General features: G+C 31.3%; 41 protein-coding genes (1 of these 41 running past the window's edge). 29 read left to right on the top strand and 12 right to left on the bottom strand.

Annotated features, from left to right (window positions below):
- Positions 1-42, top strand: partial view of an iron-containing alcohol dehydrogenase family protein gene (locus GEMHA0001_RS02680; RefSeq protein ID WP_003144369.1) — the final stretch only. 1035 nt of this gene lie to the left of the window's left edge; 42 of the gene's 1077 nt are visible here — the last part of the coding sequence; its start codon lies off the left edge, out of view; it ends in the stop codon at positions 40-42.
- A gap of 53 nt (positions 43-95) precedes the next feature.
- On the opposite strand, the gene GEMHA0001_RS02675 is transcribed toward GEMHA0001_RS02680, so the two are convergent.
- Entirely contained in the window at positions 96-671 is a 576-nt protein-coding gene (locus GEMHA0001_RS02675) for a DJ-1 family glyoxalase III (RefSeq protein WP_003144214.1), read from the bottom strand.
- Positions 672-804: 133 nt separating this feature from the next.
- Positions 805-1350 carry a ribosome hibernation-promoting factor, HPF/YfiA family gene (hpf, locus tag GEMHA0001_RS02670; RefSeq protein WP_003144358.1) on the bottom strand — a complete coding sequence of 182 codons (546 nt, stop codon included), beginning with the start codon at positions 1348-1350 and terminating at the stop codon, positions 805-807.
- A gap of 292 nt (positions 1351-1642) precedes the next feature.
- On the opposite strand from hpf, the gene GEMHA0001_RS02665 reads away from it, so the two are divergent.
- The 3 genes from GEMHA0001_RS02665 (at position 1643) to GEMHA0001_RS02655 (ending at position 5189) form a co-directional block, all read left to right on the top strand.
- Positions 1643-3181, top strand: coding sequence for an ATP-dependent helicase ComFA (locus tag GEMHA0001_RS02665; RefSeq protein ID WP_003144111.1), 1539 nt, complete (start codon positions 1643-1645; stop codon positions 3179-3181).
- A gap of 3 nt (positions 3182-3184) precedes the next feature.
- A complete protein-coding gene (locus GEMHA0001_RS02660; RefSeq protein ID WP_003144290.1) occupies positions 3185-3781 on the top strand; it encodes a ComF family protein in 597 nt (198 codons plus the stop codon).
- A gap of 133 nt (positions 3782-3914) precedes the next feature.
- Positions 3915-5189 carry an MFS transporter gene (locus GEMHA0001_RS02655; RefSeq protein ID WP_040464330.1) on the top strand — a complete coding sequence of 425 codons (1275 nt, stop codon included), beginning with the start codon at positions 3915-3917 and terminating at the stop codon, positions 5187-5189.
- 59 nt (positions 5190-5248) lie between these two features.
- Here the strand turns inward: GEMHA0001_RS02655 and GEMHA0001_RS02650 are convergent, their stop codons facing one another.
- Positions 5249-6157, bottom strand: coding sequence for an SH3 domain-containing protein (locus GEMHA0001_RS02650; RefSeq protein ID WP_003144212.1), 909 nt, complete (start codon positions 6155-6157; stop codon positions 5249-5251).
- Between the two features lie 26 nt (positions 6158-6183).
- Positions 6184-6951 (bottom strand): M15 family metallopeptidase, encoded by a 768-nt coding sequence (locus GEMHA0001_RS02645; protein ID WP_003144336.1) that lies wholly within the window; start codon positions 6949-6951, stop codon positions 6184-6186.
- 936 nt (positions 6952-7887) lie between these two features.
- Between GEMHA0001_RS02645 and GEMHA0001_RS02640 the strand changes: the two genes are divergently transcribed.
- The 10 genes from GEMHA0001_RS02640 (at position 7888) to GEMHA0001_RS02595 (ending at position 25694) form a co-directional block, all read left to right on the top strand.
- Positions 7888-14490, top strand: a complete 6603-nt coding sequence (locus tag GEMHA0001_RS02640; RefSeq protein WP_003144163.1) for an SIALI-17 repeat-containing surface protein — start codon at positions 7888-7890, stop codon at positions 14488-14490.
- 291 nt (positions 14491-14781) lie between these two features.
- Entirely contained in the window at positions 14782-15777 is a 996-nt protein-coding gene (locus GEMHA0001_RS02635; protein ID WP_003144248.1) for a DUF2232 domain-containing protein, read from the top strand.
- 2 nt (positions 15778-15779) lie between these two features.
- Positions 15780-17726, top strand: a complete 1947-nt coding sequence (locus tag GEMHA0001_RS02630) for a DHH family phosphoesterase (RefSeq protein ID WP_003144399.1) — start codon at positions 15780-15782, stop codon at positions 17724-17726.
- 31 nt (positions 17727-17757) lie between these two features.
- Positions 17758-18201 carry a 50S ribosomal protein L9 gene (gene rplI, locus GEMHA0001_RS02625; RefSeq protein WP_003144223.1) on the top strand — a complete coding sequence of 148 codons (444 nt, stop codon included), beginning with the start codon at positions 17758-17760 and terminating at the stop codon, positions 18199-18201.
- Between the two features lie 22 nt (positions 18202-18223).
- Entirely contained in the window at positions 18224-19585 is a 1362-nt protein-coding gene (dnaB, locus tag GEMHA0001_RS02620; protein WP_003144394.1) for a replicative DNA helicase, read from the top strand.
- An 11-nt stretch (positions 19586-19596) separates the two neighbouring features.
- Entirely contained in the window at positions 19597-20913 is a 1317-nt protein-coding gene (locus tag GEMHA0001_RS02615) for a DUF4767 domain-containing protein (RefSeq protein WP_003144074.1), read from the top strand.
- 84 nt (positions 20914-20997) lie between these two features.
- Complete coding sequence (sppA, locus tag GEMHA0001_RS02610) at positions 20998-21975, top strand: signal peptide peptidase SppA (RefSeq protein WP_003144345.1); 978 nt, start codon at positions 20998-21000, stop codon at positions 21973-21975.
- 13 nt (positions 21976-21988) lie between these two features.
- Positions 21989-22642, top strand: a complete 654-nt coding sequence (locus tag GEMHA0001_RS02605; protein WP_003144372.1) for an RDD family protein — start codon at positions 21989-21991, stop codon at positions 22640-22642.
- A 381-nt stretch (positions 22643-23023) separates the two neighbouring features.
- Positions 23024-25477 (top strand): heavy metal translocating P-type ATPase, encoded by a 2454-nt coding sequence (locus tag GEMHA0001_RS02600; protein ID WP_003144159.1) that lies wholly within the window; start codon positions 23024-23026, stop codon positions 25475-25477.
- 22 nt (positions 25478-25499) lie between these two features.
- Positions 25500-25694 (top strand): heavy-metal-associated domain-containing protein, encoded by a 195-nt coding sequence (locus GEMHA0001_RS02595; protein ID WP_003144180.1) that lies wholly within the window; start codon positions 25500-25502, stop codon positions 25692-25694.
- Between the two features lie 118 nt (positions 25695-25812).
- Here GEMHA0001_RS02595 and GEMHA0001_RS02590 read toward each other — a convergent pair whose 3' ends face one another.
- Complete coding sequence (locus GEMHA0001_RS02590; protein WP_003144124.1) at positions 25813-26649, bottom strand: DegV family protein; 837 nt, start codon at positions 26647-26649, stop codon at positions 25813-25815.
- 346 nt (positions 26650-26995) lie between these two features.
- Here GEMHA0001_RS02590 and GEMHA0001_RS02585 point away from each other — a divergent pair, with 346 nt between their 5' ends.
- The 4 genes from GEMHA0001_RS02585 (at position 26996) to GEMHA0001_RS02570 (ending at position 35035) form a co-directional block, all read left to right on the top strand.
- Positions 26996-27655 carry an HAD family hydrolase gene (locus tag GEMHA0001_RS02585; RefSeq protein WP_003144342.1) on the top strand — a complete coding sequence of 220 codons (660 nt, stop codon included), beginning with the start codon at positions 26996-26998 and terminating at the stop codon, positions 27653-27655.
- 31 nt (positions 27656-27686) lie between these two features.
- A complete protein-coding gene (locus GEMHA0001_RS02580; protein WP_232015379.1) occupies positions 27687-28364 on the top strand; it encodes an HAD family hydrolase in 678 nt (225 codons plus the stop codon).
- A 111-nt stretch (positions 28365-28475) separates the two neighbouring features.
- Positions 28476-29474 carry a D-2-hydroxyacid dehydrogenase gene (locus GEMHA0001_RS02575; protein WP_003144334.1) on the top strand — a complete coding sequence of 333 codons (999 nt, stop codon included), beginning with the start codon at positions 28476-28478 and terminating at the stop codon, positions 29472-29474.
- 443 nt (positions 29475-29917) lie between these two features.
- Positions 29918-35035, top strand: coding sequence for an SIALI-17 repeat-containing surface protein (locus GEMHA0001_RS02570; protein ID WP_003144298.1), 5118 nt, complete (start codon positions 29918-29920; stop codon positions 35033-35035).
- A gap of 137 nt (positions 35036-35172) precedes the next feature.
- Here the strand turns inward: GEMHA0001_RS02570 and mscL are convergent, their stop codons facing one another.
- Entirely contained in the window at positions 35173-35541 is a 369-nt protein-coding gene (gene mscL / locus GEMHA0001_RS02565; protein WP_003144210.1) for a large conductance mechanosensitive channel protein MscL, read from the bottom strand.
- A 482-nt stretch (positions 35542-36023) separates the two neighbouring features.
- On the opposite strand from mscL, the gene GEMHA0001_RS02560 reads away from it, so the two are divergent.
- Together GEMHA0001_RS02560 and GEMHA0001_RS02555 are read left to right on the top strand one after the other, a co-directional pair.
- Entirely contained in the window at positions 36024-36458 is a 435-nt protein-coding gene (locus GEMHA0001_RS02560) for a LytTR family DNA-binding domain-containing protein (protein ID WP_003144203.1), read from the top strand.
- A gap of 11 nt (positions 36459-36469) precedes the next feature.
- Entirely contained in the window at positions 36470-36913 is a 444-nt protein-coding gene (locus tag GEMHA0001_RS02555; protein WP_003144301.1) for a DUF3021 family protein, read from the top strand.
- Between the two features lie 160 nt (positions 36914-37073).
- Here GEMHA0001_RS02555 and GEMHA0001_RS02550 read toward each other — a convergent pair whose 3' ends face one another.
- From GEMHA0001_RS02550 to GEMHA0001_RS02540, 3 genes are all read right to left on the bottom strand, one after another.
- Positions 37074-37592, bottom strand: a complete 519-nt coding sequence (locus tag GEMHA0001_RS02550; RefSeq protein ID WP_003144112.1) for a DUF948 domain-containing protein — start codon at positions 37590-37592, stop codon at positions 37074-37076.
- 66 nt (positions 37593-37658) lie between these two features.
- Positions 37659-38963 (bottom strand): UDP-N-acetylmuramate--L-alanine ligase, encoded by a 1305-nt coding sequence (gene murC / locus GEMHA0001_RS02545; protein WP_003144373.1) that lies wholly within the window; start codon positions 38961-38963, stop codon positions 37659-37661.
- Positions 38964-39403: 440 nt separating this feature from the next.
- Positions 39404-45640, bottom strand: coding sequence for an SIALI-17 repeat-containing surface protein (locus tag GEMHA0001_RS02540; RefSeq protein WP_003144193.1), 6237 nt, complete (start codon positions 45638-45640; stop codon positions 39404-39406).
- 454 nt (positions 45641-46094) lie between these two features.
- Between GEMHA0001_RS02540 and GEMHA0001_RS02535 the strand changes: the two genes are divergently transcribed.
- The 3 genes from GEMHA0001_RS02535 (at position 46095) to GEMHA0001_RS02525 (ending at position 50440) form a co-directional block, all read left to right on the top strand.
- Entirely contained in the window at positions 46095-46703 is a 609-nt protein-coding gene (locus GEMHA0001_RS02535) for a ribonuclease H1 domain-containing protein (protein ID WP_003144383.1), read from the top strand.
- Positions 46704-46956: 253 nt separating this feature from the next.
- A complete protein-coding gene (locus tag GEMHA0001_RS02530; protein ID WP_003144137.1) occupies positions 46957-48720 on the top strand; it encodes an ABC transporter ATP-binding protein in 1764 nt (587 codons plus the stop codon).
- The gene (locus tag GEMHA0001_RS02525; protein WP_224207466.1) at positions 48707-50440 is read left to right on the top strand and encodes an ABC transporter ATP-binding protein; all 1734 of its coding nucleotides are present in this window, start codon (positions 48707-48709) and stop codon (positions 50438-50440) included. Before GEMHA0001_RS02530 ends, GEMHA0001_RS02525 begins: the two co-directional genes overlap by 14 nt.
- Positions 50441-50507: 67 nt before the next feature.
- Here GEMHA0001_RS02525 and GEMHA0001_RS02520 read toward each other — a convergent pair whose 3' ends face one another.
- On the bottom strand, positions 50508-50825 hold the full coding sequence (locus GEMHA0001_RS02520) for a DUF1904 family protein (protein WP_003144082.1): 318 nt from the start codon (positions 50823-50825) through the stop codon (positions 50508-50510).
- A 300-nt stretch (positions 50826-51125) separates the two neighbouring features.
- Between GEMHA0001_RS02520 and GEMHA0001_RS02515 the strand changes: the two genes are divergently transcribed.
- From GEMHA0001_RS02515 to GEMHA0001_RS02505, 3 genes are all read left to right on the top strand, one after another.
- Complete coding sequence (locus GEMHA0001_RS02515) at positions 51126-51533, top strand: VanZ family protein (protein ID WP_335930863.1); 408 nt, start codon at positions 51126-51128, stop codon at positions 51531-51533.
- Between the two features lie 92 nt (positions 51534-51625).
- Complete coding sequence (locus tag GEMHA0001_RS02510; RefSeq protein ID WP_003144306.1) at positions 51626-52300, top strand: response regulator transcription factor; 675 nt, start codon at positions 51626-51628, stop codon at positions 52298-52300.
- Positions 52301-52308: 8 nt separating this feature from the next.
- On the top strand, positions 52309-52575 hold the full coding sequence (locus tag GEMHA0001_RS02505; protein WP_003144422.1) for a UPF0223 family protein: 267 nt from the start codon (positions 52309-52311) through the stop codon (positions 52573-52575).
- 3 nt (positions 52576-52578) lie between these two features.
- Here the strand turns inward: GEMHA0001_RS02505 and GEMHA0001_RS02500 are convergent, their stop codons facing one another.
- The gene (locus GEMHA0001_RS02500; RefSeq protein WP_003144377.1) at positions 52579-53349 is read right to left on the bottom strand and encodes a class I SAM-dependent methyltransferase; all 771 of its coding nucleotides are present in this window, start codon (positions 53347-53349) and stop codon (positions 52579-52581) included.
- Positions 53324-53890 (bottom strand): 5-formyltetrahydrofolate cyclo-ligase, encoded by a 567-nt coding sequence (locus tag GEMHA0001_RS02495; RefSeq protein ID WP_003144130.1) that lies wholly within the window; start codon positions 53888-53890, stop codon positions 53324-53326. Before GEMHA0001_RS02495 ends, GEMHA0001_RS02500 begins: the two co-directional genes overlap by 26 nt.
- Positions 53891-54386: 496 nt before the next feature.
- Here GEMHA0001_RS02495 and GEMHA0001_RS02490 point away from each other — a divergent pair, with 496 nt between their 5' ends.
- From GEMHA0001_RS02490 to GEMHA0001_RS02480, 3 genes are read left to right on the top strand one after another with little or no spacing between them, the layout of a single operon-like run.
- Positions 54387-55604, top strand: coding sequence for an ABC transporter ATP-binding protein (locus tag GEMHA0001_RS02490; protein ID WP_003144317.1), 1218 nt, complete (start codon positions 54387-54389; stop codon positions 55602-55604).
- Positions 55604-56425, top strand: a complete 822-nt coding sequence (locus GEMHA0001_RS02485) for an ABC transporter permease (RefSeq protein WP_003144267.1) — start codon at positions 55604-55606, stop codon at positions 56423-56425. The genes GEMHA0001_RS02490 and GEMHA0001_RS02485 overlap by 1 nt, the downstream gene beginning before the upstream one ends.
- Positions 56426-56453: 28 nt before the next feature.
- The gene (locus GEMHA0001_RS02480; RefSeq protein WP_003144161.1) at positions 56454-57632 is read left to right on the top strand and encodes a helix-turn-helix transcriptional regulator; all 1179 of its coding nucleotides are present in this window, start codon (positions 56454-56456) and stop codon (positions 57630-57632) included.
- Positions 57633-57671 lie beyond the last annotated feature (39 nt).

The following is a 57671-nucleotide window of genomic DNA, read 5'->3' as shown; positions in this document are numbered from 1 at the left end:
GTGGTGGCTGCGATGAAAGAGTTAGAAGAATTAACAAAATAAATAAATGATAAAAGACCTCGGATGTTTTAATCTGAGGTCTTAATTTTTAGGTTTTATAAGTTATTCTTTAGTACTGGAACTAGCATACCATCGCTAATGTTTTGTGCAGTATCATCTTGAAGTAGGTAATTAACAATTTCGTAACCGAATAAAATAGCTACGGCTGGTCCCTGTGCAGTAATTACATTTTTATCCGCTATTACCGCTTTTTCCTTATCGTATGTTTTACAGTTTATTTCTTTATCGAATCCTGGATAAGAAGTTACTTCTTTATCTTCAAGGATGCCTGCTTTACTTAGTACGATAGGTGCAGCACAGATGGCAGCAACCAATTTACCAGCATTATACATTTCTTGATAAAATTTAATTATTTTATCATTATCACGAAGTAATGTACTTCCAGGCATTCCACCTGGGATTACTATTGCATCATAATCAAGTATATTGTCGATATCATTAATTTTTTTATCTACTATTATTTTTACGTCATGCGAGCTAGTTATATACTCTTCGTTGTTTGCAGAAATTAGATCAACCTGAATATTAGCACGACGAAGTATATCTAGTGGTGCAATTAACTCTAATTCTTCACTTCCATTTTCAACGAATAAGGCTACTTTTTTAGTCATAAAAAATCCTCCGAATGTTTTTGTATAATGTGTATAGAATAAAATATTTCTCTTTATTTTAATTTTATTGTATTTGTAAAGAAAAATCAACCACCTTCGGAAGATGGTTGATTGTGTTTAAACTCAATATTAATTATTTAGAAATTTCTAGTACTCCGTATCCAGTGTCACGGCGTTTATATACTACAGAAATTTCATTTGTAGTGTTATCTAAGAATGCGAAGAAATCGTGTCCTAGAAGTTCCATTTGGAATACAGCTTCTTCTCTTGTCATTGGTTCAACTTTAAGTTGTTTAACTTTGCCAAGATCTAAAGTAGTTTCTTCAGCTTCTTCTAACTCGCTAGTAAGAATAATTTCTTCAGCAAATCCTTTTTCACGACCTTTTCTATTGATTTTAGTTTTGTGTTTTCTCATTTGACGTTCAAGTTTGTCAACAACTAAATCAACAGCAGCATATAAATCTTCGTTAGTTTCTTCAGCTCGAAGTGTAACGCCTCTAAGAGGTACAGTGATTTCGATTTTTTTCTTATTATTTTTGTATACTTTAGCATTAGCGTAAACGTTTGCTTCTAAACTGTCAGCAAAGTATTTTTCTAATTTAGAAACTTTATTTTCAACATACTCTCTAATAGCTTGAGTAATTTCTAAATTTTCTCCTCGTACTTGATATCTTAACATTTTAAAGCACTCCTTTCATAAAGCAGCTTAGCTACTTTATAGGGGGTTCCCCCTTTTTTTATAGTTTTATTATACCACTTTTTGATAACGTTAGCAACATAGTTTGCATAAAAATGTAACTTTTATAAAATGTACATTTATTTTGCTTTATAAATATATTTTTGTTAAAATAAAATTAAATATAGAAGTTATGTGGTTAACTAGGAATATTAGAAACTTAAAATGTTAACTAAATGAGGAAATTTATTGAAAATAATTTTAATAAAAATTTGCAGATAAGGGGTAATAGAAAATGTTTTTTAGGGAATACTGTGAATTTATAGAGGCGATTTTTATAGTTTATTATTCAAAAATGAGTAATAATGATAAAAATATAAATTATAGAAAAATTAAAAAGAGCTATGATGATTTTGGAGAAATCAATTCGGATTTTGATGGAATATATAATGAAATAACGACAGGGGCAGTCTATACTCTAAAAGAGAGTGATTTAACTTTTTTAAGGAGGTATAATGGACTGCTTTTATCTATATCCAAATTACTAAAAATGAATATTAAACTTCATTATTTAGATAATTGTCAATATATAAGTAAATTGTACTCAGTGAATGAAGATAAAGGTAAATTTCACTGTTTGCAATGTGATAATAAAGATCAGCAACAATTTTTCACATTTAATAATAAAAATCAGAAAGTTACATACTGTAGAAGATGTATAAATTTTGGTAGAAGTGATGATTGTTTTATAAAGTTTCATATAAATATACCGATATTAGATTTAAAAGCACCAGAAGAACCAAGTGTAGAGTTAAGTGATGTTCAGGAAGAAGCAAGTAAGAGGTTAGTGGAGAACATAGAAAGCAAGAAGAGTACTTTAATCTGGGCAGTATGCGGGGCAGGTAAGACGGAAATAGTTTATAAAGCAATATATCGGGCAATTGTAGATAAGAAAAATATTTGTTTAGCGATCCCTAGACGTGATGTTGTAAAAGAATTATCTGAAAGATTTTTTCGTGATTTTAGTGGTTATCCAATAAGTGTATTACATGGTGAAGAAAAAATCTTGGAAGAATCGAATTTTTATATTATGACGACGCACCAACTTGTTAAGTATTACAACTACTTTGATGTCGTTATTATTGATGAGGTAGATGCCTTTCCATACTCAGGTGATGAGTGTTTAGAAAATGGTGTTAATACAAGTTTAAAAGATGATGGTGTACTTGTATTCTTATCAGCCACGCCATCTGAAATAGTTAAATCTAGCGTTGATGAAGTTATAAAAATACCTATAAGATATCACAGATACTTGTTACCTGTTCCGAAAATAAAAATTGAAAAGCTCGAAGTGTTTGATTTTTCTAGAAAATCACGATTTCTAGAGAAATTCATTAAAGAAAAATTAAAAAAGGATAGACGAATATTGATATTTGTTCCTGAAATAGGTATGTGTGAAACAGCGGTAATATATTTTAAAAAATATATTTCCGAGGAAATAAAGATAGATTTCGTCTATAGTGGAGATGAAAATAGAAGTGAGAAAATCAAAAAGTTTTATAATAGAGAGCTAGATATTCTCATTACGACAACTATATTAGAGCGTGGTGTGACTTTTGATTATTTAGATGTAGTGGTTTTTGATGCGAAACATGCAAATTTTACAAAGGCTGCATTAATTCAGATATCAGGTAGGGTAGGTAGAAAGGACTATGATAATTTAGGTGATGTTGTATTTTTAGCGGATAGTATAAGTAGGGATATGAAAGCTGCTATTAAAGAGATTGAGTATATGAATAATCTTGCGAAATATAGAAAGTTGAACAGGAGGTAAGATATGAAGTGTAGTTTTTGTAATTTAGAAACAAAGAAAAAGTTGGGGTTTGATACATTATTTGCAAAAAAAGAGGATTTTTATCTTTGTGCTAGCTGTAGGAAACATATTGATATAAATGTCTCAGAAGTAGGAGAATATACTTTGTATTATTTTGCTGACTATGAATTTTTTAAAGATGAAATCTATTCTATAAAATATTTCGGAGATGTGGCTTGTGCAGTAAAATTTAAAAATCTTCTAGATAAGTTTTTTTCTTTAAATAATTTTGATTTAGTGACGATTGTTCCAGCAAACGAGATTCGGGAGATTATTCGAGGGTTTGATCATATTGAACAAGTTTGTAAGTTGTGTGATGTGGACTATAAGAAAATTCTTAGTTGTGATTATAGAAAGAAACAGTCTAAACTTCATAAAGAAAGAAAGGAGAATAGGTATCATCTTTTATGTGATGAAATGACTCTAGGAAGTATTAAATCTGTTTTGATAATAGATGATATATATACGAGTGGAAATACCTTATTAGGATGTGCTAAAACTATAAAAGAAGTCTATCCAAATATAAAAATAAGTTTTTTAACGTTATCGAAAGTAATCTAACAAATAATTTGAGTATTTTTTCTTAACAATATATGATTTTATGGTATAATGTTTAAGTTGAATTTTAAACATAGTTATACTACTTTAGATTCGATATTTTATAAAAAATTTATAAAAATTACATAGTTAGGAGATGATTAAAACAAAAATCTTATTTTCACTTATAATGATCGCATTAATTCTAATTCTGGTAATCTTTTTATCTAAGAAATTCGAATTGAATAAAGATCAAATTATTATATTTTGGATATTAGTTTTATTCTGGTCTGCGATAAGTATTATACGTGCTTATAGAAAGTTATACGCGATTACGCCGATAGAACAAGGTGGACTTTCTTTAACACCGGTACTCGCAGCCCAAATAGCAGCTGGATATGGACTTATGAGTTTAATAGTAAGGTTGCCAATGTTTTTGGCGAGCGATATTTTCAAAAGACGTAAAATATTCGTTCAAATTTCTCTATTTTTATTAATAGTAACTTCATTTTTAGTAGCATTTAACGGTAGCTATATAACTTTATACTTATCTTCTTTATCATTAGGGATAAGTGCCACAATGCTTGCTTTGTTCAATGTTATTTTCTCAGAAACTTTTTCTAGAGATAAGGCAGCGGTATCCGTATCGATACTATCTGTTGCACCGTTATTAGCTGAATTTATCGCAGCACCTATACAATATGTCTTTACTATGAATACATATAAACATTTTGACTATATGTGGATAGTAGCAGGTATTATCGCGATAATAACATTTATATTATCATTTATGATGAGAGATTATCGACCTGTCGATAGTGATTTTTCATTTGATAAAGTGAAGGTAGTAATTAAACATAAGAGTTTTATCTATATTTGTTTAATAGCGTTATTACTTTCTTTTATTAAGTTTGCTACAAGTGGAGCTAACATGATTACTTACGGTAAAACAGAGCTGAATATGACACCGTTAATGTTAGCGTATATGGATGCAGTCTTTGCAGTACCTCAGCTTATTGCTGGAGTTCTTGTGGGAGTGTATTTCACGAGAAAATGGGGTATTCAAAAAACTCTATTATTCTTACTAGGATGTTCATTATCGTTCTATATTATAGCGTTATATGTTAATAACCCGTATGTTATTTATTTTAGTTATATCTTAAATGGATTAGGATATGGTGGTGCTTATAATGCACTTATTTCTCTTGCTATGCAATATTTTGATAGAGAATATCGTAATGTTAGTATGGGGATCTATCAAGCATTCTTCGCATTAGGTATCTATTATGGTGATTATGTGTATGTTTGGATAGGTAAACATGTTAAAAATGGTTTACTTGGTTTCACACAAAGTAAATCTATTTTCCTTATTGTTATAGGAATAACTTTAGTAAGCATGCTTATGATCAAACTAAAAGTTAGAGATAATTAAAAAAAAGTTGATTCACAATGTTGTGAGTCAACTTTTTTATTGTATTCTGTTTTATTTTATTATCCGCTGATTAAATCTCCACGAATGTATCCAGTGTAGCTACCGTAATCAACATAGGCCCAAGCTTCACCAGCTGAATTTGTCTCAAGTGATCTTATTGTAACAGCTGCTCCACCTCTAATTGAAGTTATAATTCTACTAGAATCATTTTTATCACTTCTTAGATTAACACCAACAGATGGTTTTACGTAGGCTGTACGTCCGCTAATACTGTGACTTCTTTCGCTTGAAGAACTTGAAGAACTAGATGAACCTTCTTTTACAATTATAGTTTCTTTTTCTTTAGCTTTCTCATTTAATCCATTAACAGTGAATGTACGTTTAAATTCTCCTGTTGTTTTTAGTTTTAATTTATTAGCAGTATTTTTATTTAGTGTAATAGTAACTTCAACTTTGTCACCATTCTTCAGGTTACTTTGTTTATTGAATGAAATATCTGGATTTGATAATAAATTAGAAATTTCTGAATTAGAATTGGCAACTTCTGGAACTTTTTTAATATCAACTTCAGGTTTTCCTTCACCTTCTGCACCGTATGTAACAAAATTAACTTCGTAAGTAGCTAAGTCAACAACATTTTCTTTTTTAAGAAATTTGTTATATCCAAAGTATAGGACTACTACTAGAACAACGAAAGTAATAATTGCTGTCAAGACAACTGGAAGGATACTTTTTTTCTTTTCTTTAGGTTCTTCCATGTACATAGGAGGAACGTTATAGTTAGGTTGATTGTTGTAATTCTGCTGTTGATTATTATAGTTTTGTTGTTGATCAAAGTTTTGATATTGAGTATTTTGATACTGTTGATCATATCCTTGATTGTTGTATTGAGTGTTATCAAAATTTTGATTGTTGTAGTTTTGATTATTATAATTTTGGTTATTTGGACCTTGATTATTTCTATTCATTAATTTCTCCTTTTATTAATAATATTTTAGTTTGCATAGTCTCCACCAGGAGCGTTAAGGTACTCTTCTAGTGAAATATTTCTTTCATAAATTGTTTTAGCTACGTCTTCTCCTACATAGCGAATGTGCCAGCTTTCTTCCATATAACCAGTTTTTTCAACGAACTGAGGTTTATATCTAACGATAAAGCCGTATTTATGAGCGTTTTTATCTAACCATTCTGCTGCTTTCTTACTGCTTTCGCTAGTTCCTTCAGCTCCTAAAAGTTGTCCTTGGTTATCAATAAGGTCAAAAACTAATCCAGTTTGGTGCTCACTATAACCTGGACGAGCTGAAAATCTATCAGCTTCTTGTTTTCCATGAGAAGCAACATAGTTGTTGTAAAGTCCAGCTTGTGTATCATAAGCTCTAAAACCAGACACTTGGTTTGAAACGTTCAATCCTAGAGCTTGAGCATCACTAATTAATTTATTGACTTTTTGTCGTGCTGTAGGATTTTCTCCAGGGTTATAGTTAGCTGGTAGTGGGTGCTTTTTGTTAGCTAGGACAATGCCGTTGATAACAGTCGGTTGAGTAACGGTTTCTGGAGTTTTTCCATTAGTTGACGGAGTATCTTCGCTGTTTTTATTTGTCTTATTGTTTTCTTTAGTAGTAGAAGATTTTGAATTATCTTTTTGAGTAGTTTGACTAGGTGTTGTAGATTTATCATCTTTAGTTAGATAATAATAGCCACCTAATGCTAAAATTAATACTACTAAAGTAACAGTAGCAATTGTAATAATATATTTCTTCATAAAAAATATGCCTTTCACTTAATATAGTAAATGTATTTAATAAAAATTAATACAATAAATACGAGATAAAGTATAACTCTTATTAAATATCATAAGTTGAATAGCCTATTTTGTCAATTATAAACATGGTTTTTCTTAAAAATAAATGTAAAATGAGGTAGTAATCTTAAATTTCTAAAATGTTAATGGAAAATAGTTAAGTGAGGCTATATTTGCTGTATGAAATTTACAATATAAAATAAAAGGATTTGCTATAAAGGATAAATAGATTTATATTATTTTTTAATAAGATATAGAATTATTATTTGTCATATTACAAGAATTTTTAAAATATAAAATGAAAATAATTAATATATAAATCAAGATTGATTATTAATACTTGATATACAGAGGTATTAGAAAATATACTAATAAATAGTAAAAAAATAAAATAATATCAGCTATAAAATTAATTAATAGAATAGTGAAATAAATATAACACTGGAATTGTTTTGACTAATACAGTATTAAGAGATTTATTTACATAAATATTTATATAAATATGTATTTTTCGTGTGATAAAATCTGACATAAAAACATTAGTTTTTGTCTGATTTATGTCAGAATAAGTATTTTTTTACATCTAAAAAATAGAAAAAAAGAATAAAATTTAATATTTTTAAGATTGGATATACAGGTTATAAAGACTTACTATTTCTAAATGTCTATAACGTTTTCTTATAATATATGTATATTAATATGTTTTAAAGCGTAAATAAAAGCGTTTTAAATAAGTATTGACATATAGCAGATACAGGTGTATATTTTTAGATAATAATTATATATTATTACCATAAATGCTGCCGGTTTTTAGGTGAACATTTTGTGACAAATCATAACAGGTTTTTAATAAATGGACCTAAAAATACATTTATTGCAGGGAAAAGGAGTTTAACAATGAAGAATAAATCAAAAACTAATTGGAAGATAGATGAAAATACTACCGAGAAGTTTAATCGTTACGGTATTCGTAAGTATAACGTAGGAGCCGCAAGTGTTGCGATATTATCAGGGCTTTTCTTTTTAGGAGGAGCTGATGCTCAAGCAGCTGAAACTGGTTCGTCTCAAACAGCTGCACAAGCTGTTGCAACAGAGAGTGGAAGTAGTGCCACGGCTAATACGTGGGAAAAGGCTATAACAACAGTTGTAGAAAAAGAGAAAAGTACTAATGTAGCAGCTACTGGTACAGAAAATAAACCAGTTGAAACTGTAGCACCTAAGGCTGTAGAGGCAAAAACTACGCCTAAAGAAACAGTAGCTACAGCACCAAAAGCTGAAACAAAAGAATCAAGTGTAGTAACATCAAAAGCAGAAACTAGAGAAGCGAGTGTTGAGACACCGAAAGCTGAAACAAGGGAAGCAACTCCAGCACCAAAAGCTGAGGTAGCAACAGCAAATAATACAGCAAATGTAGGTTCTACTCGTAGTGTAGATAATGGTTATAGTGGTTTTAGAGCAGCGCCTGCTCCAACTAACCAACCAGTAACTAATCTAGGAAATAATACTGTTTTCACTGATATTAGTAGAGGGTCACATAGTTTTCGTGGTAATGGAAATTCACGTGGAGGAAACCCTATTCATTTTGATGTAACAACAACTAGAGTTGGGAATAGAGTAGAATTCTCAATCGCATATTCTGGACCAGGTGAGTTTGTTAACAACAACTTTATCTTAGACAAAGGAAATGGATTCGGAGAACCTTCTCGTGCAACTGTTACAACGAACAGATTAAGAGATCAAACTAAAGATATAAGAAAAGGTGCAAACTTTGTATCTCATTCAAGCTACAGTTTAACATCTGCAGTTGAAACAAACACTAATCAAACTATTAGATTTAGTTTACCTATAGCCAATCCTAATGGAGATTTATCTGTTCGTTTAAGACCGGTTACTTTTAACGTTGGTCAAGGTGAATCAGGATCTGCAACAAGTAATGATCCATACAGTAACTCTAACTATTACTTTAGAGAAAAACCACTATACTTAGATGCAAACCCATTAGGAGCAGCTAGTACACATAAAGTTACTGAAGAAATTGATTTTCAAACGGTATATCTTCCAACTAGTAAATTGGCAGAAGGACAAACAAGATTAGTAAGAGAAGGAGTAAATGGTCGACGTGAAACTACTTATAAAGTTCACAGATTAGGCCAAGAAACACTTCTAGGATTACCAATCAGCAGAGCTGTTACACAAGAAGCGCAACCACGTATTATGCAAATTGGTGTAGCAAAAGAGTTAATAGATACAGTAAAACCACGTGTAGATCAAAATAAAGTAGGAGATACTAACAATCTTACTTTCTACCTAGATAATGATGGAAATGGTGTTTACACTGAAGGTGTAGACGAGCTTATCCAAAAAGTTGCGATTAAAGATGGAGCAAAAGGAGACCAAGGGGAACGCGGATTAACCGGAGCAAAAGGTGAAAAAGGAGACCAAGGGGAACGCGGATTAACTGGAGCAAAAGGTGAAAAAGGAGACCAAGGGGAACGTGGATTAACTGGAGCAAAAGGTGAAAAAGGTGACCGTGGTGAAACAGGAGCAGCAGGACGTGATGGAGTCACTCCAACAGTTACTGTTAAAGATAATAAAGAGGATGGAACACATACAATTACTATTAATGACGGTAGAGGTAATGTAACTAATACAGTTGTTAGGGATGGATTTGATGGAGATAGTCCTTTAGTTTCTACTCAAAGAAATGAAGCTGATAAAACAACAACAGTAATATTCTACTACGATAAAAATGGTAATAACGAACTTGATGCAGATGATGAAAAATTAAGAGAAGTTGTTATTGCAGATGGAGCAAAAGGTGAGAAAGGTGACAAGGGAGCTACTCCTAAAGTTACAACTGCTCGTGGAGCAGACGGTCGTAGTACTGACATTACATTTACAGTTCCTGGAGAAGAGCCTGTTGTAGCTAACATAAAAGATGGTAAAGATGGGCGTACACCAACTATTGACTTAAATGCATTAGCAGAAGCAGCATTAAGAATTAACAATCAAAGAAGCGGAAGAGTAAGAAGAGCATTAGCAGACGCTCCATCTACAGCACCAGCAGAAAAACCAAGAGAAGGTACGCTTATAACAGCTTACTTTGATAACAATGGTAATGGTAGATACGATGAAGGTATAGATGAGTTAATTGCTAAACAACCAATTTATAATGGTACAGACGGTGCCAATGGAGCAGCCGGATCAGATGGACGTAATGGAGCTGAATTATTAAGTGGGCCAAATGCACCAACAGCAAATGATGGAAAAAATGGTGATACTTATATCGATGCAACGACAGGTGATGTTTACAAAAAAGAAGACGGAAACTGGAGGACAATCGGTAATATCAGAGGACCACAAGGATTCAAAGGTGATAAAGGTCAAGATGGAGCTCAAGGACCACAAGGTATAAGAGGAGAAGCAGGACCACAACGACCACAAGGTCTTCAAGGTCGTGATGGACGTGAAGGGATCCAAGGACCAGCAGGGTGTGACGGACGTGACGGAGCAGCAGGACGTGACGGAAGAGACGGACGCGATGGAAAAGATGTACTAAACGGAAAAGTAGACCCAACAACAGAAGGTAAAGACGGAGATAAACACGTAAATACTGAAAGTGGAGATGTATTCGTTAAAAACAACGGAACATGGGAAAAAGAAGGAAACATCAAAGGGCCAAAAGGAGACAGAGGAGAAAAAGGTCTTCAAGGTGAACGCGGACAAGATGGAGTACAAGGACCAGCAGGGCGTGACGGACGTGATGGAGCAGCAGGACGTGACGGAAGAGACGGACGCGATGGAAAAGATGTACTAAACGGAAAAGTAGACCCAACAACAGAAGGTAAAGACGGAGATAAATACGTAAATACTGAAAGTGGAGATGTATTCGTTAAAAACAACGGAACATGGGAAAAAGAAGGAAACATCAAAGGACCAAAAGGAGACAGAGGAGAAAAAGGTCTTCAAGGTGAACGCGGACAAGATGGAGTACAAGGACCAGCAGGGCGTGACGGACGTGATGGAGCACAAGGACCACAAGGACCACAAGGACCACAAGGTCTTAAAGGTGAAAAAGGAGAAGACGGAAAAACTCCAGAAGTAACTGTAAAACCAGGTAAAGATGGTAATAGCTCTGATATCACATTCACTGTACCAGGAAAAAATCCAGTGACAGTAAATGTTAAAAATGGAGAAAATGGTCTAAATGGAAAAACTCCAAAAGTAGACTTATTACGTGTTGAAGGTCAAAATGGAAACCCATCTCACACAATCGTTACATTCTACACAGATGAAAATGGAGATGGAAGATATACTCCAGGAACTGATGAACTTCTAGGATCAGAAATGATAAAAGATGGAGCAAAAGGTGCTGATGGACGTGATGGTAAATCACTATTAGCTGTTAAGACTGGAACTGAAACAAAAGTTTATCAAGAAGATCCAGCAAATCCAGGACAACCATTAAATCCTGATAAACCATTAGCGGTTATTAAAGATGGTCTAAATGGTGTATCTCCAACAGTAACTGCAGTTCGTAAAGAAGATGGAAATAAAGGTGTAGAAATCACAATAGATAACCATGACGGTTCACAACCTACTACAGTTCTTATCAATGATGGAGCTAAAGGTGAAGCAGGGCTAGATGGAAACACACCTACTGTTACAACTCAACGTGGAGCAGATGGACGTAGCACGATTGTTACATTCACTACACCAGGTAAAGATCCAGTATCATTCGTGGTTAAAGATGGTAAAGATGGACGTACACCATTTATTGACTTAAATGCATTAGCAGAGGCAGTAAGAAGAGGTGCAGGATTAGCTGTTAATCCACAACATTCTACGTCACCAAGAAGTGCAAGAAGAGCGAGAAGTGTAGGGGATAATCCAGATGAAGTAAGTGCAACTACATTAGTTTCTTCTCCAACACCAAGAAGTGCAAGAAGAGCAAGAAGTGTAGGAGATAATCCAGATGAGGTAACTGCATTAGCTCAACCAGCAGCAGCTACAGACTCAACAGGTTCACAACCAACTACTACAGATTCAACAGCTACACAACCAGAAACAAATCAACCAGCAGGAGAAAAACCAAAAGTAATTGGAACACGTATCACAGCCTACTTCGATAACAATGGAAATGGTAAATATGATCCAGGAGTGGACGAGCCAATTAGTTCAGCTGATATATTAAATGGGAATGATGGTGCAGCTGGTGCAGCTGGTGCAGCTGGTGAAGCTGGTCATGACGGACGTAATGGTGCTGAATTACTAAGTGGAGTTACTGCCCCAACTGCTAAAGATGGTAAAGACGGTGATACATTTATCGATGCTAACACAGGTGATGTTTACAAGAAAGAAAATGGTTCTTGGAACAAGATTGGTAACATCCGTGGTCCTCAAGGAACTGCAGGTGAAAAAGGAGCAACTGGTGAAAAAGGTGAAAAAGGTGACAACGGTAAAGATGGTCGCGCACCAAAAATCAAAGTAGAAGATATTACTTCACCTTCAAGATCTAGAAGAGCTACAGATGCAACTGCAACACCAGCTCGTAACGGTGTTCGTATAACAGTTTACGATGATGTAAATAATAATGGTGTATTTGATGATGGGGACACTGTATTAAATAGTAAAGATATCTATAACGGAATTGATGGACGTGATGGTTCAGCTCCAACTATTACTACAAAAGATAATGGAGATGGAACTCATACTATCACAGTTCAAAATCCAGATGGTTCTGAAGCAACAACTGTTGTTAAAGATGGTAAAGACGGAAAAACTGCTAATATCACTACAACAGAAAATCCAGATGGAAGTCACACAATTACTGTAACAAATCCAGATGGCTCAACTAAAGAAACTGTTGTTAAAAACGGTAAAGATGGTAAGACTCCTAAAGTTGAAGTAACTGATAACAATGATGGAACTCACACAGTTAAAGTTACAGATGGAGATGGTAATGTTACTAATGCTATCATCAAAGATGGTAAAGACGGTAAAGCTGCAACAGCAACTACTACAAAAAACCCAGATGGAAGCCACACAGTAACAATCACAAATCCAGATGGAACTAAGAATGAATTCGTTGTTAAAAATGGTCGTGATGGAGTAGATGGACGTACTCCAACAGCATCTGTTCGTGATAATGGAGATGGAAGTCACACTATCGTTATTACAAATCCAGAAGGTGTTACAACTGAAACAACAGTACGTGATGGTAAATCACCAAAAGTAACAATAACTGACGAACAAAATGGAACTCACAAAATTACAGTTCTAAATGGAGATGGAACAACTACTGAAACAATCATTAAAGATGGTAAATCACCAGTAGCAACAGTTAGAGATAACCAAGACGGTACTTACACTATCCGTGTAGAAAATGGAAATGGAACAGTTTCTGAAACAACAGTACGTGATGGTAAATCACCAACTGCTAAAGTAGTAGACAATGGAGATGGAACTCACACAGTTACAATTGTTAACTCTGATGGAACTACTACAACTACAACAGTACGTGATGGTAAATCACCAAAACTTGAAGTGATTGATAACAACAATGGTTCACACACTATTAAAGTTACGGGAGCAGACGGTAAAGAAACTAATACTACAATCTTTGATGGTAAATCACCAAAAGCTAACATCGTTGATAATGGAGACGGAACTCACACATTAACAATCGTAGATTCAGATGGACGTGAATACAAATCTGTTATTAAAGATGGAAAAGACGGAAAAGATGGAGTATCACCAACTGTAACAGTTAAAAATAATAATGATGGAACTCACACAGTAACAATCACAAATCCAGACGGAAGTAAAACTGATATGGTTATCAAAGACGGAAAAGATGGTAAATCACCAAAAGTTTCTGTTGAAGATAACGGAGATGGAAGTCACACAATCACAATCATCAATTCTGACGGTTCTGTTACAAAAACAGTTGTTAAAGATGGAAAAGATGGACGTGACGGAAAAGATGGAAAAGACGGACGCGATGGTAAAGATGGAAAAGACGGAAACTGTGGATGTAATGACAAACCAGTACCACCAGCAAACAATAAGCCAGAAGGGCCTAAGTTTGCAATGCCAGAACCACCAGTTCATGAATTACCAGAATTCAAAGGTGGAGTAACACCACTTGATCCTCCGGTTTATGAAAAACCAGAATTAGAAATTCCAGAAATGCCAACTCCACCAGTACACGAAGTACCAGAATTTAACGGTGGTGTACCAGGAATGCCTGAGATTACTGAAGTGCCAGAATTTAAAATACCAGAACAACCAACTCCAGAAAAACCAATGGCACCAGACAATGGAACTGTACCACCAACACCAGAAGTGGTACCAGCAGTTAATATAAATCAACCACAAGCTAAAGCTCGTGTTGAAAGATTAGCTGAAACAGGAGAACAAGGTTATAATGCTTCTATCTACTTAGGTGGAACACTATTATTCACTCTTTACTTAGCAGCAAGAAGAAAAGATGACTAGAATATATTAAGGAATAACTAATTAAATAATATTTTCTAAAATAGATATAGAAGTATCTTGATTAGAACTCTAACGGAAATTTCGTTAGAGTTCTTTTCTTTTTTATATTTTTGACAAGAGGTTAGAAAATTATATGATGTTTTAGTTTAGTGAATTTATCTACAATTATAGCTTGCTAATGTTTTTTATTTTTCTTTTAAAAAACGTTGAAATTTGGTATAATAATAAAGATACCTATATAGTAAAAAATGCTATGTGAAGGTATTATAAAAATAAAAAAGGAGTGTTAATTTGAGTAATAACATTTCAGATGTTTTAGGAAAAGAAATCGAGAAGTTAATGAAGAATAAATTTTTCTTCAAACCGCCGAGTAATTCAAAGGTTTTAACTAGTTCAGCTATTTATTTATTGTTGACGGTAATAGGATCGTTAGTGAATTTTGAAATTTTGGCAGCATTCCTTTCTGTATTTCCACTTACATATGTACTTGGTGCAAAAGGATTAAGATATTATCTCCCATTAATTATTACTGGGGGTGTGATTTTATCGGTAGTTGCCTCTCCGAGTATGATAGTTTGGTATATTATACACATGGCTATAGCATATATAATTTATAAAACTATATTATTGCGAGGTTCAAAAATATTTTTAGTTGCAGTAACAGCTACGATAATATTTTCAGGTATAGCTTTGTATATATTTGTATCAATAAAAATTGGAAAAATAGTTATTGATAGTAAGCAAATATTAGAGTTTATTAATACTTATGTTAATTCTATGGTAGAGATGAATCAAGGTGTTGATAAAAACTTAGTTTTAGAAAGTTTTTCAAATATACAAAAATCATTCCCTGTAACATTATTTATCATGTTACTTGTATATAGTTTAGTATTGGTGCATTATACATTATCGATGTTAGCTAGAGAATTTGTGATTATTCCAGTATTTCCAAAGTTTAGTCGCATAATGGTTAGTTCAAAAAGTGCGTATACATATATTGTAGTTACTATAATAACTTTCCTTGTTGAAATGGAAGCCGGAAGTAATACATACAGTTTTTGGAATATTTTATTCCAAAACATAACAGGAATATTATCATTAGCATTTATTTTAAATGGATTGTTTACTGCATTCTTCTTTTTAGAGCAAAAATCAAAATCAACTATTGGTAAACCTATATTATTCTTGTTGATGTTGATTTTTAGTCCTATCTTCGAATTACTAGGATTTATTGACAGTGTATTCAAGTTAAGAGAAGGATACATTATTATGAAGAGGGGGAGATAAGTGTGAGTGATAAGAAAAAGTATGAGTTAATTATCATAACTACATTTTTAGTAGGTGCGATTCTGAGTGGTATCTTTAGTATTTATAGCTTAATAGTATACTTATTGATGGGCTTACTTATTCTCGTTCTTTATAACACACAGAAGAAAAAAACTGTTGAACAAACAGAGCGTTACATTAGTAAACTGACTAATAGAATTAAAAATTCTTCCGAAAAAGGTATCAATAAGTTTCCTATAGGAATAGTCGTAATTGATGAAGATAAGAATATAGAATGGGCTAACAATTTTATATACAAGAATATCAAGGTTGAAGATATAAAGGGTATGAATATTGTAGAACTTATGCCTGAGATTAAGGAGTTGTTTGATCTTGAGACACCTGTAGATAATCAGTTTGAAATTTTTGGTAAACATTATAAAGTAAATTATCAAAAAGATAGCGGTTATATATATTTCTTTGATATTACAGAAAGTAAAGTAGTAATGCAAAGATTTAGAGATACTCGACCGATTATACTTAATTTGAGTCTTGATAATTATGAAGATGTTTATGATTCGCTAGATGACGAAGTTGCAAGTAGATTAGATGCGACAATAGTTATTACTTTAACAGATTGGGCTAAGAAGAATAGTATATATCTGAAAAGAATAGATGAAGATAGATTTATCGGACTTTTAAATGTTAAAGATTTAAAGAAAATTGAAAAAGAAAAATTCCAGATTTTAGATACTATTAGAAATCTAAAAGAAGATTTTGATGCACCGATTACTTTAAGTATAGGTGTAGGTATGGGAACAGATTTCTTACCAGAATTAGGAGAACTTGCGAAGAGTTCACTAGATCTTGCATTAGGTCGTGGAGGAGATCAGGTTGCCATGAAGGATATTGATGGTACGATTAGATTCTATGGAGGTAAGACTAATCCTCAAGAAAAACGTACTAGAATTAAGGCCCGTGTTGTTTCTAATGCGTTGGCTGATATTGTAAGTGATAGTGATAAGATAATTGTAATGGGACATAAACGTCCTGATTTCGATGCTGTTGGGGCATGTGTAGGGATATATACCTTCTCTAAGTTTTTAGGTAAAGAGTGCTATATTATCTTAAATGAAAGTGATCGTGATGAGACTATTAAAAAAGTAATGTTTGAAATTGATAGTCATGATGAACAATTGTCAAAAGTATTTGTAGACAGTGATGAAGCTTGGGAACTTATGACTCCACAGACAACTTTAATCGTTGTAGATACTTCAGATGCTTCACGAGTAATTGATGCAGCTATATTATCTAAAGCTAATAGAAAAGTTATAATTGACCATCATAGACGTGGAGAAGATATAATTACGAATCCATTATTAACTTATATTGAACCATATGCTTCGTCTGCTTCTGAATTAATAGCAGAGTTAATAGAATATCAAACTAAGATAGAAAAAATTACACCTACTGCTGCAACAGTTATGCTTGGAGGAATAGTAGTAGATACTCAGAACTTTTCTGTAAGAACGGGGTCTAGAACGTTTGATGCAGCTGCATATTTACGTAGCAATGGAGCAGATCCAATAAGAGTTAAAACAATTCTAAAAGAACCATTTGAGAATTTCATGAATAGAGTAGAAATAATTAATAATTCTATTCAGAAATCCCCAGAAATTATTATGGCAAAAGCCCCTGAAGATAAATATTATACAAATGTTATGCTTGCTCAAAGTGCCGATTTACTTCTGACTCTTAAGGGGATTGAATGTAGTTTTGCTATGGGATATCTAGAAGAAGGTAAAGTAGGTATTTCGGCAAGATCATTAGGTAATATAAATGTTCAACTTATCATGGAAGAACTTGGTGGCGGTGGTCATCTTGCTAATGCAGCAACTCAGATTGAGGGGATTAACTTAGATGAAGCATTAGAACGTTTAAATGATGCTATTGATAAAATAATATCTTAAAAATAAATCATAGAAAAAAGGAGAAATTATAATGAAAGTTATATTCTTAGAAGACGTTAAAGGAAAAGGTAAAAAAGGAGATGTTAAGGAAATTGCTGATGGATATGCAAAATTCTTAATAACTAACAAAAAAGCTGTAGCAGCAACAAACGCTAATATGGCAACACTAAAAGGACAACAAAAACGTGTTGAAAAAGATAAACAAGAAGAATTAGTTCAAGCTAACTTACTTGCAAAACAACTAGAAGGTTTAGAAGTAACTATTAAAGTTAAATCTGGAGAAGGCGGAAGATTATTCGGATCAGTATCTTCTAAACAAATTGTTGAAGAACTTAAGAAACAACATGACCTAAAAGTTGATAAGAAAAAAATTGACTTACCACACGGTATTCAATCTCTAGGTTATACAAATGTTAAAATTAAACTACACTCTCAAGTAGAAGGAACAATTAAAGTTCACGTGGTGGAACAATAGTAAATAAGTTGAAGGTGATAATATGAAATATCATATAGATTCTGTTGTTATGGCAGAACAATCGTTATTAGGGGCTCTAATGCAAGAGCCTGAAAAATTAGTAGAAGTGAAAGCAACTGTTGATGCTGAAGACTTCTATGATGAACGAAATAAAGATATTTACAGTGCTATTTTACATTTAGATGAAATGGAAATAATACCTGACACCACTACAATTTTTGAAGAAATAAATAATAGTGGGGCATTCAGAAATGTGGATGCCTCATTATATATAGTGGACTTATATGATATTACTCCAAGTTCTAGAAATATAATGCATTATGCGAATTTAGTAAAAAGATATTCTATTTACAGAGAAATTCGTGAAGCATTATTAAATAGCACTGAAGAGATGAATCAAGGAAATGCTGATATTGATTCTTTAACGGCAACTTTATTCGATCAAGTTGAACGTGCTATGGAGCGCGCAAAGACATCTCAGTTTAAGAATATGAAAGATGTTACTGAAGAAGTATTTAAAGAGATTCTAGCTCGTATGGCAGGAGAAGGTGAAAATGTAGCCGTCCCAACTGGATATGGAGCTCTAGATAAGATTGTAGGTTTTGGTAAGGGGGATTTAATTATCCTTGCAGCGCGTCCTGCGATGGGTAAAACAGCATTTGCGCTAAATATTGCGCTAAATATTGCTGGAAAAAATCCTCGTTCTGAAGATGAGAAAAGAACAGTGGCATTATTCTCGTTAGAGATGGGTGCGGATCAACTTGTTTCTAGGATGATTTGTAGTGAGGGAATGATAGATTCTGAAAAAATTAAACGAGGAAATCTTGATAATGATGACCTTATGAAACTAGAAACAGCAGTTCATTTCTTAAATCAGAAAAATGTCTTTATTGAGGACAGTGCTTTTATTAAAGTAAATGAAGTAAAAGCGAAATGTAAGTTATTAAAAGCTGAACATGGTTTAGATTTAGTGGTTATAGATTATCTACAACTTCTGCAAGGAAGTAAGAGAACCGATAATAGACAACAAGAGGTATCTGAAATATCTCGTAGTTTAAAACAGATGGCGAGGGAACTAGAATGCCCTGTAATAGCCCTATCTCAGTTATCACGTAGTGTAGAATCTAGGCAAGATAAACGTCCTATGATGAGTGATCTTAGGGAATCTGGAAGTATTGAGCAAGATGCTGATATCGTTTCGTTCTTATACCGTGGTGACTACTATAGGAGTGAAGACGCTGATGAAAATGAAGTTCAAGAAACAAGCGATGTCTCTACTATTGAGGTAATTATTGCTAAAAATAGGCATGGACAAACAGGAACGGCGGAACTTGCATTCATGAAACGATATAATAAATTCGTATCAAAAACTTATGCAGAATAGGAGAGGAAGTTATGAAGAATAGAAATAATAAACAAAATAATGAAATGAATAGCAATCAAAATGGTTATTATGATCAAGAAGGAAACTATATTCCTTTTGGATATTACGATCAAAATGGGAACTATATTTCAAATGGTTATTACAATCAAGATGGAAAATTTATTCCGAACGGCTACTATGACCTGAATGGTAATTTTATTCAATATAATAACTATAATCAAAATGATAATAATTATACACCAGCGGGTTACTATGATCAAAATGGATACTTTATGGTAACTGGTTATTATGACCAGGATGGTAATTATGTTGAGACTGATCAATCTAACTTTGATCAAGGAGCAAATAATCAAAATGATCAGTTTACTGATGATAATCGGAATAATGATTTCTTAGGAAATAGTAATTATGCTAATGTGAATCAAGGAAATAATGAGGCAGAAGTTGAGGCAAATAAAAAAAATAAACCTAATAAGAAATCGTCTAAAATAGGATTTATAGTTGCATTGCTTTTAGTATGTGTACTTGCTGCGGGAGTTTATTATTTTAAATTCTACAATAAAGATTCAAAAGTAGTTCATATTGATCAGTATAAAGTTGAACTAGCTGCTTCTGGAACTAACCGAACTGGTAAGGTTGATGTTAATATTACGGAAGTTCCAGAAGTTAAAGATGCGGATGAAAATATCAAGAAATTCTTAAGAAAACCTGAGGTAAAATACTCGCCGAAAGAAAACTTGGAAAATGGAAGTAAAGTTGATGTAGAGATAACTCTTAATAAAGAGGAAGCTGAGAAGAAAGGATTAAAACTTACTGGTAGCTTTAAACGTACTCTTACAGTAACTGGTTTATTAGAAGAAAATAGCTCTAAAAAAGAAGAGATAAAAACTACAAGTAATACTCTTTGGAATAAAGAAAAAAGTAATAAACTATATAAATATGTAAAAGAATGGGAAAAAACTTTAAATCAAAGTTATAAAGAATATACACCGAGTAACCAAGTGAATTTCCATGGATTAAAACTTCCTACTGAATCAGAAATGGCGGGGGATGCACGTTTAGTTCTAGAAGGTGATAAACTAATTAGTATGAAGTGGTCACCTGAAGGGAATTATAAAGATGTATATAATATAGTTGCTGTATTTTCTGATATAGATAAACCAGTAAATTCTGTAGCACATCTATACTATTTCACTATTCTAAATGGTGAACCTATAGTGTTGATAACAGAACAAAATCAAGGGAATTCTAAGAAGTACGTATACTTCAGAAGAACTGCTAATGTGGATTTGCAAAAAGGTTTTGAAAATATAGTTAAGAGTTCATAATAATAGGCTAGGGATAGATGGCGAAAGGTTTGTTTGTCTCTGGATTTTTACAAAAAATATTATAATAAAGTTTTGGAGGAAAAAATGAATTTTAAAAATAAAAGGTTAATATCAACTGTTATTGTTGTGGTCTTAGTGGTATTTTCGTTAATTAAAGGAACTATTACATCAAGTAACAACAGTAAAAAAGATGATGCAGAATTAAATGGATATTTAACAGAGTTTTTACAAGAACAAAGTGTTACTAAATTAACTTTGAAAAAAGGTGATAGTAGTGAAGTTATTCAAAAAATTTCTATAGACGGTGAAATTAATGCAGAGATGACTAATACTTATTCAAGAGGTTCTGTTTTAAATCAAATTAAAGAAGCTAAAGGTAATCCTAATGTAAAAGCGATACTATTATCTGTGAATTCACCAGGTGGTGGTGTTTATGAGACTGCAGAATTATATAATGCTCTTAAGAATAGTGGTAAGGATGTTTATGTGTCAATGAAGAAAACAGCCGCTTCTGGAGGATATTATGTATCGACTCCTGCTAAGAAAATTTTTGTAAATACTGAAACTACTACTGGTTCATTGGGAGTAATTATGAGCTATGTATCTGCTCAAAAATTCTTAAATGATCATGGAATTAAACAAGAAACTATCCGTTCTGGGGAACAAAAAGCAGTAGGTGGTTTAACAGAGGACTTACCAGAATCAACTAGAAAAATATTACAAGAGCAAAACAAAGAAGCGTATGAAAGATTTGTAAAAGCTATAGCTGAAGGTAGACACCTAAGTGAAGATGAAGTTAAGAAACTCGCTGATGGTAGAACATATACTGGTACTCAAGCAGTAGCGAACAAATTAGCTGATAAAGTAGGTACTGAAGACGAACTTATTGATTTAATAAAAGAAGAAAAAGGATTGTCTAATCCAACTGTAATCGAGTTAAGAGCTGATAAAACTACAGAAAGTTTAATTTCTAGATTTGTAAAAGCAACAACAAAAAGTTTTATCTCTGAATTAAATAGTGAAGTAAATTCAAACAAAGTTGAGCGTAGCTACTTAGGATAGGGAGGGAATTTAAATGAACAACGATTTAAATAATAATACACCTTCATATGATCCGCTTTTTAACGGGGGTACTACAGTAGCACCGGATGAAACTACACGAAATGAAGAATTTGTTAAAGAGTATGAAGATACTAAAGAAGCACAAGAAAAAGTAGAGAAAGATTTTTCGTTGCCAACTTCATTAGAAGATTATTTAATGCTTTCTAAAAATTTCTATGCAGGTTTCTGGACTAGATTTGTTGCATACGTAATCGATATGATAGTTATTTATGCTGTATCTAGTTTATTAAATACTTTTAGTTTTGGTTTATTAAACAAGGTGTTTGATTTTCCTATTTTAGGAGAAGAGTCTTTAAGTTATGTTATTGTTATGTTTACTTACTTTATAGCTATGACTTACTTCTTCTCTCAAACCTTAGGTAAGATGATTATGAAGATAAAAGTAGAGACTAATAAAGGGGAAAAGTTAAGTTTTGCAGATGTAGTTTATCGTGAGCTAGTAGGTAGATTATTAACGATATTCTTAGTATACCTGCCGTATTTAGCCGTAGTTTTCACAAATAAGAAAAAAGGGCTTCATGACTTTATTGCTGATACTGTAGTAGTCAAAGAAGATTTTTCAAAATTACGTAGTCAGATGAATAAGAAACTAGATAGTAAAAATTAATATTGTAAAAAGCTATAGGTTTTAATAAATCTATAGCTTTAAATTTTAAATTAAATTCTAGAAAATCAGCTGAGATTGACAAAAAGGTCCTAAAATTTGACGAAGTTCATATGAGCATTCATAGGTACAGTGGTTTATTGATATCTAAATTCGCTTTATAAAAGCTTTTTAGATATCTAATAAACTGTGCGGGGGTGACTTGACAAAATCGATTTCTACGAAATCACGATTTTTGAGTCACTCCCTATATCATAATGATAGCTGTTATTGATTATTTAAAATATTGTTGACTATAATTTTAGATGGTAGTATACTTAATTTATAACAAAGACTACAATCGTAGACGAATAAGAATATTTAAAAGATAGGTGTGATTAATATATGGTTAAAAATGAAACATATTTAATTGAAGGGATGAATTGTGCTTCTTGTGCGGCGCATATTGAAGAGAGTTTAAAACAAGTTGATAACTTATCGGATGTTAATGTGAATCTTGCGACTAGTAAACTTACTCTTTCTAGAGGAGACGGAATAGATAGGACTGAAGTAGAAAAGATTGTAGAAAAATTGGGGTATAAGCTTACTTATATATCTAGTATAGAAGAGAGAACTTTCATATTAGAAGGAATGAGTTGTGCAACGTGCGCGAAAAATATAGAAGATACGATTTCATCTTTAGATGGAACAGAAAAAGCCATTGTAAATTTCGCTACTGAGAAGATGGTAGTAAAATTCGATAAAGAAAAATTAAGTGTAGCTGAGATTGAGAGAAAAGTAGAAGAAGCGGGCTATAAAGCAAGATTAGAAATAGATGATTTGGTTGATGATCAAGCTGAGAAAAAACAACAAGAAATTGACGGTATTTGGAAAAGATTTATTTATTCGGCTATATTTACAGTACCTGCGTTGTACATAGCGATGGCTGAGATGGTGGGATTACCTACGTTGGAAAGTTTAAGCCCAATGGGAAATCCAAAATTATTTTCAACTGTACAGTTTATTCTGGTGTTACCTGTTTTATATTTTGGTAGAAAATTCTTTAGTGTAGGAATTAGAGCTATTTTTAGAAGAAAACCTAATATGGATTCTTTAGTAGCGTTAGGAGCAGGGGCAGCATTCTTATATAGTGTTTATTCAACCGTATTGGTATATTTAGGTGATGAACATGCAGCTATGAATTTGTACTATGAATCTGCAGCGGTAATCTTAACATTGATTACACTAGGTAAATACTTTGAAGGAGTATCGAAAAGTCGTACTACAAATGCTATTAGTAAGTTGGTTGGATTGGTACCAAAAACTGCTAATTTAATTATAGATGGTGAAGAACATGTTGTAGCAGTAGATGAAATATCTACAGGTGATATACTACTTGTTCGTCCTGGTGAAAAAGTACCTCTTGATGGAGTCGTGATTGAAGGTCGTTCGACTGTAGATGAATCGATGTTAACAGGGGAAAGTATCCCAGTAGAAAAAGAAATAAATAGTAAAGTTGTCGGAGCTAGTATTAATAAAACAGGTGTTTTTAAAATGAAAGTTACTAAAGTGGGTAAAGACACTACTTTATCACAAATTATTAAACTTGTTGAAGATGCTCAAAATTCTAAAGCTCCGATTGCAAAACTTGTTGATAAAATTTCAGGAGTATTTGTTCCTATTGTTATTGTTTTAGCACTAATAGCTGGAATTTTATGGTACTTTGTTGGAGATGCATCTTGGAGTTTTTCTCTAAAAATTATTATCGCAGTGCTTGTTATTGCTTGTCCTTGTGCCTTAGGTTTGGCTACACCGACAGCTATAATGGTAGGTACAGGTAAGGGAGCTGAACACGGTATTTTAATAAAAAGTTCAGAAGCATTGCAATTAGCGAAAGAAGTAGATACTGTTGTTTTTGATAAAACTGGAACATTGACAGAAGGTAAAATTTCAGTAACTGATATAGTGACATTTAACGATTTAAAAGAAGAAGTTTTATTGCAACTTGCAGCGAGTGTAGAATATCTTTCAGAACACCCATTAGGTCTAGCTATAGTAGATGAAGCTAAAAATAGAAATTTAGATTTGTTAGAAGTTAAAGATTTTAGTTCATTAACAGGATTAGGTATTTCATCGACAGTTGATGGAAAGTCAGTACTTATTGGTAATGAAAAATTAATGTTGGAAAATAATATTGTTACAAAAGATTCAGTTGAAAAAGCAGAGAAATATGCTTCAGAAGGGAAAACACCATTATTCATAGCTGTAGACTCTGAACTAGCTGGGATCATAGCTGTTGCTGATCAAATTAAAGCAAGTAGTTTAGAAACTGTTGAAAAATTACATAGCTTAGGGTTAGAGGTAGTTATGTTGACTGGTGACAATAAAAAAACTGCTGAGGTAATTGCAGAACAATTATCGATAGACAAAGTTGTTAGTGAAGTTTTACCAGAAGATAAAGCAAATGAAATCAAAAAACTTCAAGCTCAAGGTAAAAAGGTAGCAATGGTTGGTGATGGTATTAATGATGCACCAGCACTAGTACAAGCAGAAGTTGGAATAGCTGTAGGAACAGGAACAGATGTAGCAATCGACGCAGCAGATATAGTGTTAATGAAACCTGATTTAAATTCTGTTGTTAATGCTATAGTTTTAAGTAAAAAAACTATAACAAATATTAAAGAAAATCTATTCTGGGCATTCTTCTACAATGTTATAGGTATTCCTTTTGCGATGGGAGTATTCTATATATTCGGAGGACCGTTGTTAAATCCAATGTTGGCAGGAGCTGCAATGAGTTTTAGTTCTATATCTGTAGTTCTAAATGCATTAAGGTTAAAAAGAGTAAAATTAAATTAATAAAAAGAAAGAAGGATTAATCATGAAAAATGAATATAGTATCGAAGGTGTAAAATGTGGCGGTTGTGTCGCTGCGATTAAAGAAAAATTATCTAAATTAGATAATGTTAATAATGTTGAGGTTAATATTCAAGAGAAAAATATTGTAGTTGAAGGAGTTGCTTCTAAAGAAGAACTTCAGGCTGCATTATCAGAAACGAATTTTAAAATAGTTTAATAAAATAATGGGAATGATTTAACAAATTTGATTTTTCTGACATCATGGTTTGGAGTCGTGTCTAATAAATAAGCACCTTAGGATTAGTTTTAACCTAATTCTAAGGTGTTTTTGTGTTTTATTTGTCGTAACCTAAATATCCTATTGCAATAGCTTTAGGTCCTGCGTGAGATCCAATTACAGGAGAAATAATTTCTGTTTCAACTTCTATATCACCAAAAGTTTTCTTGATAGATACCATTGCTTTTTCTAATAATTCATCTGTTGTATAAAGAACAAATAAACTCTTTGGATTTTTTTCTTTTATTTCTTCACACATTTTTGAAAGGACTTTATTCATTCCTCTATGTTTACCACTTACTGAAAGGAGACCGTCTTTAATAGTTATAATAGGTAGAATATTTAACAGACTTGATAGAACGAACTGAGCTTTTGTAAGTCTACCTCCTGCATATAAATATTGCATAGTCTCGACTGTTACAAGAACATTGTGTTGCTGTGAAAGTTCTAAGTATCTATTTTCTATATTTTCGAATGTTAGACTTCCTGCTGCAAATTCTTTGATAATTTTTTCGATAGCTATTCCTACCATTCTTGCTATTTGAAGAGTATCGATTATCTTGATTTCGATACCATCGATAAGCTCTTTAGCTTGAACGAAAGAAGAATATGTTCCAGATAGTTTAGAAGAAACACTGAAGGCAACGATACGCTCTACTCCTTGTTGTTTTAAATTTTCATATACACTTAAAATTTTACCTACTGCAGGTTGGCTTGTACTAGGTTTTTGTCCGTTATGTATTCTTTCGTAAAATTCGTCAGGAGTTATAGTTACATTATCCTCGAAAATCTCATCGTCAAGACGAACCTCTACCGGGATAACTGTAATTGGATTGTTATTTGCAAAATTTTTATTAATTTGTAATGCTGAATCGCACACAAAAGCTGTTTTCATAAATTTTAACCTCTTTGATTTTGTATTAAATGATTGTAGTTTAACCACGTCTATATATAATATACTAAAAATAAAATTTTTTCAAATAAAAAGTGAAATAAAAAGTAAACTATTGATGTAGCATTTTAATTTTAATACGCTTAATATATTGGTTTTAAAAGTAATATTGTATTTTGGATATTTATTAATATAGATATCGAATATCTACAATTATATTTTTATTGTTTCGGAGCAACTATACTGATAAAGAAACATTTTTCTATGAAATACTAAGTATGATATAATAATTTAAAGAATATAAAGTAATAATTTAGAAAATATAAAAGAAAAAGCGAAGGGGATAAACATGAGTATAAAAGCAGTGTTATTTGATATGGATGGACTAATGGTAGATACCGAAAGTTTGGCAACAGAAGCATTTATTCATAGTGCGAAAAAGCAAGGTTATGAAATGACTAGAGAAGAGACTCTCTTGGTGTTAGGTTTTACTACAAAGAGTATTTATGAATTTTGGGAAAATTATTTTAAGGATTCTTATGTTAGTGGAAAGAAATTAGTTGATGATCATTATGAATATATAGAGGATATATTGTTTACGACAGGTCCTAAGAAAATGCCATTTGTAGAGGAATTGTTAATATATCTAAAAGATAATAATTATAAAGTTGCGGTAGCTTCATCTTCTAATATGAATCATATAACAAACAATATGGAAAAAACAGGTCTTGTAAAATATATAGATGAGCTCGCTAGTGGGGCAGAGGTGAAAAATGGTAAACCAGCACCAGATGTGTTTTTATTAGCTGCAGAGCGTTTAGGTGTAAAACCGGAAGAATGTTTAGTTCTTGAAGATTCTAAGGCTGGTATAATTGCAGGAAGTACAGCAGGGGCAAAAGTTATTATGGTTCCAGATATGTTTGAACCAGATGAAGTTTGCAAAGAAAAAGCTTATAAAATAGTTGAGAATTTAGGAGAGGTTATTAAAATATTGGAAAATGGTGAGTAAAGAAAAAAGACTGATTGGTCTTGTTTTTGATGTGGATGATACGTTATATGAACAGATAGTTCCATTTGAAAATGCATATAAGAGTCTATTCGATATGGATATTGATATGGAACAATTTTATCTTTTGAGTCGACATTATAGTGATGTGAAATTTGAAGCTTCTCGAAATGGTGAGATAACTATGGATGAATATCATATTTATAGAATTCAAGAAGCAGCGAGAGACTTGGGTGTCTTGATAACTGATGAACAGGCATTAGATATGCAAAAAGAATATAAAAAGAATCAACAAAAATTACAAATGTCTAATACAACTATAGGTATTTTAGAACTAGTGAAAGAGAATGATGTAAAGCTAGGAATTATTACCAATGGACCAAGTGAACATCAATGGTCTAAGGTAAAAGCATTAGGTGTAGAAAGATGGATTGATAAAGAGAATATTATTGTCTCAGGTGATTATAGTATAAATAAACCAGATGTTAGAATATTTGAAATTATGCAAGAAAAATTACAACTGCCTATTGATTCTCTATATTACATAGGAGACTCATTGGAAAATGATATAGTTGGAGCTAATAATGCAGGCTGGAAAGCCATTTGGATAAATCGTTATAAGAGAAAATTGCCAGGGAATGTTATAATTTATAAAATAGCGGAAAATAATATCGAATTGTTTGAAATTATCAAGAAAATTTTTGAAAAGTGAAATAAAATAGTTTTAGTAAATTAATTTTTATGGTAAAATTAGTTATATTAATTTTATTAAAAGTTTATTAGAATATAGTTGAACTAGTAATTTATCTAAGGAGGAAAAGATATGAAATTAGTATTTTTTAATTTAAGAGAAGATGAAAAAAGTGCATTAGAAAGTTGGAGAAATGCTCACCCTGAGGTTGAAATTGATGTTTATACAGAAGAACTTACATCAGCCAACAAACATTTATTAGAAGGTAAAGAAGGTGTAGTCCTAGCTCAAAATAAACCTTTTGAGCGTGATGTATATGAATATGCTAAAGAACAAGGAGTCAAAGTTTTTGCGACTCGTTCAGCTGGTTTTGATATTTATGATTTAGAGTTAATGTCTGAGTTTGGAATTAAAATGACGAATGTACCATCATACTCACCAAATGCTATTGCTGAGCATGTACTAACTTCTGCATTACGTATTAGTAGAAATACAAATAAAATTCAACGCAACTTAGAAAAACATAATTTTTCTTGGAATCCAGGGATATTATCACGTGAACTTAGAACTCTAACAGTAGGTGTTATAGGTACTGGAAGAATCGGTACTCAAGCTGCTCGATTATTCAGCGCTTTAGGATCTAAAGTTTTAGGTTATGATGTTTATCAAAATGAAGCGGCAAAAGAAGTTTTAAGATATGTTGAAAATCTAGATGACTTAATAGCAGCTTCTGATATTATAACTATTCATATGCCAGCTATAAAAGAATATAATCACATGGTAAATGATGAATTTCTTGCTAAGATGAAAGATAATTCAATCTTGCTAAATGCTGCTCGTGGTATGCTAGTCGATACAAAGGCTGTACTTCGTGCATTAGATAGTGGGAAACTTCTTGGAGCAGGGTTAGATGTTTATGAAAATGAAGGTAAATATGTTCCTAAAAACTTTGAAGGAAAAGAGTTTGATGATGAATTGTTACAAACTCTAATAGACCGTGATGATGTAATTTATACTCCACATACAGCGTTTTACACAGAAACTGCAATTCAGAATCTTGTAGAAGGTGGATTAGAAGCGGCTGTTGAAGTAATTACAACTGGGACATCTGCGAATGTTGTAAATAAATAAAGTAAAAACTTAATAGAAATATAGAAAGTTAGTTTTGTAATGTATGATTTCTTTGATGAGAGAAAACGTTTCTTGAATATTAAAGTAGATCATATTACAGAACTAATTTTTTATTTATTTCCTATAGATAGATAAGAAAATTTCTCAAGTTGAAATTATATAAAGTGAAGTAAAAGTAAAAAAAATTTTTTTAAAAATGATGATATATTACATATTATGTTTTAATCTGATATTTAGTGATTTAATAATTTTAATATTTTTTATTAATGTGTTAAATGTATGCGTAATATTTTCTAGGATTATTGAACTTTACTGTTATTTATACATCTGCTCTACTTAAAATTTACTTTAAAATAATATTAAAGTATTGAATAGTTAAAGGTAACAGTATATAATATATTTATAATAATAAATTTTACATGAGAAATATAAGGAGAGAGAAAATGTTATTTAATAGACATGGTCTCCAACAAAAAAATTGGCGTATGGTGAAAAAGGGGAAACACATCCTTTTTGGTTGTTCGTTATTTTTTGTTGTTGGGGGGACGGGTATCGCTGGCTCGCAAGTTGTACACGCAAGTGAAATAAATAGTTCAGAAGTAATTGTAAAAGAAGGTGTAGTTGATAAAATAACTGGTGAAAAACAACGGGACAATACTTCGGTTCTAGAAAAGGAAAAGTCAGTAGAAGGTTCTAATGATAAGACGATAGAAAAAACAATACAAAACCAGGATATAGAGAAAGCTGCTGAAAAAAGAGAAGTAGAGAAATCAGAATCAAATGAATCTACAAAAAATCCTGTAAAGAAAGAAGTAAATAAAAAAGAATTAAAAGACCTGGTTGATAAGATTAAGAATACTGACATCAGTAAAAAAACTGAAAAATCAGTAAAAGAGCTTAATCTTATTTTGTCGCGTGCGGAAAAGACGTTAGATAATAAAGAGATAACTCAAGAAGAAATTGGAAAAGAAATAAAGGATCTTAAAGAAGCATTCGAAAAATTAGAGGATAAATCTGAAAAAGAAAAAGCTAAGTCTAAAAAAGAAGAGAAATCAAATTTAGAAAATAATACTAAAGAAAAACAACAAGAAAATACTACGGGAGATGTTGCTAGAAAACACAACGAAAAAATAACCAAAGTAACAGAAACTGTAACTGAGATTCACAGCATAGCTAATCAAATAAATTATGAATTTAGTGAATCTGAAAAAGAATTAGTTAAAACAGCAGAAAAATTACCAACATTTTATAATAGTGATAAATATAATGAAGAGACTATTCAAAAACTACTAAAAGAAGTAATTTATCTTCGTAATAAAGTAGCTAATCGAATGACACGTGCTCATTCAGGTAGACGTGATCCACGAAACGGGAAAATGATTGAGATCAATGGAGAAAGTACGTTTAGAGGGATTAGATTTACACCATTAGAGAATAGACAAAATGATAAAGTTGTTAGTAATGCAAATACTAATTTGACATATTTTAATTCTGATAATTTTTGGATTAGAACACAAGTTAAGGGAGAAAAATTTAGACATGATAGTTCTAATACGTATTATCTAGTAAAAAAAGTAACTCTTTCAGGAAAACCGTTCAAAGACTTATCTATAATTGTATCATCAGGAACCGGAGATCGTCGAGCACCTGTAATGATAGATAATATTAATAATCCAAATGTTCAAGCAGGTATTCTTGGGACTATAGGGTCGAATGGAATTATAACTCCTGGTAATTATCAAGTTGTTTTAACTGTTAACGATACTGTTTCTCCCGCTAATAATTATAATATTATTTATAATGTTACAATAAAACCCCAAAGTGAACGTAATACTGTTAATAATTTAACTCCTACTTACGTTGATGATGTCCGTCATTTAACGGAAACTGAAAAGAATGCTTTAATAGAAAAATTTAAAACAGAGCATCCAAATGTTGTTAATCGTGCGAATCATATCGACTTCGATCATGCTGAAGTTTCAGCTGATGGTGCAACAATGACAATCCACTTTAAAGATGGGTTTTCACCTAAAACAATCCAAACAAATGCACAGAATGATGCAATAGCCAAATATCAAAATCTTACGGCTTTATACGGAGATCCACATGATTTCTACAAAAATCCAAGAAATCTTGTGAAATCAAAAACAGGAAATGAACTTCCATCTACCGTTGATGTGCAATGGAAAACACCGTTTAATCTACAACAACCGGGAACTAGAAATGCTGTTGTTACAGTAACTTATCAAAATGGAACAGTTAAAGATGTATCGACACCATATACAGTACTAGATTTTGTAGGAAAACAAGACAAACGTATTAATCAACATCAGAGTGGTGAACTAGGTGATGCTAGAAGTTATATTACTTTATCAAATGGAACTGCGCCTGCGACTGATTTAACGATTCGTTGGAAAGGTGGTTCATCGACTGTAGATACTTCCACTGCAGGTGTGCAACATAAAGAAATTGAAATTCTTCGCGGTAATCATTTGATGAAAACTGTGACTATACCAGTAGAAATAGTGGACAATATTAATCCAACTATTACAGCACCAGATTCAGTATTATTAACAAGATTAGAAGGATTGCCAAGTGAGATAAATATTTCTGCGCAGGACAATAATAAAGGAGTGGGACTTAAAGATAGTAATCCTATAACGGTTGAAAATCTTCCAAATCCATTATTTTATAACCCTAGAACATCAAAAATAGAAATTAATGGAGTTATACCAAATAATTTCCAAAACGGTAAATCTAGTATTCAAGTAACTGTTAAAGCAGTAGATAAAAAAGGAAATACTGCGACTAAAAATATTACTTTTAATATTCAATCCCAAACACAAAAATACACAGCAGTTGCTAATCCTAAAATACAGGAAGTAAGCCATGCTCAGACCCCAGATCCAGGAACAAGTATTAATAAAAATGGATTACCTGCAGGTACAACTTATACATGGGCTACAACTCCAAGTACAACAACAGGACCTGGAGAAAAAGCAGGAGTAGTAACTGTAACATATCCTGATGGCTCAAAAGATACAGTGAATGTAACTGTAAGTGTTCGTAAGTTAAGTGATGAATATGAGCCTACAGGGAATAAAATTGTTAGAAATCAAAATGTTCCTGTAACAAATGACGACCTAAAAGCAGCGGTTACTATTAGTAATAACGGGAATAGTAAGGTGAAATCAGTTACACCTGTTGGAACAATTAGTACAACAAATGCTGGAACTTCTACGATTAAAGCGACTGTTACTTATTTAGATGATACGACAGATCCAGTTGATATTCCTTTAGAAGTGAAAGACGTAACTGCACCAACAATTCAAACTCCTAGTGATAGACAAAATTGGGATTTAATTGCATTGGATAGAACATTACCTTCAATAACAGTTACTTCTGTGGATAATAATGGAGGAACTGGTATTAAATCAACAACGGTAACAGGGCTACCAGACTTCTTAGTATATGACAATACAACTAAGACGATTAAATTTAAAAATGGTGTTCAAGAAGTAACAAAATTACCTGTTGGACAAGATAGTAAAACTTATACTGCGACTATTCAAGTAACAGATAATGCAAACAATCCTAGTCAAAGACAAGTTACGATTACAGTCAAATCAATGACGACGAAATATAATGCGACACCTAATGGGCAAAAACAAACGGTGAGTTATGGAGCTACACCAGATGCAGGAACAAGTATTAATAAAAATGGTTTACCTGCAGGAACAACCTATACATGGACTACAACTCCAAGTACAACAACAGGACCTGGAGAAAAAGCAGGAGTAGTAACTGTAACATACCCTGATGGATCAAAAGATACAGTAAATGTAACGGTAAATGTTCGAAGATTAGCGGATGAATATGCACCTACAGGGACTAAAATCACCAAAAATCAAAATGAATCTGTATCAAATGATGAATTAAAAGCAGCTGTAACTATTAATAATAATGGGAATAGTAAGGTGAAATCAGTTACTCCTGTGGGTACAATAAGTACTGCAGAGTTTGGAAATAAAACAATCAATGCAACTGTCACATATCTTGACGATACGACAGATCCTGTGACGATTCCGTTGGAAGTAAAAGATGTAACAAAACCAACAATTCAAACACCGACAGATAGACAAAATTGGGATTTAATTGCACTAGATAGAACATTGCCTTCTATAAAAGTTACAACTACTGATAACCCAGGAGGAAGCGGTGTTAAGTCAACAACGGTAACAGGGTTACCAAACTTCTTAACATATGATGAAGCGACTAAAACAATTAAGTTTAAAAATGGAGTTCAAGAGGTAACAAAATTACCCGTAGGAACTAACGAGCAATCGTATAATGTAACGATTCAAGTGACAGACAATGCTAATAATAGTAATAGTATACAAGTTACGATTACTGTTAAATCAATGATGACGAAATTTAATCCAGCTCCGCTTCCACAAACGGTAGACAATGGAACAGTGCCAGATGCAGAAGCAAGTGTAGATAAGAAAAACGCACCAAGTGGAACAACAGTAAGATGGAAAGAAACTCCAGAAGTAACGACTCCAGGAGAGCATACAGGAGTAGCGATCGTCCACTATCCAGACGGAAGTGAAGAAGAAGTGGATGTACCAATTACAGTGAAACCACAAAAAGACACGTATAATCCAGTAGGAAAACCACAAACGGTAGACAATGGAACAGTGCCAGATGCAGAAGCAAGTGTAGATAAGAAAAACGCACCAAGTGGAACAACAGTAAGATGGAAAGAAACTCCAGAAGTAACGACTCCAGGAGAGCATACAGGAGTAGCGATCGTCCACTATCCAGACGGAAGTGAAGAAGAAGTGGATGTACCAATAGTGGTCCGTCATAGTAATGAAAAAGGAATACCTGAAGTTCAACAAGCCTTACCGGAATTCAATGGAGGAGCGAATGGAGATTCAGAGGTACACCGAGCATTACCAGAATTCAATGGAGGAGTGAATGGAGATCCAGAGATACATCGAGCATTACCAGAATTCGCAGGAGGAGTGAATGGAGATCCAGAGGTACAACCAGAGTCACCAGAATTCACAGGAGGAGTAAAAGGAGAGCCAGAGATTCAACCAGCCTTACCAGAATTCAATGGAGGAGTAAATGGAGACCCAGAAGTTCAGCCAGAGTTACCAGAATTCAATGGAGGAGTAAATGGAGAGTCAGAGATTCAACCAGCCTTACCAGAATTCAAAGGAGGAGTAAATGGAGAGTCAGAGATTCAACCAGCCTTACCAGAATTCAATGGAGGAGTAAATGGAGAGTCAGAGATTCAACCAGCCTTACCAGAATTCAATGGAGGAGTAAATGGAGATCCAGAAATTCATTCAGAATTACCGAATTATGTTGGAATTGATAATAATGAGTCAGAAATTCGCTCAAACTTACGAGATAAAACTTCTAGTGTTCCAACTAAACGTTTAGCTAATACAGGTCAATCACAAAATAATAGTGAGTTAGCAGGTTTAGGATTAGCTATTGTAGGTCTATTTGCAGCAATAAAACGCCGTAAAAAAGAGGAAGAGTAATTTTAAATATTAGAAAAAATTAAAGTTCTAAATCTATATAGAAAAGAATCCCTTGGAAAATTAATTTTCAAGGGATTCTTTATGTTTCAAGCAATAAAAAAGGGTCTGACATTGTCAGACCTTAAATTTTTAATTTATTATTTTTTTAATAAATCACGGATTTCTTTAAGAAGCTCTTCTTTAGCATCAACTTCTGGAGTTTCTTCAGCTGCTTCTTCTTTAGACATTTTTTCTTTAGCAGTGTTAATAGCTTTAACGAATACGAAGATTGCGATAGCAGTAATTAAGAAGTCGATAGTGATTTGGATGAAGTTACCGTATTTGATACCTTCCCAAGCTAACTTTGTGAAGTCTGGTTTAGCTGGGAATACAAGAGCGATAAGTGGCATCATAATGTCAGTTACTAATGAACTAACGATTTTACCGAAAGCAGCCCCCATGATAACCCCGATAGCTAGGTCTAATACGTTTCCTTTAAATGCAAATTTTTTAAATTCGTTTAACATAAAAATAATTCTCCTTTTATAAAATTTTAAATACCTCAGTATAATATATCAAAATTGAAATAAAATCAAGTATAAAGTTAAAAAAAATCAAAAAAAATTTAAGTAAACGTATTTTAATCTTAATTGTCATATTATTTAAATATATTTTTTATAAATTATTTATATTTTTTTAAAAACAATATATGTATTTATTAAGTAAAATATACTGTATTTGTAATTAGTATATAAATTACCGAATAAACAAGAAAACTAACCGAATATGCATTATCTATAGATTTTTAAATATTTATTATATAAAATATAATTATGAAAGGAGCTAAAGAGATGAAAGTTTGAATTAAATATTAAATTACCGAATAAACAAGAAAACTAACCGAATATGCATTATCTATAGATTTTTAAATATTTATTATATAAAATATAATTATGAAAGGAGCTGAAGATATGAAAGTTGAATTAAATATATAAAAGGAGGTGAAAATGTGAAAGTAGAATTAAATATAGATAAGAAATTTGAAGAAATAATAGTGACTATATCAGCAAATAAAGTGAATGATGAGATTCAAAATTTAGTGAATTATATAGAAAATAAGGAAGATTACTTTATAGGAGTTTTAGATGGGAAAGTACGTTTATTAAATATAGAGGATATTATAAGGGTATATGTTGAAGATAGAAAAGTATATGTAGTCACAGTTGAAGGTAGATTTATTGTTAGAAAAAAATTATATGAAGTGCAGAGTACATTAACTAAGGATTTTATAAAAATATCTCAAAGTGAAATAGCTAATGTTAAATATATTCATAGCTTAGATTTAGGATTGAGAGGAACAATAGTTATAAGTTATAAAAATTCTGATATAAGTTATGTATCACGTAGGATGTTAAAAGAATTTAAGATGAAATTAGGATTATAGGAGGTATTAAAATGAAATTATTTCAAAAAATTGTAATATTTATGTTGTTAGGGATAGGAGCAGGGAATGTTATTAATCTAATATTCGGTATTTTGTGTGGTCAGTTTTATCCTGGTATGCCATTGTATATCCAGAGTTTTGATAATTTAAATATGGCAGTATTAATTCAAACCTTAGTATACGCTATTTTAGGTATATTACAAGGATTAGCTGGTAAAGTATTTCAAAGTAAGTTAAATGATAATATAGTAATAGTATTTGTATCTCATTATTTTCTTATTATGTTACCACTTGTGTTAGCGGGTTATTATTTGAAATGGTTTAGTAGCTTTACTACTTTAACTTTAATGCTGATTACAACTACTGTGGTTTATATTTTAATAGGAATAGTTCGATATTTTAGTATTAAAAATAGTATAAGTGAGATAAATATAAAATTAAGAGATAATAGATAAGATTTCGCTAGTAACAAAGGAGGAGCAACACAAATTAATGATTTTGTGTTGCTCCTCTAAATTTTATAACAGATTATAAAATACTTTTTAAAGAATACTTGATATAAAATATTTTTTAATTTTTGTTATTTTGAATTATTATTTTATTCCAATTTAAATATTATTTTTCTTCTTCAACTTTATCTTTCTTTAAGAATTTGTTAAGTAGATTAGAAGCTTTAACTTTATTTTCTTCTACTTTTTCAGAAAGATTTTCGATTTTTTGATCTGTATTTTTCTTGAACCCAGTAACGTTAGATTTCATATTATCTACAGATGATTGTAAACCATTGATAGATGTTGCTAATCCTTCAGCAGAATTAAATAGTGGATCTAGTTTTTCAGATTTAACTTGTAAGTCTTCTGCTAAGATGTTTGTGTTTTGCAATAAAATATTAGTTTCTGCCATAATCGGCTCTAAATTACCTTCAACCTTTTTAACTGTTTCATTAAGGTCTTTAGCAAGATTTAGTGCATCTTCTGCAATGTTTGTTACGTCTTCTACACATTCAGTAGCAACAGTTAGTGATTTTCTAACAGTTCCAAGTGTGATCGCTGCGCTTATGCATAGGATTAAGACTCCTACTCCCGCTAAAAAGATTCCAGCATAAGCTAAAATTAACCAATTTATATCTAACATAATGTTTCCTCCTTTATAAGTCCGTATAATCAATTATATTTTAATATTGATTATAATACAATTAAATTATTTTGATTTGTGTTCGATAAATTTATGACAAAGTTTATTAATATTACCAGCTCCCATAAATAGGAATACACTATTGTCAAAGTTAAGTTTATCAAAATCATTTTCACTATTTATTATTTGAGCATCTTTAGTCACTTTTTGTAAATCTTCGATTCCAACAATTTTTTCTTTCTCACGCACTGAAGCGAAGATTGGACAAAGGAATACTTTATCTGCAGTTTCTAAACTTTCAGCAAATTCATTTAAGAATTTAGCTGTACGTGTATAAGTATGAGGTTGGAAAATAGCGATAACTTCTTTGCCCTCGTATTTTCTACATGCACTGTCGATAGTTGCTTTAATTTCACTTGGATGGTGAGCATAGTCGTCTACAATTACATTATTTCCGATTTTGTGTTCGCTAAATCTTCTCTCAGCAGGTTTGTATTGATCAAGTGATTCTTTAATTTTCTCAACACTAATACCATTGATATCAGCTAAAGCTATAGCTGATGTAGCGTTAGAAATATCGTGTAATCCAAATACTGCCATAGTAAATGTTCCTAATAATTCAGAATTTTTATAGACGTCGAATTTACTGTGTTCTGATGTAGTTTGAACATTTTTTATTTGGTAATCATTTCCTTCGTTGAAACCATACTTAATTGTTTTTGCAGTAGTTGGTTTAAGCTGAGAAGCTAAACGATCATCTCCACAAATTACTACAGTATCTTTTACTTGATTTACGAAACTTTGAAATGCATCAAACATATCGTGTTCATCATTAAAATAATCAGGATGATCAAAGTCGATATTAGTAACGATAGCATAATTTGGGTGATATGCAAGAAAATGTCTGTAATATTCACATGCTTCAGCTATCATAAATTCAGAATGTTTTTCACCGTGTCCAGTACCATCCCCAATTAGGTATGATGTAATGTGGTTGTGTTTAAAGATGTTACTAACCATTGTAGTTGTGGTTGTTTTCCCATGTGCTCCAGTTACTGCAATTGATGGAATTTCAGAAAGTAATTTTCCTAAAAATTGAGAATAAGTGTAAGTTTTTAAACCTAATTCTTTAGCACGTCTATACTCAGCATGTGTTTCATCGAATGCGTTACCTAAAATTACATCATATCCTTCTTTGATATTTTCTACCCCATAGCTAAACATTGGGATGTTTCTTTGTTCTAATTTTTCTTGTGTAAAAAAGTATGTTTCTTCGTCTGAACCTTGTACTTCATGCCCCATATCGTAAGCAATTTGTGCAAGTGAGCTCATACCGGATCCTTTAATACCTATAAAATGATATTTACTCATTATTATATCTCCTAAGTTGTCTTTATAAAATAAAAAATTTCCTTATTATTTTTCCATAAGCAAATACAATTTTACAACAAAACTGATAAAAATTCAATAAATAGGAGTTTTTTTATAGTAGGCTATTTTCAAATATTAATTCCCAAAGTAAATTCCAGTTCAAACAAAAAACTGGAATTTAACTTGAAACTAATTTTTAATAAGTATAATTCCTCTTTTTTTATTTTGATGCCTTTAAAAAAACTCCCAAAGTAAAGCTTCCTTGTTTTATACCGGAACTTACCTTGGGAATATTTTTATTGTTATTTTCCTTTTTTTCCCAAGGTAACTTCCACTTTAATTTCTTACTGGAACTTACTTTGGAAATTTACCAAAATCTTGTTTTTTCAAAATCGTAATTTTTGAGTTACTGCCTTTAAAGTTTTTTATACACTAATTGATTATTTAAAAAGTTTACGTCTGACTACAAGTCCAACAAGACAGATTAAGCTTAATCCTAATGCAGCAGTGCTAGAAGAATTCATACCTGTGCTTGCTAATTCTTTAGATTTAGCTTTTGCAGGTTCAGCTTCTTTAGTTTTTTCAGATAGCTGAGTAACAGCAGGTGTTTGTCCGAAATCTACGTTTTGAGTAGCTGAAGCTCCACCAACTGATCCAAGGTTTTGATTAGGATCTACTATTTCACCAGCAGTTCCGCCTTGACCACTACCAGGAGCAGTTCCCTCTAAGTGGGGTTGAGGTTCTGGGGTAACAGGACCTGTATATTCTGGTACGTCATTTACTGCAGAAAGATTTTGAGTTAGTAAGTCGAATGCTTTTTCTAAGTCTACTAATCTATCTTTTAATCCATTGATATAATAATCTTCAGCACCGTTTTCTTCGCCATCTTTTATTTGATTTTTTATGTTAACAAGTTCATCTAATATTTTCTTGATTTCAGGTTGTTTAACTCCGAATGTAGGAATTTCATTAACAGCAGCCTCAACAGCGTTAACGCCACCTTTGAATTCTGGCACTTCTAGTTGTACAAGTGAATCTCCGTTAGATGTTTCAGGTTTTGTTGGTTTTGGAGTTTCTCCTTCTGGTTTATCAGGAACAGTTGGAGGTGTTGTATCGTTTACTCCACCAGTGAATTCAGGAACATTATTGACAGGAGCATCTTGACCATTAGAAGCAGCAGGTCCGTTGAATTCAGGAACTTCATTAACAGGGGCATCTTGACCATTAGAAGCAGCAGGTCCGTTGAATTCAGGAACTTCATTAACAGGAGCATCTTGACCATTAGAAGCAGCAGGTCCGTTGAATTCAGGAACTTCATTAACAGGAGCATCTTGACCATTAGAAGCAGCAGGTCCGTCGAATTCAGGAACTTTATTAACAGGAGCATCTTGACCATTAGAAGCGACAGGTCCGTTGAATTCAGGAACTTTATTAACAGAAGCATCTTGGCCATTAGAAGCGATAGGTCCGTTGAATTCAGGAACATTATTGACAGGAGCATCTTGACCATTAGAAGCAGCAGGTCCGTTGAATTCAGGAACTTTATTAACAGGAGCATCTTGACCATTAGAAGCAGCAGGTCCGTTGAATTCAGGAACTTTATTAACAGGAGCATCTTGGCCATTAGAAGCGACAGGTCCGTTGAATTCAGGAACTTTATTAACAGGAGCATCTTGACCATTAGAAGCGACAGATCCGTTGAATTCAGGAACTTTATTAACAGGAGCATCTTGATCATTAGAAGCGATAGGTCCGTTGAATTCAGGAACTTTATTAACAGGAGCATCTTGACCATTAGAAGCGACAGGTCCGTTGAATTCAGGAACTTCATTAACAGGGGCATCTTGGCCATTAGAAGCGACAGGTCTGTTGAATTCAGGAACATTATTACTTGAATTATTATCAGGTTTATTATCTGGAGTAGGTTTATCTTCAGGTTTGTTATTTCCTGGGACAGTTTCTTTATCATTTTTATGTTTAGTATACTCTTCTAATGCTTTATCTATGTTAGATTTTTCTTCTAAAATTTTATCTATAGATTTTTCTTCATTATATACTTTTTGAGCTTTTTCAGTAGCTTCTTTTAGTTTAGCGTGTGCTTCTTTATTAATTCCTTCTTTATCTTTATCATCGTTAACTAGGATTTTAGCTGTTTCTAAAGGTAAAAGAAGGTTTGCTCTTTCAGTAGCAAGTTTTTTAGCAACTTCATCAGTGCTTTCAGCAGGTTTGTTAGCCTCATTATTATTTGGAGTGTCAACTTTGTCATTAGGTTTGTTAACTTCGCTGTTATTAGGAGTGTCGACTTTGTCATTAGGTTTGTTAACTTCGCTGTTATTAGGAGTGTCGACTTTGTCATTAGGTTTGTTAACTTCGCTGTTATTAGGAGTGTCGACTTTGTCGTTAGGTTTGTTAACTTCGCTGTTATTAGGAGTGTCGACTTTGTCGTTAGGTTTGTTAACTTCACTGTTATTAGGAGTGTCGACTTTATCGTTAGGTTTGTTAGTCTCATTATTAGATGTCTGAGTGTTGTCACTTGGTTTATTTACTTCAGGAGCAGGTGTTTCTTTTAATTTGTTGACTGCATCTTCGATTTCTTTTAATAAACTAGAACGAGTGTCTTCTAGATTTCTTGTTTCTTTAGCTTTGTTTATGAATTCAGTTGCTTTAGTAATAGCTGTAGTTAAATTGTTTTTAGACTCATCTGAATAGTTACTTGCAGCTAGTTTGTCTTGAGCTGATTTAATAGCTGTATCTAGTTTTGAAGTATCATATCTAAGGAGGTTATAGTATCTTTGAACATCGTTAAATAATTTCAAGATTTCATTAGATTTAGGGTTGTTGTGCACTAAGTCTTCTAGTTTATCTATTTTTCCTTGAAGATAGTTATCTACAGCGTTGATGCTTTCTTCACTATAGTTTTTGCTATCTTTATCAGAATTGAAGTTTGCTACAGCTTCAGCGTTTGAAGTTCTTAGTTGAATAAGTAAATCATATTGATTTTTTAAATCTGATAGTTCAGTAAATGCAGTAGAGATTTCTTCTGTGCTTGCAATATTATTTTTCAATACATTTTGTGCAGCGTTGATTTTGTTACCGAAGTTTTTAATTACTGCCATGTCTTGGCTTACATTTGCATTTTTAAATACATTATTCCAACTATCATAGTATTTACTTGTAGTAGCTTCGAATAGTGCGTTTAGTTGTTTTTTATCTGCAGTGATAACAGCATTTTCTTTAGGGTATTTTACAGATAATACAGCTATATTTTCATGTTTATCAGTACCGAATAATGTACTGCTTGCAAAAGTGTTAAGTTTTATTGTAGATGGTTTTCCTTCAATCGGTATTCTAATTTTTGAAGGATATTTATAAGAATTAGTTACGTTATTGTAAGTAACGTCGGCAGTATCTTCTTTTAGAACTTGAACATCTTTTTCAGTATTTCCATCGAAGTATGTAAGTTTACTCATAACGGCAACATTAGTTGTTCCATTATTCATAGGAATAAGATCTAATTCTAAATAATTTTTTCCGTTTTCAGTTACTAGATACATATTTTTAATTATTCCATTAGCCATAGAAGGGCTAGTTAAATCTTGTTTTAATAATGATCCATCTAATTGAACTTTATTATTAGAATCTGTAGAAGGAGATTCTGATGAATTACTTGGTTTATTTTGAGTTGAATCAGCAGAATTGTTAAATGCATTCACAGCATTGTTAAGTTTATTTAATTCAGCTAGTAATGCTTCTTCGGTAGAAGAATCATTATTTAATAATTCTTTAGTTTTTGATAGTTCATTAGTTAAAGTAACAAAGGCTGCTGGGTCTTTTTTACCTTGTTTTATTAACTCAACTTCAGCTATTTTATTCTTAAGTTGCTCTTTGGCTGAAACTTGTTCTGCTCCAGAGTTTTGAGAATCATTTAAGTCTTCTATAGCGAATTTGAATTGTTCTTTGTAGTAATCTGTTAGATCGGTATTTATTTGATCATCAGTGTCGTTTGATTCAGGAGTTAGTTTTGCATTAGCAACATATGCTTTTGCTTCATCAATTAATTGTTTAAGTTTAAGTTTTGATTGAGTAATTTTGTTGGAATTGTTGTAAGCTTCTTCAGCTTTTTTAATTTCTCCTGAAAGTTCATCAGTATTGATGCGAAGATAGTCTCCAAGATGTTGAACTTCTCCTGTTAGTTCATCTAGTTTTTTATATACTGTTACAGTTCCTTCTTTGTCGAACTCATTTGAGTAAGTTTCTTTTTTACCTTCTATATCGACTGGATCTAGAGAGTTAATTTTACTTTCAACCGCATCTAATTTTTCTTTAATTAACGCTTTGCTTTCGCTAGTAAAGTGTGAATTGTTCTTCCAATCATTTTCGTACTGATTTTTTGAGTTTTGTAGTGATTTATAAAGGTTAGCTAATGAATCTAATTTAGTTGTTTCATCTAATAGTTTATTTATAATGTTATCTACTTCATCTTTAGTTAGTGAATCGTTATTTAAAAGTTGTTGAGCCTTAGTAATTAATTGATTGAATGAAGTTTTGAATACTGGTTTTAAATCTTTGTAGTTATCTTGTACTGAATTACTTGTATAGTAATTAATTTTATCTCTTAACGAAGCTTTCAGAGGTGATTCTTTTTTAGTTTCCAGTTTTGTAGAGTAATCGATATATAAGTCTGTTGGTTTTGTAAAATTATCGATTCCATTTTTTCCTAATGAGAACGAATCTTTAAAATTGAAATTTCCTAGAAGTGCTATTTCAATATTTTTCTTAGTAGCATCAACTGTAAGTTTTAATTTAGTAGGGTAATCACGCCCTCCAATATTTTTTGTCTCTAAAACAACGGCATCGGCATCTGTATTTCCTAGACTGTTATATTTGAAAGTATCTGCTAGAGCAAAGTCGATAGCTCCTCCCATGATTTTAGGTTCTAATGTTAATATTACTTCATTTTTACCGTTTCCTAATTCGTGAACTTCTACATTTTTTATAAGTTCTGTCAAATCACGACTGTATCTTGTTTTTATAGGTTTGTCGCTACCTCTTTCTACGAATTTTGCAGTTACATTATATGGTTCTGCTGGTTTAGTAGTGTTCTCAACAGGTGCGGCAGGAACTGGTTCTCCTTTTTTACCGTCTTTTGTAGTAAGATTGTTGATAGCCTCAGTTAATTGTTTAACAAGGTCTGATGTCTCATTAATTTGAGGATTATAACTGCTTGTTTGGTTAATCCAGTCTTTAGCGTGATTTAAAGCTTGATCAAATTTTTCAAGAGACACGGGTTCGTACTCACTTCTGATTTTTCTGTCAGCAATATTGATTATTCTTTTTAGTTCTGTAGTATTGTATCTTAAGTATGTGAAGTTCGCGTTATCGAAGTCTTTAATTAACTGAACTAGTTCTTTTATGTTTCTTGTATTTTTCAATGAAGGAACACTTTTAATATAATTTCTGTAGTTTTCAATACTTTCTTTAGTGTATGTTTTTTCGTTATAAAGGTCAAAATATTCTAATAGTTTTGCAACCTTAATATCTAGTACTTCTCTTAATGTTGCAATGTCTTCCATTTCATGAATCGGTGTAGAAATTTCATAAAGTTTATCGTAATTAGCGCTATCTGAACGTTTCAATTCTTGTAGTTTTGTTACAGCTTCGCTAATTTTAGCTCTTTGTGAGAAGTCTGCAGCTGTGTCTGAAGTATTCTCTTTTGTTAGTAACCATTCATTAACCTTATTACCACGATCAATCCAATTTTGAATTTTTTCGTTTAATTTTTCTCTATACTTAGGGATAGCTTCGTTACTTTTTTTAGCAGCTGAGTAGTTAATATCTAAAGCAAATGGACCTGTTTGTTGTTTAGCGCCGTTTTTATCAATATAAGTCATATTTGAAACAACCAATTGTTCAGCTTTTAATTCACCAGGAACACTAAAGGCTACGATATGTTGATCTTCAGCAGAAGGACCTAGTTTAACATTTGTATCTAAACCAGAAACTTTATTAACAACAAAGCTTGTAATTTTGCTAACTTTATCAGGGTTAGCAACAAGATTAATTTCTATATCTTGACCTTGTTTGTAGATACCTGCTAAAGACTCTTTAAATAGATTTTTAATTTCTTCTTTATTATCTACTACTTTTTTATAAAAATCTTGTTGACCATCGCTAGATACAGTTACCATTGTTGGAGTTTTAAAATCGGTAGTAGTATAAAAACCGTCATCTTTTAAATCATGGTTCACATCAAAGTTATAAAGTTGAATATAATATTTTAAAGTGTTTATTGCATTTTGTGCGGTTTTTTCTGTATATGAATTAGCATCAAGTTTTGCTTTTGCAGCAGCAGCTTCGCTCCACATGTTATACCAAGGGGTAGTGTCAATAACATCATCGGGAACTTGGTGATTTTCAAATGTTACATGGTAATAAGGGAAGTTAGAAGTTTTGTGGAAAAAAGTAGTTCCTAAGTATCTATTTGTGATAGACTGATCGTTAAAAATTTTATTTATTATTTCATTTAGTTCAGCCTTAGTTTGTTGAGTGGCTGCTGTATCTCCGAAATCAGCTTTTGCTATATTGCTATTTGTTGGCCAAGCTTGAGCTGTGATAGAAGATATAGTAAGTGCCAATGCAACACTCATACTTGATTTTAATAATTTATTTGTTTTCATGGAATGTCTCCTTTTGTATATAATGTAATAATTTATTCTAATATTAATTTTTCAAGGTTAATTAAATATAAATCTAGTTTTTTATCTCATTTACATAAAGACTATTAAATCAACCTTTGAAAAATAATAGACACCTATACTATAACATAAAAACGCTTTAAATGAAATAGATTATCAGTATCTTTTATGTAAAAAATAAAATGAAATTTCTTGAATTAATGAAAATTATACTTACTGATTTTAAATAATATTTTAAATTTAGTTTTTTTATTATTTGTAAAAAAGTTAAGAAAATATTTGTATAGACTTATTTATGATTTTTCTTGTTTAAAAAATGTATCTAAAGTAAAAAAATAATTTTTCTTAGTTTATTTTAAATTTTCTTTTTAAAAATTTACTTAATATTTTCTATGTAGTATAATTTTAGAGTAAATATTTTTGTAAGGAGAATATGATGACTAAATTTTATGCGGTAAGAAAAGGTAAAAAAACTGGAATATTTTCAACATGGGATGAGTGTAAAGAACAGGTTACAGGTTATAAGGGTGCGATATACAAAAGTTTTAAAACTATAGAAGAAGCAGAAGAGTTTGTAAAAGGTAATGAAGAAAAGATAGAGAATGTGGAAACAGTTGATGGAGTGTATGCATATATAGATGGAAGTTTTGATAGAGTACAAGGTATCTATGGTTCTGGAGTAGTTATAGTAGATGGTGATAAGAAATATGAGTTCAAACATGCTGGAAATAGAGAAGATTATGCTCAATTACACAATGTTGCTGGAGAATTAGAGGCGGCCAAATATGTTATGTGGTACGCAGTAGATAGAAAAATTAAAGAGATCACTCTATTTTATGACTATCAAGGAATAGAATCTTGGGCAACTGGTGATTGGCAAGCGAACTTACCTTATACACAGGATTATGTGAAATTTTATAATAAGGTAAAATCAGTAGTGAAGGTAAATTTTGTAAAAGTGAAGGCACATACAGGTGTTGAACTTAATGAGGTTGTTGATAAACTTGCGAAGGATGCAATAGCGGAGTTTAAAAAAGAAAAATAACTAAGAAGTTGATGTTTTGAATTCGGGGGACACATCAAAATCTCAATTCTTGAGTTACTCCCTATAGTTAAGTAGACTAAGTCGAAATTAATTATATGTTATAATCATATATGTTCAAAAAACGAATAGGAATAACTGGAAAATAAGAATTTTTAGTTATTCCTGTTTTATTTGCTTTTTAATAAAATTAAGTGTTTAAATATGTTATAATTAATAAAATATAGTTCAATAGATGAAAAAAGGAGGGTGAAAAATGGACAAAACGATAAATAATAAGCAAATATTTAATAAAATAGCAAGCCTTATTTACAGAGATAAAAAACGCATAATAATTGCACTAATAGTTTCTATTGCGTCTTATTATTTTTCGTTATACCCAACTGATAGGTTAAGTTATATAGTTGATGGTATAGCGGGAGGAAATATTGATTTTGATGGTGTAGTTAATGAAATTCTAAGAATTGTTTTGGCTGGAATAGCACTGTATATTGTCTATTTCTTTAAAGAATACTATACGTTTATAGGATATGATAAAGTTATTAAAGATATGACCTATGATATTCAATATGATATTTATAGACATACTCCAGTATTTTTTAATAAATTTAGTATTGGAGAAGTTATTAGTAGATCGACGAATGATATTACGAATTATATTGCGCCGCTTTTTGGTTATGGTATTCTATTAATTTTTGATGGAATAATCTACAATTTATTTATAAGTGTTCTTATATTTAACAAATCTAGTTTAATTTATTTATTACTGATTCATATACCATTGATTCTTCAGACTATTTATTTAGTTAGAAGACGTAAGGTACAGGAAAAATACTATAATGAGATGGCGAAAACTATGGATGAAATTACAGAAGAGACTTTAGAAAATGTTAAGGGTATTCGTGTAATTAGAGCCTATAGCTTGCTAGATAAAGTGAGAAATAGTTTTGTAGGAAAACTTAGAAGCTATGCTAGAAGTAATGAAGAATATATGAAAAAAACTCTTGTTTATCAACCACTTAATACAGTATCGTTAGCGGCAAGTTACATCATAGCTGTAGCTTGTGGATTTTACTTTATTAATTTAGGGATGATGACATTAGGAGAGTTAATTTCTGTCTGTGTAGTTATAGGTATGATTCAGTGGCCATACATTGCTTTATCGGAGTTAGTTATTATGATTATAGAAGTGCGTCAAGCTACGAAAAGAGTTTTAGAAATCTCTGATAAAAAAGCTGATGTTAATAATGACCTAGCTGAAAGTAATTTTGAGTTTAATAGTAGAATTGAATTTAAAGAATTTAATTTTAGTTATGGGGATAATAATCATGTGCTAGAAGATATTAATTTTACAATTAATAAAGGTGAAACTATAGGTGTAGTAGGAAAAACTGGTAGTGGGAAAACGACATTTATCAAGCAACTGCTTCGATTATATCCAATAGAAGAAAATACGCTACTTCTTGACGGAAAGGGAATGGAGCGATATTATGATTATTCTGTTAGAGAAAAAATAGGGTACGCACCACAAGAATATCAGTTATTCTCAAAATCTATAAAAGAAAATGTATTGTTTTATAGATATGATTTAGAGGATAGGTTAGATGAGGTGCTGGAACAAGCGGATATCAAGAAAGATATTAGTAGATTTAAAGATGGTATTGATACTCTTGTAGGAGAAAATGGTTTATCTCTATCAGGTGGACAAAAACAACGTCTAGGTATAGCGAGAGCGTTGTTATCTAATCCTGAAATCTTAATACTCGATGATAGTTTAAGTGCAGTGGACTCTAATACAGAAAAAGCTATTATAGAAAATATTAAGAAAACTCGAGAAGGTAAGACTAATATAATAGTAGCGCATAGAATTTCTGCAGTAAGACATGCTGATAAAATAGTTGTATTAGATAATGGTAAAATATTAAATTTTGGAACGCATGATGAGCTTCTTGAAAAATGTTCTTGGTATAAACAACTAGATGAGTATCAAAATAAGGAGGTAGAAGATGATGAAGAATAAAAATCCGTTATTTCAATTTCTTCCTTATATGAAAAAAGCAAAAAGATCTTATATAATAGGTTTTGTCTTTTCACTATTAAATGTTGGGTCAGGTGTTGCTGGTGTGTACGTATTGTCGAAAGTTTTTGATGGAATAACTGGAGATTTAACACATCAGATAATTCTAAAATCCTTGGTAGTAATAGCAGGGTATGGACTCATACTATTGTGTTCAGGTATATCTAACTATATTAGAAATATTTACTTAGTAAAAGGTGCTAATGAGGTTTATGTTAGAATCCAGATGCAGGTATACGATCATATTCAAAGTCTACCGATTAAGTATTTCGATAATATGCCAGCTGGTTCTGTAGTATCTAGGATAACGAGTGATGTTAACCAAATTAGAACATTTTTCGTTTCGACATTTGTGCAGATATTAATAATTGTACTTAAGATTATTTTTTCTTATATTGTATTATTTTATGTAGATGTACGTTTTGGATTATTTATGCTGGCGTTATTCCCGGTAATGTTTATAGTATTAAAAATTTACAACAAGTTATCTATAGATAGTATTAAGGGGTATCGACGTAAATTTTCTCAAAGTAACGGTATTATAAATGAGAATTATCAAAATTTAGAAATCATCAAAGCTTTTAATAAAGAAAAAGAGAGTATTGAAGACTGGAATAAGCATAATGAAGAACGCTATAAATATTGGAAAAAACTAAATCTAGTAGATAGTCTATTACTTCATAATATAACTGGAGTATTTAGAATTGTGATTTTCATAGGTATTGTTTATTACTATTCGTATTCACACTTTAATAATGTTTATGGAATTACATTGGGAATGGTATATCTATTTATAAATTATACTACCGATATAATTTATAGAATTGCAGACTTTACAATGGGGATTTCTAATTATATCAGAGCGCAAGGTGCAGCTATAAATATTCAGGAGATACTTAAGTTAGAAGTTGAGGAAGACAATCATAACGATATTACTGAGGATGATTTCCGAGGAAATATTAAATTCGAAGATGTGTATTTTTCTTATAAAGATGATTTTTATGTGCTACGTGATTTGAATCTTGAAATTAAAGAGAATCAAACTGTAGCATTTGTAGGACATACGGGAAGCGGTAAGAGTACTATTATGAACTTAATTGTTAAGTTCTACAGTGCAACTAAAGGTAATGTCCTAATCAATGGTAGAAATATAAATGATTACAGTAAGGAGTATCTAAGAGAAAAAACGGCTATAGTACTGCAGGATTCATTTTTATTTGAAGGTACCTTACTCGAAAATATTACTACTTCAAATGATGAGGAAATTGCTAGAGAGGCCTTATCTAGAGTTGGAGGAGATTTCATATTAGAAAATCGCTCGTTGGACTCAAAAGTAGAAGTAGGTGGAAATAACTTTTCTACAGGTGAGAAGCAACTTATTTGTCTAGCTAGAGCTTTGGCTAAAGATCCTAAGATTTTGATTCTTGATGAATCGACGGCTAATATCGACAGTGAAACAGAACAAAATGTTAGTCGAGCTATAGAAGAATTAAAACAAGGTCGAACAACGCTTATAATAGCTCATAGATTATCAACTATAAAAAATGCAGATATGATTTATGTTCTTAGAAAAGGAAAGGTCATAGAAAGTGGAACACACGAACAATTATTAGCTCTTGAGGGGAGTTACAAAAAAATGTATGAAACGCAAGTAAAAGGATAAAAAAAGAGTGATTCGAAGAATCAGATTTAAATGAATCTTGATTTACGAATCACTCCTTTTTTAATAATTATTTTTTGAATACAAATTCGTATGCTAAGTCAATATCTTTGAATGAAATCATTACTGTTTCATAACCAAGAGGTTTGAATAGTTCATTAACAGCAGTAGCAACTTTTTCGCAAACTTCAACAGGTCGGTGAATCCAACCAATTTCAAGATTTGCTCTGTTGATTTCTTCTCCATCAAGAATAGCAACACTTTCAATTAAATCTAATGTAAAAGCTTCGCGCGGTCTTTCGATTATTTCAGCAATAGTATCGAAAAGTTCAGCACTAACTTTTTTTAAATCTTCTTTTTTAAATCCTCTAGCAACTATACGTGGCATAATAGACCTCCATTATTTGAATTCGTTTACTATAATTATATCATAATATTTTATATTTTTGTTGGTAAATGTTTTGAGATACGATGTTTAAAGTTTTATGAAATTAAATTTCTGTTTATAATAAATATTTATAAATTTCATTATATGAGTAATTTGAAGAAAATATTGTGTTTTTTAGATGGTTAGTAGAATATTAAAAGTATCTTTTTGGTTATTTTACTTACAAATATTACCATTTATTAAAATTATATGGTAATATAGAAAGTAGGAAAAAAATATTAAAATAAATACTAAGGAGAAATTTTTATTAAACTTTTATATAAGAAATACTTTTCATTAATAATATTAATTTTAATTTGTATAGTCATATTTTTATTTTCTAGTCAACCTGGAGAAGAGTCATCGAAGATTTCTAATGACTTAATCATAAGAAAATTAGGCCACTTTAGTGAATATATGACTTTGGGATTTTTTTCATGTTCATATTTATCGAATTTATTTATAGAAAATAGCAAGATAAAAGATTTTAAAAAAACTGGTATATTAAGTTTCTTGTTTTCTGTTATCTATGCCCTAAGTGATGAATTTCATCAAACTTTTGTACCAGGTAGAGATGGAAATATTGTTGATGTATTAATAGATAGTAGTGGAGCTTTAGTAGGAATATTAGTTTCATGTATTGTATATTTTCTTATAATGAAAAAATAGAAGAAAATATTGTAGTTTTTAGTTGTATTTTTTTTAGAAAAGATATAAAATAATTATTTAGATAAATAAAAAATAAAAAGGAGGAGTTATTGATGCTTAAAGCACTTATTGTAGAAGATGACAAATTATTAGCTGCATCATTGAAAGCTGCAATTTCAGAGAAATTTGATGCGGATGTTTGTTATAATGGATTAGATGGACAAAAACTTGTTGATGAAAATAAGTATGATTTTGTAATAGCTGATAGTATTCTACCGGGAATGGGCGGAATAGACCTACTTGATTATATTCGAGAAAGCAACGAACATAAAACTCCAGTAATTATTATTACTATAGCAGAATCAACAGAAGAAAAGGCTAGAGTCATGAAGCATAGAGTGACGGAATATCTACCACGTGTAGCGGATGCTTCTCTTTTACTGACAACAATTTCGAACTTACTTCAACGTGAAAGTAACCTAAAAGGTGAACATGAAATTACATACAAAGATTTAGTGTTAGACCTTAAAAATGAATTGGTATCATCAAATGGTGGGACATTAGATACAATTAAAGGGAAATACCTTGAATTATTATCATTCTTTGTAATCAATAATAATATCGTACTAGAAAAAGAAGAAATATTTGATCGTGTGTGGGGTGTTGATTCAGAAACAACGATTAACGCTATCGAAGTTTATATTTCAGGATTAAGAAAAGAGTTACGAAAAATTGGTTATGATAAAAACCTAAGAACTGTTCGCGGTGTTGGTTATACATTTGAGTAGGTAAGAGTATGGAATTTAATTATCCAATAGATTATACATTATATAATACGGATGAGATAACAATTATTATTAAATTTTTAGATTTAGTAGAAGAATGTTATTTATCGGGAGTAGAACTATCAGAATTTAAAGCTGCATACAAAGACTTTAAGAGTGTAGTTCGAGCTAAGTCTGAGGAGAATTCTTTGTATCGTGATTTCAAAGAAATCACTGGATATGATGGTTATCAAGCTGTAAAAGAAATGAAAAATGAAAAACCAAAAATTAAGCTTTAAAGCTTAGTTTTTGGTTTTTTGATTTATATCGAGGAATCCGAAGTGGAATTTAGTGTTTTTTCTAATTATTCTTGTAAAGTTGTATCTTTCAAATACATTGTCCTTGAAGTGAGCTTTAATAATAATCTTACCTCTTGCAACCCGATATGCTTCTTTTATAAATTCATCATATTTGAAATGACTATCGGCAAGAGGAGTTATTCCTGAAAGATTGTTAGATTCGGCTATATCATGTGAAAACATAGGGTCAAAGTATATTATATCGAATGCATTATCAGGAGTTTTCTTTAAATAATCTATACAATCAAAGTTATGAGTAATGATCTTTCTCATCGCTTTGTTTATCTCTTCGTTAGGGGAAGCGTAGTGTTTTAGTCCGCTACTTGTAATGAGATGTATAATCTTATTTTTTTCTAGAGAAGTAACATTGTGGCTGTAATAGCTTAGGAGAATACTATCTCCTGCAAGCCCCATCGTACAATCTAGAACATTTTGCTTTTCTTTACCTATTATTTCAACTAGAGGCTCATTGTCCGAATTTTTAATTTTTAATGCAGTCGTATCTAGATGGAAGAAAAATTCTGAATCATTCTCGAAATAACTTAGTTTATTTTTGTATACTACGAGTGCACCTTGAGCAGATTCTAGTAATTGTTTAATTGTTTTTTTATTTCTTATAATATATTTTAAATTTAATTCGTTGGCAAGATTTTGTGCCTTAGTGTTGAGTTGGGGTGTTGTTTTTACACTAGTCGTTACTATTATATTTTTCATTGATTATTAATGTTTGCTCCTCTGTTATTATAATGTCTACCTTTTTATCATATTTATCAGTAGGGACTTTTTCTTGAAGAAGCTTATCATATGATAAACCGATGCTAGTCTTATGCTTATTTGTTGTAAAATATTTATCATAATAACCTTTGCCATACCCAAGACGATATCCATTTTTATCGAATACTATAGAAGGGGTAATTACTAAATCAATGCTACCAGTATAATAGCTACAACTAGTAGGTTCTAGTACTCCAAAGTGTCCTGGAGTTAAGTTTTCTATAGATGTTATATGTACTAGATTCATAATTTTATTTTCGATTTTTGGTACAAAGATCTGCTTTTTACCAATCCATTTATTTATAAATGATAGGGTAGGTACTTCACTACCAAATCCTACAAAAATGAATATTTTTTCTGCAGACATAAATATTTTGTTATTTTCAAGTTTAGAGAGTATTTTAGCGGATGCATTATTTCTATAATCTTCAGACAAATTGTTTCTTTCAATAATAAATTTTTTTCTAAGTTCTTTTTTCAAAGTATATTCACCTCAAGTTATATTATATCATAAATTTAAATGTAATTTTAATTTGATAAGAGTGTTTTGGATAAATAAGGTTATGTAAATGAAAAAAAGTATATTATATCTGTAATAATAAATTTAATAGGTTATTATTTATAAAAGTTATTATAAAAACAAATATGGATTTTAATAGCAAATAAACTTATAGTGTAAATAGTAATGTTATGTATAAATTTTTAGAATTTTTATAATAATGTATGTACAAGTATAATCAAAATTTTAAGAAAATATAATTGTATGGAAAAATGATAGATGTTGATGTAGATGGCTTTTAAACTTTCACAATTTAAAGGTAATTATATAAATAAAAAAATCTTAAATAATGGTTTATGATATGTTAATAGGTAAAGTAGTAAAATAAAAAATAATTATTCATTATTTAATGGAAATAATAGTATAAATATGATATAATATAAAAGAAAATTTATAAGAAAGGAATCTTCTACAAATAATGACAAATTCAGAAAAAAATAAAGATATATTAAGTAATGATGAATTGGGAAAAAATAGTAAAAAATCAGATGATTACTCAAGTTTACTAGAAAAAATTAGAAAACAGGTAGATATAGAAAATTCATCTACATATACTAGAAAACCGCTTGGTGAGCAGGAGAATTTAGAAGAGACGGTAATTATGCCTACTATTACTGAAGAGACAGATGTTCATGCGGAAACGGTTGTATTAGATAGAAATGAGTTAGTTCATGCAATCGAAAATGAACAAGCAAAAGAAGTTAAAAAAGAAGAAGTGGAAGAAAGTCCAGTTGTATTAGAGGTTTTAGGACTTAAAAAACGTATTGGATTAAAAACAATAGTTGAGGATATTACTTTTGACATGCGTAAAGGTGAAATTATTGGACTATTGGGGCCAAACGGAAGTGGTAAGACTACTATAATGAGAATGATGGTAGGATTAACTAAAATAACTAAAGGGGATGTTTATTGTTTTGAGAAACCTTTAGGTTTAGGTAAAACTGCTATGCTTAAAGAAGTTGGAGCGATGATTGAAACACCAGAGTTTTATAACTATATGTCTGGATGGTCTAACTTAAAACAAATTGCTCGTGTTTGTGGTAAAAAAGTAACAAGAGCACGTATGAAAGAGTTAGTAGAATTCGTTGGACTAAAAAAAGTTATTAGAAAGAAAGTTAAAACTTATTCTCTAGGTATGCGTCAACGATTAGGATTAGCTCAAGCATTACTTAATGATCCTAAGGTACTTATTCTTGATGAACCTGTAAATGGTTTAGATCCACAAGGAGTTCAAGATTTCCGTAACAAACTTAAAGAAATCGCATCAACTGGAGTATCAATCTTAATTTCATCACACTTACTAGATGAAATCGAAAAAGTTTGTGATAGAGTTATCGTAATCGAAAAAGGTAGAATTATTGCAGATGATAAACTAGAAAACCTAGTAGCAGATGAAATTATTAAAACATTAATGAAAACACATGATGTAGAAAAAACAGAAATATTAGTGAGAGAATTAGGTGTTAGATATGAGTTAACTAACGATGGATTTGTCTTTGAAAATCTTGATCGTGAAGAGAAAGCTCGTATTATTACATATCTAGTTAATAACAATGTAGAAATAGATACAATTCGTGAACTACATACATCATTAGAGGATCGATTCCTACAAATTACAGGAGGGGAGAGAAAATAATGAAATTATTTATAAATGAATTTATAAAAGATTACAAAAAGAAAACTACATGGTTATACTTATTACTATTGTTTGGGATTATCTTATTAAATAGTTATTTTACAAAAAGACAGTTTGAAGATGGCATCGATGCTGTGAAAATACTTAGCGGACTAACAGTGGTTTCAACTTCAGTAGCTATGATATTCTCACTAATTATGTTAGCTAATAACTTGTCTCAAGAGTATTCAAAAGGAACTATTAAATTCTTATATACAAAACCAAAATCTCGTTCTGCAATACTTACTGCGAAAATAGTTTTAGCGTTTATTAACTATATTATATTCTTAGTAGTGGGAACAGTATTTGACTTTTTAACAAAATATTATGTATTTTTCAATAGAAAAGTAGGTTTAAATCATTTGAATGATACTATAGAAGAAGGGTATTTTGGTAGAACAGTTGCTAAACAATTAATTATTACAAATTTAGCAGACTTAGCAGTGTTTATCTTCTTTGTTGCTATGGTAGTATTAGTTTGTGTAGTGTTTAAAACACAAATTCTATCATTGGTATTAGTTATGTTATCACTTTTAGGAACTGGATTAATTCAAGCTTTAACAATATTTGCAGTTTCAAAATTCTCATGGGCAAAATACCATATGTTCGATGTACCGCTATTTAGCTCATATTATGCAAGTGAAGCAGGACGTCACACTGTAAAAGAAGTATTTAAGTTTGATAATGCAAATGCATTAATTATTATGTTAGTAGCATATAGTGTTGTATTCTTTACAATTTCATATATTGTAAATGCAAGACGTGATATTACAATAGACTAAAATTAAAAGTTGTTAGGAGGTAGGTAAGATGAGAAGTTCATTAAAGAAAATTGAGCGAATTAAGGATATTTTAGATTTAAATGGAGATGTATTAACTTATAAATATACGGATGAAGAAATCCGACTTAATTTAGGGGAAGAACAGTTAAGTAGTATTTTTAGTAGATTTATTAAGAGGAATTTATCAAAAGTAAAAGAAGGATTAAAAGCTGGTAAGTTAGTGAAATGTCAAAGTGGATTAGGGATTTCTTGTTTATTTATTCCGAGTGAAAACGAAGAAGAGTTCTACTTAATTACTCCATTTTTAGAGTACTTAATACCAACAAAATTATTCCAAGAATCTCTAACTAAGTACGGAGCAAGTATTAATGAATTAATTTGTGATGTATATTTTTCATTACCAATTACACCACGTAAAAAATTCAACTACTTAATCGAGTTATTAGTTGAAGATGAAAATGTAGATTTCTTAGATGCAATCGTCTTAGTAGAAGACTCAAGTGTTAAAAATGTAAGAAGAGCATCATCGAGAAAAAATACTTATTTAAACGGTATTTTAGAGAGTGAAGTTAAGTTTAAACGTGAAATATTAGAAGCTGTAGTAGATGGAAATATTTCTCGTGTGAATATGTTGTTTGATCTTCGTCATAGAAATCATGGAGTAGAAGAAAATCATATAGAACAGGGTGTTAATGTTCGTCGTAGAAAATCATATAATATGAATGATTTATTACGTTATGCTTTAGAACAACATAATGATGATTACCTAGGAATTGAAGAATTATGGGTTAAAATTAAAAACAAACTTGATAACTACGATTTATCAGAAGATGTTATTAGAAGTTACTGTTTACTTGTAGACAGAAATAAATACAAAGATAAACAAGCTGTAGTTCGTAACTGTATAGCGTATATTAATGATCGTATTTCTGAGAAAATTAGCTTAGATAACGTGAGTGATTACCTAGGTGTTAATAAGAGTTATCTATCTTCAATTTTCAATAAAGATATGGGGATTAGTATCGTAGATTATATCCACGATAAACGTATTTCTAACGCTTGTTACTTATTAGCGAATACTGATTTTTCAATTTCAGAAGTAGCTGATTATATTGGATACTTTGATACAAGTTACTTCATTAGAATATTCAAAACTCTAGTGAAAATGACGCCTCTTAAATATAGAGAGTCGTTATCAAAAAGATAATAATAAAAAAATTGTTGGCTAATGTTTTAGTCAACAATT

It is taken from the genome of Gemella haemolysans ATCC 10379 (assembly GCF_000173915.1).
GTDB lineage: Bacteria > Bacillota > Bacilli > Staphylococcales > Gemellaceae > Gemella > Gemella haemolysans.
The sequence above is the reverse complement of the archived record's forward strand: the minus strand, read 5'-3'. Positions and strand labels throughout refer to the sequence as shown.

What these genes read in the sequence shown, in the direction of transcription:
- GEMHA0001_RS02675 (WP_003144214.1), bottom strand. Translation starts at nt 671, where the DNA reads ATGACTAAAAAAGTAGCCTTATTCGTTGAAAATGGAAGTGAAGAATTA.
- hpf (WP_003144358.1), bottom strand. Translation starts at nt 1,350, where the DNA reads ATGTTAAGATATCAAGTACGAGGAGAAAATTTAGAAATTACTCAAGCT.
- GEMHA0001_RS02665 (WP_003144111.1), top strand. Translation starts at nt 1,643, where the DNA reads ATGTTTTTTAGGGAATACTGTGAATTTATAGAGGCGATTTTTATAGTT.
- GEMHA0001_RS02660 (WP_003144290.1), top strand. Translation starts at nt 3,185, where the DNA reads ATGAAGTGTAGTTTTTGTAATTTAGAAACAAAGAAAAAGTTGGGGTTT.
- GEMHA0001_RS02655 (WP_040464330.1), top strand. Translation starts at nt 3,915, where the DNA reads ATGATTAAAACAAAAATCTTATTTTCACTTATAATGATCGCATTAATT.
- GEMHA0001_RS02650 (WP_003144212.1), bottom strand. Translation starts at nt 6,157, where the DNA reads ATGAATAGAAATAATCAAGGTCCAAATAACCAAAATTATAATAATCAA.
- GEMHA0001_RS02645 (WP_003144336.1), bottom strand. Translation starts at nt 6,951, where the DNA reads ATGAAGAAATATATTATTACAATTGCTACTGTTACTTTAGTAGTATTA.
- GEMHA0001_RS02640 (WP_003144163.1), top strand. Translation starts at nt 7,888, where the DNA reads ATGAAGAATAAATCAAAAACTAATTGGAAGATAGATGAAAATACTACC.
- rplI (WP_003144223.1), top strand. Translation starts at nt 17,758, where the DNA reads ATGAAAGTTATATTCTTAGAAGACGTTAAAGGAAAAGGTAAAAAAGGA.
- dnaB (WP_003144394.1), top strand. Translation starts at nt 18,224, where the DNA reads ATGAAATATCATATAGATTCTGTTGTTATGGCAGAACAATCGTTATTA.
- GEMHA0001_RS02615 (WP_003144074.1), top strand. Translation starts at nt 19,597, where the DNA reads ATGAAGAATAGAAATAATAAACAAAATAATGAAATGAATAGCAATCAA.
- sppA (WP_003144345.1), top strand. Translation starts at nt 20,998, where the DNA reads ATGAATTTTAAAAATAAAAGGTTAATATCAACTGTTATTGTTGTGGTC.
- GEMHA0001_RS02605 (WP_003144372.1), top strand. Translation starts at nt 21,989, where the DNA reads ATGAACAACGATTTAAATAATAATACACCTTCATATGATCCGCTTTTT.
- GEMHA0001_RS02600 (WP_003144159.1), top strand. Translation starts at nt 23,024, where the DNA reads ATGGTTAAAAATGAAACATATTTAATTGAAGGGATGAATTGTGCTTCT.
- GEMHA0001_RS02595 (WP_003144180.1), top strand. Translation starts at nt 25,500, where the DNA reads ATGAAAAATGAATATAGTATCGAAGGTGTAAAATGTGGCGGTTGTGTC.
- GEMHA0001_RS02590 (WP_003144124.1), bottom strand. Translation starts at nt 26,649, where the DNA reads ATGAAAACAGCTTTTGTGTGCGATTCAGCATTACAAATTAATAAAAAT.
- GEMHA0001_RS02585 (WP_003144342.1), top strand. Translation starts at nt 26,996, where the DNA reads ATGAGTATAAAAGCAGTGTTATTTGATATGGATGGACTAATGGTAGAT.
- GEMHA0001_RS02575 (WP_003144334.1), top strand. Translation starts at nt 28,476, where the DNA reads ATGAAATTAGTATTTTTTAATTTAAGAGAAGATGAAAAAAGTGCATTA.
- GEMHA0001_RS02570 (WP_003144298.1), top strand. Translation starts at nt 29,918, where the DNA reads ATGTTATTTAATAGACATGGTCTCCAACAAAAAAATTGGCGTATGGTG.
- mscL (WP_003144210.1), bottom strand. Translation starts at nt 35,541, where the DNA reads ATGTTAAACGAATTTAAAAAATTTGCATTTAAAGGAAACGTATTAGAC.
- GEMHA0001_RS02555 (WP_003144301.1), top strand. Translation starts at nt 36,470, where the DNA reads ATGAAATTATTTCAAAAAATTGTAATATTTATGTTGTTAGGGATAGGA.
- GEMHA0001_RS02550 (WP_003144112.1), bottom strand. Translation starts at nt 37,592, where the DNA reads ATGTTAGATATAAATTGGTTAATTTTAGCTTATGCTGGAATCTTTTTA.
- murC (WP_003144373.1), bottom strand. Translation starts at nt 38,963, where the DNA reads ATGAGTAAATATCATTTTATAGGTATTAAAGGATCCGGTATGAGCTCA.
- GEMHA0001_RS02540 (WP_003144193.1), bottom strand. Translation starts at nt 45,640, where the DNA reads ATGAAAACAAATAAATTATTAAAATCAAGTATGAGTGTTGCATTGGCA.
- GEMHA0001_RS02535 (WP_003144383.1), top strand. Translation starts at nt 46,095, where the DNA reads ATGACTAAATTTTATGCGGTAAGAAAAGGTAAAAAAACTGGAATATTT.
- GEMHA0001_RS02530 (WP_003144137.1), top strand. Translation starts at nt 46,957, where the DNA reads ATGGACAAAACGATAAATAATAAGCAAATATTTAATAAAATAGCAAGC.
- GEMHA0001_RS02525 (WP_224207466.1), top strand. Translation starts at nt 48,707, where the DNA reads ATGATGAAGAATAAAAATCCGTTATTTCAATTTCTTCCTTATATGAAA.
- GEMHA0001_RS02520 (WP_003144082.1), bottom strand. Translation starts at nt 50,825, where the DNA reads ATGCCACGTATAGTTGCTAGAGGATTTAAAAAAGAAGATTTAAAAAAA.
- GEMHA0001_RS02510 (WP_003144306.1), top strand. Translation starts at nt 51,626, where the DNA reads ATGCTTAAAGCACTTATTGTAGAAGATGACAAATTATTAGCTGCATCA.
- GEMHA0001_RS02505 (WP_003144422.1), top strand. Translation starts at nt 52,309, where the DNA reads ATGGAATTTAATTATCCAATAGATTATACATTATATAATACGGATGAG.
- GEMHA0001_RS02500 (WP_003144377.1), bottom strand. Translation starts at nt 53,349, where the DNA reads ATGAAAAATATAATAGTAACGACTAGTGTAAAAACAACACCCCAACTC.
- GEMHA0001_RS02490 (WP_003144317.1), top strand. Translation starts at nt 54,387, where the DNA reads ATGACAAATTCAGAAAAAAATAAAGATATATTAAGTAATGATGAATTG.
- GEMHA0001_RS02485 (WP_003144267.1), top strand. Translation starts at nt 55,604, where the DNA reads ATGAAATTATTTATAAATGAATTTATAAAAGATTACAAAAAGAAAACT.
- GEMHA0001_RS02480 (WP_003144161.1), top strand. Translation starts at nt 56,454, where the DNA reads ATGAGAAGTTCATTAAAGAAAATTGAGCGAATTAAGGATATTTTAGAT.